This is a genomic window from Micromonospora sp. NPDC050495 (genome assembly GCF_040655175.1).
Taxonomy (GTDB): domain Bacteria; phylum Actinomycetota; class Actinomycetes; order Mycobacteriales; family Micromonosporaceae; genus Micromonospora.
Window position 1 is genome coordinate 63,925 of the sequence record NZ_JBFAJK010000021.1, and the last position, 41,551, is coordinate 105,475.

Below are 41,551 nucleotides of genomic sequence, written 5' to 3' on the forward strand. Positions count from 1 at the left end.
AGTCGGTCAGGTCCCGCCCGCTCGCCGCGCCGAGGCTCTCCAGCAGGTCGGCCAGCGTGGCGTTGCCGAACCGGTGCTTGGCGAAGTGCGCGTTCAGGCCGGTGAGGAAGGCCTCGTCGCCCAGCCAGGCGACGAGTTGGCGCAGCACGCTGGCGCCCTTGGCGTACGAGATGCCGTCGAAGTTGAGCAGGCCCTGGGCGGCGTCGGCCACCTCCGCCGGAGCCACCGGGTGGGTGGACGGGCGCTGGTCGGCCGCGTACCCCCAGGCCTTGCGGCGCATCGCGAACGTGGTCCAGGCCTGGTCGAAGCGGGTCGCCTCGGCGGTGACCCGGGTGCCCAGGTACTCCGCGAACGACTCGTTCAGCCACAGGTCGTCCCACCAGCGCATGGTCACCAGGTCGCCGAACCACATGTGCGCCATCTCGTGGGCGATCGTGGTGGCCCGCAGCTCGCGCTGGGTGTCGGTGACGGCGGAGCGGAAGACGTAGTCGTCCCGGAAGGTGACCAGACCCGGATTCTCCATGGCGCCGGCGTTGAACTCCGGCACGAACGCCTGGTCGTACTTGCCGAACGGGTAGCGCTCGGCGAAGAGCTGGTGGAACCGGTCGAGGCACTGCCGGGTGACGGTGAAGATCTCCTCGGCGTCGGCGTCCAGGTGCTCGGCCAGCGAACGCCGGCAGTAGATGCCGAGCGGAATGCCGTCGTGCTCGGCGTGCCGGACGTGCCACGGGCCGGCGATCAGGCTGAAGAAGTAGGTGGCCAGGGGCGCGGTCGGGGCGAACTCCCAGCGCCCGGGCGCAGGCCGGTCGGCGAGCTGCCCGTTGGCGGCCACCGTCCACTCCGGCGGGGCGGTGACCGAGAGGGTCACCGGGGCCTTCAGGTCGGGCTGGTCGAAGGCGGCGAAGATCCGCTGCACGTCGTCGAGGAAGGACATCGCGTACAGGTAGGTCTGGCCGTCGGCCGGGTCGACGAACCGGTGTATCCCCTCGCCGGTGTTCGAGTAGGCCATCTCGGCGCTGACGGTCAGGGTGTTCGTCGCGGCCAGGCCGGTCAGCGGCAGCCGGTTGTCGGCCAGCACGGCCGGGTCGAGCTCCCGGTCGTTGAGCCGTACCGCGTGCAGGTGCGCGGGTTTTACCTCGGCGAAGGTCTCGGCCCCGGGGGTCGCCCGGAACTGGACGGTCACGGTCGAGCGGAACCGCTCGCCGCCGCCGGTCAGGTCGAGGTCCACCTGGTAGGACTCGACAGTGATCGCCGCGCCACGCGCGGTCGCCTCTACACGGTTCAGGCTCGGCATCCGCTTATCCTGCCCGATGAGGTCCACGGGAATCTTCCCGTGGCGCGTGGTGATGGAGGAACACGATGGGTCAGCACCCCAAGGGCGACTTCGACCTCTCCCGGGCGGTCTGGCAGCGGGCCGACGGGGACAGCTCCGAGAGCGCGGTCGAGGTGGCCTTCGTCGACGACCTGATCGGGATGCGCAACTCGGCCGAACCGGACGGCCCGGTGCTCGTCTTTACCCAGGCCGAGTGGGACGCCTTCGTGGCGGGCGCCCAGGACGGCGAGTTCGACCTCGACTGAGCGGCGGCGGTCAGTCACCGTCGCCCCAGCCGAGCCCGCCGGGACCCGGCGCGTGGTGGAAGCCGGGATGGCCGGCCACGTCGGTGCAGCGCTCGCCGTCGGGCCCGAGCGCACCGCAGAACAGCCGCTCGGCCCGGTGCCAGGCGTCGGCCGGGGAGAGCGCCGCCGCGCCGAGCGCCAGCTCCGGGCGGAGCAGGGCCAACGCCTCGGCGTACGCCACGGCCAGCTCCCCCGCGACGGCCTGGTCGGCGGCCTCGAAGCCCAGGTGCACGGTGAAGAACCGGGGCGGGCGGGCGCCGGCCCGGCGGGCGGGCGCGAGCAGCGGCTCGCCGCCGCCCGCACCGAACCCGGTGCCCAACCGTCGTTGCCGCCAGCGCGGCGCCCTGTTGTCCCGCATCCGGTCCTCCCCGTCCTCGTGCCCGGCCGCCGCCGACCCGGCGCGGCCGGTGCGGCGGTGGCCCGGACCGGCCCACCGCCGGTCCCGCACCCGAGACAACCAGCTTTCCGCCGCCCTGGGAGGGGCCAGCTCGCGCGCGCCGGCTGGCCCCTCCCCGGCGCGCGGGCCGGCCGGCGCCCGCCGGCGGGCCCGTCCGGAGCACCAGGCGGCGGGATTCACCCGCCCGGACCGGGGTAGACGCGCAGCGACCAGTGCCCCGCCGCCCGTGCAGGAGCAGCCGATGAGCGCCATCCCCACCGACCGCAGCCCGGACAGCACGCTGGCCTTCCTCCGGACGGGGTACCGGTTCATCGGCGAGCGCTGCGACCGCTTCGGCACCGACATCTTCCAGACCCGGCTGCTGCTGGAGCCGACCATCTGCCTGCGCGGCCGCCCGGCCGCCGAGCTGTTCTACGACAACGACCGGTTCGTCCGGCGGGGCGCCCTGCCGATGCGCGCTCAGCGCACTCTCACCGGCGTGGGCGGCGTGCAGGGGCTCGACGACGCGACGCACCGGACCCGCAAGGCCATGCTGATGTCGATCATGACGCCGACCGCGATCCGGCACCTCGGGCAGCTGGTCGAGGACGAGTGGCACGCCCGCATCCCGGTCTGGGCCGGCGCCGGGCCGGTCGTCCTCTACGCCGAGGTCGGCCGGATCCTGACCCGGGCGGTCTGCGCCTGGGCCGGGGTGCCGGTGGCCGACAGCGAGGTGGCCCGCCGCACCGACGAGTTGCACGGGATGATCGACGCGCCGGCCGCCCTCGGCCCCCGGCACTGGCGCGGCCTGCTCGCCCGCCGGCGCGCCGAACGGTGGGCCGGCGAGCTGGTCCGGCGGGTCCGCGCCGGCGACCTGCCGGCGCCGGAGGGCGCGGCGCTGCGGGTGATCGCCGAGCACCGTGACGAGCACGGCGCGCTGCTGCCCCGCCGGATCGCCGCCGTGGACCTGCTGAACATCCTCCGGCCCACGGTCGCGGTCGACCGGTTCGTGGTCTTCGCCGCGCTGGCCCTGCACGACCACCCGCAGTGGCGGGACCGGGTCCGCGACGACGCCGGCGCCGCCGAGCGCTTCGTGCAGGAGGTACGCCGCTACTACCCGTTCTTCCCGGTGGCGGCCGCCCGGGTCCGGCGCTCCTTCGAGTGGCAGGGGTACGCGTTCCCGCTGGGCCGCCGGGTGCTGCTCGACCTGTACGCCACCAACCACCACCCGCGGCTGTGGCCCGAGCCGGAGCGGTTCCGGCCGGACCGGTTCGCCGGCGGGCCGGCCGACCCGTTCAGCCTGATCCCGCAGGGCGGCGGCGACCACGTCGCCGGGCACCGCTGCGCCGGCGAGTGGCTCACCATCGAGCTGATGAAACGGGCCGTCGCCACCCTCACCGGCGCGATGAGCTACCAGGTGCCGCCCCAGGACCTGGCCCTGGACCTCGGCCGGATGCCCACCCTGCCCCCCAGCGGCCTGCTCATCGACACGGTCCGCCGGACCCGGTGAGCACCGGCCGCCGGCGGCCCGTGAGCGCCGACCGCCGGCGGCCGAGCGGGCCGCGACCGGTCACCGGGCGACCACGAGGGCCTGCGGGGCGGCCTGCTTCATCCGGGTCCGCAGCCACTTCAGCTGGATCGCGGTCTCCTGCTCGCACGCCTGCACCACGCCGAGCAGCTCCTCGTCCCGGGCCCCGTACGCGGCCTGCCCCACCACCGTCCAGCAGATGTCGCACTCGGCGGCCATCAGGTAGAGGTCCTGGAGATCCCGGAGCAGCCCGATCGGCCCGGTGCGGGTGCCGCTGAACAGCTCCGAGTGCAGCCGGTCCGGCTCGGCCGGGGCCTCCTCGGCGTACCGGCGGGCGAACGGGGCCAGCTTCCCGGCGTGCCCGCGGCACTGGGCGGCCAGCTTCTCGCAGGTGTGGAAGACGTCCGGCTCGTCCCCGTGCGCCTTCCCCACCTCGGTGAACGCGTCACCGAGCCGTTCCTGCGCCTTGTGCAGCAACCCGAGATAGTGCGCGAGGTGCATCTCATTCCCTCCTCGACGGCGCCTCGGCGGCCGGCCCGCCGACCGTGGCCGGGATGCCCGAGCCCTCCGGCGGGGCGGCGCCGCCGACCGTCGGCGCGGGCGACGGCCGGCCGCCGGAGTCGGCCTCCTTCACCACCCGGACCGCCGCCACCTTGAAGATCGGCTGCTTGGAGACCGGGTCCCAGGCCGTGATGGTCAGCTCGTTGGCCGCCCGGTCGTGCCGGCCCTCCCCCGGGGCGGCGCCGTCGGCGGCGTCCCAGTAGCCGTAGTGGAACGGCACGAAGACCACGCCGGGACGGATCCCGCAGAGCCGGGCCCGGCCGCGGACCGCGCCGCGCGGCGACTCGACCCGCACCAGGTCCCCCTCGGCCACCCCGAGCGGGCCGGCGTCGACCGGGTTCAGCTCGACCCACGACTCGGGCGCGGCGTGCACCAGCTGGCCGGCCCGGCCGGTCTTGGTCCGGGTGTGGAACTGGTAGACGGTCCGGCCGGTGGTGAGCAGCAGCGGATACTCGTCGCTGGGCACCTCCGGCGACGGCTGGTACGCGGCCGCGTGCAGGAACGCCCGCCCGCCCGGCTGCTTGGCCCGGTACTCCTCGGCCAGCAGCTCGGCCCCGGTGGCCAGGTCGTGGCCGTACGACTCGCAGTAGTCCGGGTCGGTGTTGAACACCCCGTCGGTGTAGAGCCGCTCGATGCCGTCCGGGTGCTCCTCGGTGCACGGCCACTGCACGCCGCCGGTGCGCAGCTGGTCGTAGCTGATGCCGGTGTAGTCGCACGGCCGGCCGCGGGAGCACTCCTTCCAGGCCTCGAAGACCTGCTCCGGCCCGGTCCAGGTGATCAACGGGTCGCCGTCGGCGTTCCGGAAGTCCATCCGGCGCGCGTAGTCCAGGAAGATGTCCAGGTCGGGACGGGCCTCGCCGGGCGGCTCGACCGCCTTGTCGGAAATGTGCACGGTCCGGTCCACGCTGGTGAACGTGCCGGTCTTCTCGCCCCAGGTGGCCGCCGGCAGCACCACGTCGGCCAGCTCGGCGGTCTCGGTCAGGAAGAGGTCCTGCACCACCACGAACAGCTCCGGGTCGGCCAGGATCCGGCGGATCCGGGCCAGGTCGGGCAGGGACACCGCCGGGTTGGTGGCCGAGATCCAGAGCAGCTTGATCGAGCCCTGCTCGGCGTACCGGAAGATCTGCATGGCGTGCGTCGGCGGCGCCCAGTGCGGGATCTTGTCGACCTCGACGTTCCACAGCCGGGCCAGCTCCGCGATGTGCTCCTCGTTGGCCCAGTTACGCAGGCCGGGCAGGTCGCCGTCGGCGCCGCACTCGCGGTTGTTCTGCGCCGTGGGCTGGCCGTTCATCTGGTAGAGCCCGGCGCCGGGCCGGCCGAGCATGCCGCGGATCAGGTGCAGGTTGTTCACCTGGCAGGACGCCGCGGTGGCCTGGTTGGACTGGTAGAAGCCCTGCAGGACGGTGGAGAGCAGCCGCTGCGACTGCCCGAGCAGCTCGGCGGCCCGCTCGATGTCCCGCGCCGGCAGGTCGCAGATCTCCGCCACCTTCGCCACCGGATAGTCCTCGACCACCGCGCACAGCTCGTCGAAGCCGATGGTGTGCGCGCGGACGTACTCCTGGTCGTACCAGCCGCGGTGGATCAGCTCGCGGAGCAGGCCGTTGAGCAGCGCCAGGTTGGTGCCGTTGCGCACCGCCAGGTGCACGTCGGCCTCCCGGGCCACCGGGGTGGCGCGCGGGTCCACCGCGAGCATCGCCGGCGGGTTCGGTCCGCGCCGCCGGTCCAGCATCCGCATCCAGAGCACCGTCTGGGTCTCCGCGACGTTGTGCCCCCAGAGCGCGATCGCGTCGCAGTGGTCCACGTCGGTGTACGACCCGGGCTGCCCGTCCGTGCCGAAGGACGCCTTGAGGGCCGCCGCGGCGGTGGCGGTGCAGAGTCGGGTGTTGCCGTCCATGTGCGGGGTGCCCAGGCCGGCCTTCCCGATCACGCTCAGCGTGTAGTACTCCTCCAGGAAGAGCTGCCCGCTGGTGTAGAAGCCGAAGTGTCCCCAGCCGCCGGGGCCGTCCAGCAGCTCCTTCGAGCGGGCCACGAGCCGGCCCATCGCGGTGTCCCAGTCGGTCTCGACCAGCCGGCCACCCTCCCGGACCAGGGGCCGGCGCAGCCGGTCCGGGCTGTGGTTGGCCTGCCAGCCGTACAGGTCCTTCGGGTCGACCCGGCCGTGGTTGATCCGGTCCCCGGGCCGGCCGCGGACGCCGACGATCCGGTCGTCGCGCACCGCGATGTCCATGGCGTCGCCGTTGGAGTGCAGGATCGAGGCGCTCGGCACCCAACGGTGCACGTCCGCCTCGGTGTGCCCGTCGGCGAGGAAACTGTCCACCCGCACCGGCCAGCGTTCCCCCGGCCCGTACGGCGTGCGCTCCCCCCACGGGTCGGCGATCCGGTCCACCATCTGCCCATCCCTCCTTCGACGCACGTCCCGGGCCGTGACCCGGTCAGGCCGCCTGCGGGTGCAGCACCGTCCGCAGGCAGCCGTCCTGCTTCTGCTCGAAGATCTCGTAGCCCCGGGCGCCGTCGGCCAGCGACATCGGGTGGGTGGCCAGGTAGCCCGGATCGATCTCGCCGACCGCGATCCGGTCCAGCAGCATGGGGATGTAGCGCTGGGCGTGCATCTGCCCCATCCGCAGCACCAGAGCCTTGTTCATGGCCGCGCCCAGGGGGAACTTGTCGACCAGCCCGCCGTACACCCCGACAATGCTCACCGTGCCGCCCTTGCGGCACGCCATGATCGCCTGGCGGACCGAGGTCGGCCGGTCGCTCTGCAGCCGGGCGCTCTGCTTGGCCTTGTCGTAGGCGTACGTCGGGCCGACGTCGTGCGCCTCCATCCCGACCGCCTCGATGCAGGCGTCCGGCCCGCGCCCGGCGGTCAGCTCGCGCAGCGCCTCCAGCACGTCGGTCTCCGCGTAGTTGATCGTCTCGACGCCGAGCCGCCCGGCGGCGGTGGCCAGCCGGTCGGGCAGCCGGTCGATGACGATGACCCGCTCCGCGCCGAGGATCTGCGCGGACCGGGCGGCCATCTGACCCACCCCGCCGGCGCCCCAGACCGCCACCACCTCGCCGCCCTTGAGGCCGCAGAAGTCGGCGGCCATCCAGCCCGTCGGCATGGCGTCGGAGGCGAACACCACCGAGTCGTCGGGCATCCCGTCCGGGACGGTGAACGCGCCGACGTCGCCGAACGGCACCCGGATGTACTCGGCGTGGCTGCCGGCGTAGCCGCCCGCCGCGTGCGAGTAGCCGAGGATGCCGGCCGGTGAGTGCCCCCACAGCTTCTCCGTGAAGACCGGCTGCGGGTTGGAGTTGTCGCAGAGCGAGTACTGCTCGGTGCGGCAGTACCAGCACCCGCCGCAGGCCACCACGGAACCGACCACCACCCGGTCACCGACCTTGATCCGCCGCACGTCGGGACCGGTCTCCACCACCTCGCCCATGAACTCGTGGCCGAGGATGTCGCCCTCCCGCATCGCCGGCAGGTACCCGTTGATCAGGTGCAGGTCGGAGCCGCAGACGCTGCTGGCCCGCACCTTGACGATGATGTCGCCGCCCGACCGGATGGTCGGCTCCGGCACGTCGCGTACGGCCAGCTTGCCGACGCCCTCCCAGCACAGCGCCCTCACGGCCGGCCTCCCACCATCAGCTTCTCCCGGACCCGGTCGGTCGCCCGCTCCTGCTTCGGGTCGCGCCCCGAGGGGTCGCGCCGGGTGTCCAGCACCTGGCCGGTCTCGATCAGCGACTTGATCCGCCGCAGCGCGCTACGCAACGCCAGGTCCGGGTCGTGCCCGCCGGCCAGCCCCAGCACCCGGCGGGCCGGGCCGGAGCGCCAGCGCAGCTCGGTGCGGATCTCGGTGCCCCGGTCCTGCGGCGCCTCGGTCAGCTCGACCCGTCCGCGCTGCTCCGTCGGCCCGTCGGTCACCCGCCAGCTCAGCCGGCCGGGACCGTCGACGGTGAGCTCGGCCCGCCACTCGGTGCCGCCGCCGGCCGGGTCGCTGGCCACGCAACGCCAGCGGGTCTCGTCGAGCTGCTCCAGGGTCGCCCACTCGCCGAGCCCCCGGTCCAGCCGTTCCCGGTCGGTCCAGAAGCCGATCACCGCGTCCATCGGCCGGTCCACGGTGATCCCCCGGTGGACGACGTACCAACCGTCCTCCCGCGCCGGTTGATGCCGCCGTCGCCGCCGGAGCACCGCCCGGCCGACCCCGACTACGGTCGCCGTGGCGGCGCCGGCCAGCGCCCACCTCGTCGCGTTGCTGCTCATCACGTCTCCTTCGCCCGGGCGTTGCGGTCCGCCCCACCCCCCGCAGCGCTACCCGGCAGGACCGCGTCGAAACGGCGAACCGGTTTGACCCCCGAAATTTCGGGCACGCCGCCGGCCACCTGCGAGTGTGGAGGGGGTACGTCTCTTGCCCGCGAACCACCGCTCCGCCGGCCCGGCCGGACCGGGCCCCGGCCCGCGACCGGCCGTCCGGCTGGGGATCGAGTACGTCCTGCCGCTGCGCTGGCCGGCCGACACCGGCCTGGCCGAGCTGACCGGCTACCTGCGGCACCTGCGGCGGTGGGTGGACGTGACCGTGGTGGACGGGTCCGCGCCGGAACTCTTCGCCCGGCACGCGGCCGCCTGGCGAGGGCTGGTCCGGCACCTGCCGCCGGACCCCGCGCTGCGCGGCCGCAACGGCAAGGTGCTGGGCGTGCTCACCGGCGTGGCCGCGGCCCGGCACGAGCACGTGGTGATCGCCGACGACGACGTCCGCTACGACGAGGCCGGACTGCGCGCCGTGCACGAACTGCTGGACCGGGTGGACCTGGTCCGGCCGCAGAACCACTTCGACCCGCTGCCCTGGCACGCCTGGTGGGACACCGGCCGGACCCTGCTGAACCGGGCGGTCGCCGGGGACTGGCCGGGCACCCTGGCGGTGCGCCGGAGCACCTTCCGGGCGATGGGCGGCTACGACCCGGACGTGCTCTTCGAGAACCTGGAGCTGGTCCGGACGGTCCGCGCGTACGGCGGCGTCACGGCGACCCCCGCCTGGCTGTACGTGCGGCGGCTGCCGCCGGGCGTGGCGCACTTCGGCGGGCAGCGGGTCCGCCAGGCGTACGACGACCTGGCCCAACCGGTCCGGCTGCTGGCCGCGCTGGCGGTGCTGCCGGCGGTGGCGGCCGCGCTGGCCGCCCGCCGGCCCGGGCTGCTGCTGCGCGCCGGGGTGGCCGCCGTGGCCGTGGCCGAGCTGGGCCGGCGGCGCGGCGGCGGTGCCCGGGTCTTCCCGGCGCACGCCGCGCTCGCCGCCCCCGGCTGGCTGCTCGAACGCGGGTTCTGCTCGTGGCTGGCGCTGGGCCGGCGGCTGCGCGGTGGCGTCCCCTACGCCGGCGACCGGCTGCGGACCGCGGCGAACCCGACCCGGGCGCTGCGCCGCCGGCTCGCCGAGCGCCGCCCGGCCGAGCTGCGGCTCTGGGTGGAGGCGGGCGACCTGCCGGTGCCGGCCCGCCGGTCCACCGACCGGCTACCCGGCTGACCGCCTTACCGCCACAGCATCTCCTGACGCCGGCCCAGCTCCGCGCCGAGCAACTCCACCTGCCGCTGGACGCGACAGCTCGCGGCCGCTCCCCGGCGTCCGGCCGGGAGGCGGCCGCGAGCTGCGGCGTACCGGGACGGTCAGGACCGGGCCTGCTGCGCGGTGTCCTTGACGTCGTGGGCGGCGGAGCGGCTGTCCTCCTTGACGGTCTGCGCGGCGTCCTGCGCGGTGGACTTCACCGACTGGGCGGCGTGCTGCGCCGGCTCCCGCAGCTCGTCCTTGATCTCGCTGGCCACCTCGCCCAGCTTCTCCTTCACCACGCCGCCGTGCTCGGCGGCCTTCTCCTTGACCTGCGCGGCGACCTGCTGCTCGCGCCGGGTCGGTGGGAGCAGCGAGGAGACCAGCATGCCGACGCCGAAGGCGATCATGCCGGCCGCGATCGGGTTGCCCTCGGACTTCTCCCGCAGCACCTGCGGGGCGCGCTGGGCGGCGTCGCCGACGCTGGACGCGGCGGCGTGCGCCTTGTCGCCGACGGTGGACGCCGCCGAGGAGGCGTGGCCGCCCATGGCGTGGGTGGCGTGGCCGGTGCTGTGGCCGAGGTCCGATGCGGTTCCCATCACCTTGTCCTTCACGTTCGTCAGCGCGTGCTGGACGCGCCGTTTGCGGTCGTCGACGATGCGGCTCGGGCTGACCTTGTACGCCAGGGCGTCCACGTCCGAGCTGAGGTTGTTGCGGGTGGCTTCGATCTCCCGGCGGATCTGGTCGGGATCGGTGCTCATCGGGTGACTCCCTCCGGGTGCGGCTTGAGCGCGTCGGGGATGCGCTGCACGCTGTCGTTGGTCTGCTTGAGGCCGCGGATCCGCTCGGCGTTCTTCTTGGCCATCGAGTAGAGGACCGCCGCGACGGCGGCCCAGATCACGGCCACGATCAGCGCGGCCAGGCCGGAGTCCATGACGTTGTCCAGGAACTGCCAGAGCGCGATCGAGACGAAGAGCGCCACCATGTAGCCGCCGAAGCCGGCGCCGCCGAAGAGCCCGGCGGCCTTGCCCGCCTTCCGGCCCTCCTGGCGGATCTCCGCCTTCGCCAGCTCCACCTCCTGCCGCATCAGGGTGGACAGGTCGGTGGTCACCTGGCGCATCAGGTCGCCGAGCGAGCTGCCCCGGACCTCCTCCGCGGTGTGCGGGTCGCCCGCCGGCTGATAACCGGAGTTCAGCCCGGACCCCTGCGTCGGCATGCTCATTCCGTCGCCTCCCTTCTGCCGGATCGGCCGGTCACGGCCGGGTCGAGCCGCTCGACGGCACGCCCGGCAGCGGGTCGGTGCGCTCCGGCGGGGGCAGCGGCTGGCCGGTGCCGCCCTGCGGGTCGGCCCAGCTGTTCGGGGCGCCACCGCCCGGGTAGGTCGCGCCCGGCGCCGAGTAGCCCGGGTCCGGCTCGGCGTAGCTGCCCGGCGTCGGGTCGAGGTAGCCGCCCTGCGGCAGCTGGTCCGGCACGGCCCGGGTGGTCGGGATGACCGCCGTCCGGTCCGGGTCGTACGCCGGCTGCGCGCCGCCGTCACCGGCCGCGGCCACGTTGCGGGTGAGCCGGCCGGCGACCACACCCAGCAGGGCGGCGCCGACCAGGAAGGTCCCCGGGTTGCGCCGGGCGTACTCCTTCACCTCGTGCAGCAGGTCGCCCGGCTCGCGCTGCTCCAGCCAGCCGGCCACCCCGTGCACCCGGTCGGCGGCCTGGTGGGCCAGCTCGGTGACCGGGCCGGCGCCGCCGCCGTTCTGCGCCATCGCGCGGACCTCGTCGGCGAGCGAGCGCAGCCCGCTCGCGGCGCGCTGCTGCTGCTGGCTGCTCTGGGCGGTGAGCTGGGTGCGGGCCTCGCCGTAGAGGTTGCGGGCCTGGCGCTTCGCCTCGCCCACGACCTCCTGACCCTGTTCCTTGGCGGTCTGGGCGACCGCGCCACCCGCGTTCGCGGCCTCGGAGCCGACCTGCCGGGCCTGGTCGCGAACCCCGCCGTTGTTCGATTCGTAGGTGGCAGACGTCGGTGAGAGATCGTAAGTCATGGTGTCCCTTCCGCTCGATGTCGTAGCGGTTCCTGCTCGGGGGATTCCGCCGGCCGTGCTGCCGGCGTGTCGAAGTCCCTACCCCTGGACATCGGGTCCATGCCTGATTCGTGATTTCTCTGCGGAAGCGCCCCGTCCCGATCACACAATGGAGGGTCTGCCCGTTCCGGGCGGCGGCGGAGCAACGGAGGTGACAGCGATGGCACGTGACGTGCGCCGACGCGCCCCGGCCCGGTCCCGGCCGGCGGTCCAGAAGGCCGCCCTCGCGGTCGCCGCCGGGTTCGTGCTGATCGGCGTGCTCGGGTTCGTGCCCGGCTTCACCACGCACTACGGCGATCTGCGGTTCGCCGGCCACCACTCGGAGGCCAAGCTGATCGGCCTGTTCCAGGTGTCGATCCTGCACAACCTGCTGCACCTGCTCTTCGGCCTGGCCGGGCTGGTGTTGGCCCGCCGGGTCGGCGGAGCCCGGCTCTTCCTGGCCGGCGGCGGCGCCGCCTACCTGGGCATCTGGCTGTACGGCTTCGCCATCGACCGGAACGCCCAGGCCAACTTCTTCCCGTTCAACGACGCCGACAACTGGCTGCACCTCTTCCTCGGCTTCGGCATGCTCCTGCTCGGCCTGCTGCTCTCCAACGAGCTGGGCACCGGCGGGCGGCCGGACACCCCGATCGACTGACCCTGAGCCGCCGCCACCCGGCCCTGAGCCGCCGCCACCCGGCTCTGAGCCGCTGTCACCCGGCTCCGAGCCGCTGTCACCCGGCCGGGTGACAACGCCGCGCCGACACTCCGACGCGGCGTTTACCAGATCACCGCGCCGGGCACCGAGGGACCACTACGCGGAGTAGTCCCGAGGGACGAGGAGGTCCGGGGATGCCACGGTGGTTGCGGGACAACGCGCTCACGGTCGCCATGCTCGGCGCGTTCGCGGTCTTCCTGGTGTTGCAGAGCGTGTTCGGCTGGCAGGTGCACAACGAGGAGCTGGCCGAGTACGGCGCGGCCCCGCTGAGCTGGTGGGCGTACCTGGGCACCGGGCACTTCGCCGAGGCCGTCTTCGAGAACTGGGAGTCGGAGTTCCTCCAGATGGGCGGCTACGTGCTGCTCACCGCGTACCTGGTGCAGCGGGGGTCGGCCGAGTCGAAGCCGGAGGGGCAGACGGACCGGCCCGAGGACGACCCGCGCCGGGCCACCCCGGACTCGCCCTGGCCGGTCCGGACCGGCGGCCTCCCGCTGGTGGTCTACCGCAACAGCCTGTCGATCGCGCTGTTCATGATCTTCGGCGGCGCGTTCCTCGGCCACCTCTTCGGCGGCGTGGCCACCTACAACGAGGAGCAGGCGTTGCAGAGCGGCGCGGCCCCGATCAGCGCCTGGCAGTTCCTCGGCACCAGCGACTTCTGGTTCCAGTCCATGCAGAACTGGCAGAGCGAGTTCCTCGCCGTCGGCGTGCTGATCCTGCTCAGCATCGTGCTGCGCCAGCACGCCAGCCCGGAGTCGAAGCCGGTCACCGCCGCGCACGCCGAGACGGGCGCCTGACCCCGCGCTGGCCGGCGACCGGCAGCCCGGCGCTGGCCGGCGACCGGCAGCCGCCAGCCCGGGGCTAGACGGCGACCGGTAGCCGCTTGGCGAAGCAGACGCTGTACGGGTTGGCCACGTACTCGCCGTAGACCGGGATGGGCCGGTAGCCACAGGACCGGTAGAGGCCGATGGCGGCCGGCAGGTAGCTGCCGGTCTCCAGGCACACCCTGGTGTGCCCGTGCCGCAGGGCCAACTCCTCCAGCGCGGCCAGCAACTGCCGGGCCACCCCCCGACCCCGGTACGCGGGACGGACGTACATCCGCTTGAGCTCGCCGGTCTCGGCGTCGAGGGCCTGGATCCCGCCGCAGGCGATGGCCCGCCCGCGCTCGACCACCGCCAGGTAGCGGATGTCGTGGTGGGTGACCGTCGCCTGCCCGTCCAGGCCCCCGTCGGCCGCGCGCAGCTCCCGCTGCTGGGCGGTGACCAGGGCGGCGATCTCCGGATCGGTGGCCGGACGGGATTCGATCAGCATGCCCGGCACGCTAGGCCGGGCCCGTTTCGGCCAGGTTTCCGGCGGGCGACCCGCACCTGACCAGGTGCCGTAGGGGCGGGCCCGCCCTACTCCCAGTCCTCGTCGTCGTCGGCCGGGTCGAGGTCGAGGTCGGCGTCGGCCGGCGCGGCCGCCACCTCGTCGGCCGGGCGCTGCCGGCGCGCCTTGCGGGCGGCCAGCCGGTCCGCGGCCGAGACGCGGTTCGACTTCTCCTCGAGCCGGACGTCGGTGCCCCGGTTGCCGGGGACGAAGTCGACGCCCGCGTACAGGGTCGGCTGCCAGTCGAACTCCCGGTCGCCGATCCGGACCAGGTCACCGGCCTGCGCGCCGGCCTTGGCCAGCTTCTCCTCCACGCCGAGGCGGGCCAGCCGGTCGGCCAGGTAGCCCACCGCCTCGTCGTTGTCGAAGTTGGTCTGCTTGACCCAGCGCTCCGGCCGGCTGCCCCGGACGGTGAACGAGCCGTCCTGCTCCGCCTCGATGGTGAAGCCGGCGTCGTCGACCGCCCTCGGGCGGATCACGATCCGGGTCGGCTCGGCCGGCGGCGCGGCGCTGCGGCCCTGCTCGACCAGCTCGGCCATCGCGTACGTCAGCTCCTTGAGCCCTTCCCGGGTGGCCGTGGAGATCTCGAACACCCGGAAGCCGCGCGCCGCCAGGTCCGGCCGGACGATCTCGGCGAGGTCCCGGCCGTCCGGCACGTCGACCTTGTTGAGGGCGACCAGCCGGGGGCGGTCGGCCAGCCCGCCGTACTGGGACAGCTCGGACTCGATGGCGTCGATGTCCGCGAGCGGGTCCCGGCCCGGCTCCAGCGTCGCGGTGTCGACCACGTGCACCAGCACGGCGCAGCGCTCGACGTGGCGGAGGAACTCCAGGCCCAGCCCCTTGCCGGTGGCCGCGCCCGGGATCAGGCCCGGCACGTCGGCGGCCGTGAAGGTGTGGTTGTCCACCCGGACCACGCCGAGGTTCGGCACCAGGGTGGTGAACGGGTAGTCGGCGATCTTCGGCTTGGCGGCGGAGATCACCGAGATCAGCGAGGACTTACCGGCCGACGGGAAGCCGACCAGGCCGACGTCGGCGACGCTCTTCAGCTCCAGCACCACGTCGAGCTTGTCGCCGGGCTCGCCCAGCTCGGCGAAGCCGGGGGCCTTGCGCCGGGCGTTGGCCAGCGCCGCGTTGCCCCGGCCGCCCCGGCCGCCCCGGGCCGCCTCGAAGGTGGTGCCGGCGCCCACCAGGTCGGCCAGCACCTCGCCGTCGAGGCCCAGCACGACGGTGCCGTTGGGCACCTTGATCAGCAGGTCGTGACCGTTGGCCCCGTCCCGGTTCGACCCGGCGCCGCCCTTGCCGTTCTCGGCCTTGAGGTGCGGGCGGAAGTGGAAGTCGAGCAGCGTGGTCACCTGCGGGTCCACCACCAGCGACACGCTGCCGCCGTGCCCGCCGTTGCCGCCGTCGGGGCCGCCGAAGGGCTTGAACTTCTCCCGGTGGATGGAGACACAGCCGTGCCCGCCGTCGCCGGCCTGCATGTGCAGGACGACCCGGTCAACGAACGTCGTCACGACGCCAATCCTTCCAGCGGGGCACGTCCCCGCGTGAGAAAAGGCGAAGCGGGCCGGGACCCGAGGTCCCCGGCCCGCTTCGCCTTCGAACTACTGCTGCGGCACGATGCTGACGGTCTTGCGACCGCGCTTGGTGCCGAACTGGACCGAGCCGGCGGCCAGCGCGAAGAGCGTGTCATCGCCGCCGCGGCCGACCAGGTCACCGGGGTGGAACTTGGTGCCACGCTGACGGATGAGGATCTCACCCGCGCTGACGACCTGACCACCGAAGCGCTTCACGCCGAGTCGCTGGGCCGCGGAGTCACGGCCGTTACGCGAGCTGGACGCACCCTTTTTGTGAGCCATTGGAGGACGACCTACTTCCCGCTGGAGATGCCGGTCACCTTGACCTGGGTCAGCGGCTGGCGGTGACCCTGGCGCTTGTGGTAGCCGGTCTTGTTCTTGAACTTGTGGATCCGGATCTTCGGGCCCTTGGTGTGCGCGGCGATCTCGCCGGACACCGCGACCTGCGCAAGCTTCGCCGCGTCGGTCACCAGGTCGTCACCGTCGACGAGGAGCACCGCGGTGAGCTTCACCGCGTCGCCGGGGGCACCGGCGAGCTTCTCGACCTCGATCACGTCGCCCTCGGCGACCTTGTACTGCTTGCCGCCGGTCTTGACGATCGCGTACATCGGAGGCGGACTCCCTGTCGTTGAGGCTGCTAGCGTCTTTTTTCACCGTTGCCGGCCGGTCGTTCCCACGGCGTCTCGCCGGGAGCCGTGACACCGGCAGCGCGGGCACGCGGGAACTCGGCACACCAAAAGTGCGCCGCAGGCAAGCGTACGCCATACCCGCCCCGCCGCCCAAACCGGGCCGCCGATCAGGCCGGACAGAGCTCGTCGAGGCGCCCTTGGAGCCGGTCGAACTGCGTCTCGTCGATCGCCCGTACGTCCGTGCCGAGCCCGCCGACCTCGTCGGCCAACTCCGCCAGCAGGGTACGCAGCCGCGGGTCCTCGGCCCGCGCCGAGTGCTGCCGCAGGGCGTCCCGCCAGCCGGCCAGCGCCGCCTCCGCGTCCCGCCGGGCGGCCTGCTCGGTCTTCCGGTCCCCGGTGGCCCCGGCACCCAGCATCTGGGCCAGTTCCTGCACGTACGTCTGCACCGCCGCGGAACCGGCCTGCTTGGCGCCCGCGCAGACGCCCGCGTCGCCGGTGGCGGTCGGCGACGGTGCGACCGCCGTGGACGACGGGGCCGGTGAGGCGAAGCCCACCGCGAAGGGGTTGTCGTCGTCCCGGTCGGCGCAGCCCGCGCCGGCCAGCAGGACCCCGGTGAGCGCGGTGACCGCGAGCACCCGGCGCATGTCTCCTCCCGTCCGGGGCCGGCGTCCCGACCGGGGGTCGACGGGTACGGCAGGGCCCCTTCCTGCCGACTCTGTTGCCGGGGAAGGGGCCCTGTCAAACGTCGTGCTGGTCAGCGCCTCACGGCCGGGTACGCCGCCGGGCGCCACCGCGCCGGGACCGGCGCCGCGCGGTGCCCGTCTCGCCGCTCTCCTCCTCGGCCGCACCGTCGCTGATCGCGTCCGGGTCGTCCGCACCGGCCAGCCGGGCCGAGTCGCCCTCCTGCGCGTCGGCGACCGCCGGCGCGGCCGGCGTCTCGGTCTCGAACCGGGACAGGTCGTAGCCCTGGGTGTCGTAGTAGTCGTCGTCGGCCACCTCGGCGACGGCCCTCACCGGTTCCACCGGCGGCTCGGGCGTGGCCGGCTGCTCCGGGGCGGCCGGCTGCTCCGGCGCGGCCTCGGCGGCGGGCTTCTCGGCGGCGGCCTTGCGGCCCCGGCGCCGGCCCTTCTCCTCGGTGGCCGGCGCGGTGACGGCCGAGGCGACCGCCTTGACCCGCTCCCCTGCCCCGCCGGCGCGCGGCTTCTCCGGCACCGGCTCGGTGTGGATGATCACGCCGCGGCCCTTGCAGCACTCACAGGTCTCGCTGAACGCCTCCAACAGGCCCGCGCCGATCCGCTTGCGGGTCATCTGCACCAGGCCCAGCGAGGTGATCTCGGTGACCTGGTGCTTGGTCCGGTCCCGGCCCAGGCACTCGGTGAGCCGGCGCAGCACCAGCTCCCGGTTCGACTCCAGCACCATGTCGATGAAGTCGATCACCACGATGCCGCCCAGGTCGCGCAGCCGCAACTGGCGCACGATCTCCTCGGCCGCCTCCAGGTTGTTGCGGGTGACCGTCTCCTCCAGGTTGCCCCCGGAGCCGGTGTACTTGCCGGTGTTGACGTCGATCACCGTCATGGCCTCGGTCCGGTCGATCACCAGCGACCCGCCCGAGGGGAGGAAGACCTTCCGGTCCAGCCCCTTGAGGATCTGCTCGTCGATCCGGTACTCGGCGAAGACGTCGCTGGTGCCGGCGTGCCGGCGCAGCCGGGCCACCAGGTCGGGCGAGACGTGCGACAGGTACGACTCGACCAGGTCGTACGCCGGCTCACCCTCGATGACCAGCTCGCGGAAGTCCTCGTTGAACAGGTCCCGGACCACCCGGATGACCAGGTCCGGCTCCTCGTAGAGCAGCACCGGGGCGCCACCGGAGGCGGCCTTGGCCTGGATGTCCTCCCACTGCGCCTGGAGCCGCTTGACGTCCCGGGCCAGCTCGTCCTCGCTGGCCCCCTCGGCCGCGGTCCGGACGATCACCCCGGCGCCGTCCGGCACCAGCTTCTTGAGGATGTCCCGCAGCCGCTTGCGCTCGGTGTCCGGCAGCTTGCGGCTGATCCCGGAGGCGTTGCCGTTCGGCACGTACACCAGGTGCCGGCCGGAGAGCGCGATGTGGCTGGTGAGCCGGGCGCCCTTGTGCCCGATCGGGTCCTTGGTGACCTGCACCAGCACCGAGTCGCCGGACCTGAGCGCCTGCTCGATCGAGCGGGCCCGGCCCTCCAGGCCGCTGGTGTCCCAGTTGACCTCGCCGGCGTAGAGCACGGCGTTGCGGCCCCGCCCGACGTCGACGAAGGCCGCCTCCATGCTCGGCAGGACGTTCTGCACCTTGCCGAGGTAGACGTTGCCGGCCATGGTCCCCGAGGAGTTGCGGGTGACGTAGTGCTCGACCAGCACGCCGTCCTCGAGGACCGCGATCTGCGTACGGTCGCCGCGCTGGCGGACCGCCATCACCCGGTCGACCGCCTCCCGGCGGGCCAGGAACTCCGACTCGCTCAGGATCGGCGGCCGGGTACGCCGCTGCTCGCGGCCGTCCCGGCGGCGCTGCCGCTTGGCCTCCAGCCGGGTCGAGCCGGAGACGCCCTGCACCTCGTCGACGGCCTTGCGCGGTTCCCTGATCTTGACGACCGTGGGCACCCCGTCCTCGGCCGCGGTCTCCACGTCACCGGCGCCCCGGCGGCGGCGCCGGCGCCGGCGGCGGGTCAGCCCGTCGCCCTCCGACTCCTCCTCGGCCTCCTCGGCCTCCTCCTCGGGCTCGCCGGCCTCGGCCTGGGCGGCCTCCTCGTCGGCCTCCTCGTCGGCATCGTCCGCGCCACCCTTGCCCCGGCCCCGACCCCGGCGGCCGCGACGACGGCGGCGACGGGCAGCGGCCGTCTCCTCGTCCTCGTCCTCGTCCTCGTCCGCTTCGGCGATCTCCTCGGCCTCGACGGCCGGCTCCTCCTCGACCTCGACCTCGACGTCGACCGGCTCGACCTCGCGGCGGGCCCGGCGGCGGCGCCGACCGGTCTCCGCCGGCTCCTCGGCCGGCTCCTCGGTGGCGGCCGGGTAGGTGACCCGGACGGTCGGCACCTCGTCGGGCTGCGGCGCCATGAACAGGACGGTCGGCGCGGAGAGCGCGGCCCGGCGGCGTCGGGTGGTGGGGGCCGGCTCCTCGGCCGGCCGCTCCTCCTTGCCCGGCACGGCGGCGCCCGGCGAGACCTCGCCGGTGCGGTCCTGCAGGCCACCGGCCCGGGCCAGGGTGGCCTCGTCGGCCGGCGGCAGCTCGGCCACGCCGGCCGGTGCCGCCTCGTCCTCGGCGTCCTCGCCCACCGCGTCCTCGTCCTCGGCCGCCTCGTCGGCGGTCTCCGCCGGCGGCCCCGCCGGCACGGTCTCCCGGGCGGGCGGTGTGCGCCCGGCATCCTCGGTGTCGGCCGGCGCCTCGGCGAGCGCCGGCGGCTCGACGGCCGCCGCCTCGGCGGCGGGCTCGGCGGGCGGGGTGGCCTTGCGCCGGCGGGTACGGGTCACCTTGACCGGCGGGACGACCTCGTCGGCGGCCGGCGCCACGGCGTCGGCGGCCACCGGCTCGGCGACCGCCTTCGCGGGGGTCGCCTTGCGGCGCCGGCGAGTGCTCTTCGCCGCGCCGTCGAGTTCGCCGGAGACCGGCGCGAAGACCTCGGCCTGCGGCGCCTCGCCGCTGCCGGCGCCGAGGCCGGTGGACGCCTCGACGGGTGCGTCGATCTGCTCCGGCTGATTCAGCGGGGCGGTCTTGCGGCGGCTGGTCCGCTTCCGGACCGGCTTCGCCTCGGGCGTGGCGTCGGTGCTGGCGGCGGAAGCCTCGGCCGGTTCCGCACCGGTCCGTTCGCCGCCCTCGGGCTCGTTCTCGAGCATGGACGTTCTCCAGTTCTGGCTGCCCCGGGCGCGGGTGAGCGCTGCCACGCAGGGTCGCCGCAAAAGGTGTTTCCGCCGGGCGCGCAGGCGCGCGACCGCCGAAGTCTGCCTGCCAGAACGCTGACCGTCGGTCAGTGTTCTCCGATGGCTGTCCCGTCGCGATCCGCATCCAACGGATCGACGATCTCGCCCTGCGCGGTCAACGTGCCCTGCGCCAGCCGGATCACCCGTGGGGCGACCGGCGGCTCCAGGGCGGCCACCACGCGGAGGCCGGAAAGGACGTCATCGGGTCGTACGGAGGGGGTGACCTGCCGCACGACCAGTTCGAGTATCGCACACGGTACGGCCGCCGCCCCGGAAGGCGTCTCCGAAGGGGGCACCACATCGATGGCGATGACGGCGGCACGGGCGTCGAACGTGCGCCGGCCCTGCTTGGTCATCCGCTCGACCTGGATCTCCCCGGCGGCGTGGAACGCGGCCACCGCCTGCTCGGCGAGCGCCGGGTCGACCTCGGGCAGCTCGATCCGCCACCGGGACGCCTCGATCCGGTCGGCGAGGCTGCCGCCGCTCGCCTCCACCGCGTCGAGCACGTCCAGGCCGGGTGAGAGCGCGGCGTCCAGCGCCTGCCGCAGCCCCTCCGGGTCGACCGGCTCGCGCAGGCCGATCTCCAGGTACTCGGCCTCGCTGGCGACGCCGGTCGGCGCCGCCGAGGCGTACGAGATCTTGGGGTGCGGGGTGAAGCCCTGGGAGAAGGCGATCGGCACGCCGGCCCGGCGCAGCGCACGCTCAAAGGCCCGGGCGAAGTCCCGGTGCGAGGTGAACCGCAGCGGTCCACGCTTGGCGTACCGGATCCGGACCCGCTGGACGACCGGCGCCTGGCCGCCCTCGGGTTGAGGCTTTCTGGCGATCGTGAGCTCCTCGGGTGCTGCCTGCCTGTCCGCCCCATCCTGGCGCAGCGCCCCGGACGGCACGCAGCCGGGGCAGGCGCGGCGCCCCGGACGGCACGCCGCCGGAGCGGGTGCGGCGCTGTGGGTGGCCTGCGGCGGGCGGGCGCGGCGGCCCGGCAGGCCGGCCGGAACGGCCCAACCGGTCGCTGTAGGCCGCCGCACCGGACGCCGACGGCCGGCCGGGTGACGCGCAGGTCACCCGGCCGGCCGCGGCGGTCAGGACTGGTTTCCGCCCGGTGGCGGTGTGGGCGGCCCGCTCGGCGGTGGTGGGTAGCCGGCGGGCGGGGCGTACCCGCCCGGCGGGTAGCCCTGGCCGGGAGCCGGACCGCCCGGCGGATAGACCTGGCCGGGAGCCGGACCGCCCGGCGGGTAGCCCGGAGCCTGGCCGCCCGGCGGGTAGCCCGGAGCCTGGCCGCCCGGCGGGTAGCCCGGAGCCTGGCCGCCCGGCGGGTAGCCCGGGGCGGGAACCTGGCCGCCGGGCGGGTAGCCCGGGCCGCCCGGCGGGACGTGACCGGCCGGCGGGCCGTAGCCGGGCGGGCCGTAGCCGGTCGGGACCGGCGGTAGTTCTTCGGCGGCCATCCGGTCGAGCACCTCGTCCGGCAGATCGGCCGCCCGGGCCGCCTCCCGCCGGTAGCGGCGACGGTTCCAGATCAGGAAGATCGTCAGGCCGACCAGGATGACCAGCACCACGACGATGCCGATGCCGATGATCATGACCTGCTGATCGGTGGGGCCGCCCCGGTCGCCGTACTGGGTGACGTCGAAGTTGTCGTCCTCGCCCGCCTGCGGCGCCGCCGGACTGGCCGACTGCTCACCGAGGAGCGGGTTGGCGGAGACCGCCGGCACCTTCGCGGTGAGCGCGGCTATCGGGTCGATCCGGCCGAAGCCGTACTGCGGGTCCCGACCGGGTGGGCCGGCGTCCCGGGCCGTCCGGATCAGCCGGTTGATCACGTTCGGCGCGTCGAGGTCCGGGTACTTCGACCGGATCAGGGCCGCGATCCCGGAGACGATCGCGCTGGCGTCGGAGGTGCCGTCACCCCAGCCGTAGCCGTGCTCCGGGCCGATGTTGTAGATGCCGTCGCCGGGGGCGGCGATCACCGCCTCCGGGCCCTGCACCGAGCCGGACCAGAACCGGCCGCCCTTGGTGGTGCCGGTCACCGCGATCACGCCGGGGATGTTGGCCGGGGCGTTCACCTCGGTGTCGCCCAGGTCGGTGTTGCCGGCCGAGGACACCACCACGGCGTCCCGGTCCAGGGCGTACTTGATCGCCTGGACCTCGGCCTCCGAGGCGGCGCCGTCGCTGCCGAAGGAGAGGTTGATCACCTTGGCGCCCCGGTCGGCGGCCAGCCGGATGCCGTCGGCCGCCGCCGTACTGGTGATGCCGCCCCGCCGCTTGGTGGTGATCCCGATCGGCATGATCTTCGCGGCCGGGGCGATGCCCGTCACGCCGTCCCGGGCGGCGTTGGTGGCGGCGATGATGCCGGCCATGTGGGTGCCGTGACCCTCCGGGTCGGTCCGGGCGTCGCCGCTGCGGCCGTCGGTCCGGCGCCCCGGCACGACCTGACCGGCGATGTCCGGGTGGCTGCCGTCGACGCCGGTGTCCACCACCGCCACCAGCACGCCACGACCGGTGGCCAGCCGGTGCACCTGGTCGATGCGAAGCTCGTCCAGATACCACTGCTCGGCCCGCCGGGGCGCGGCGGCCGCCGGTTGGGCGGCCCCCAGCACCAGCAGGCCGGTCACCAGGGCCGCCACGACCGGCCGGAGGCCGCCGACGTTGAACCTCATCCGTCCGTCCTCATCGCAGGATGCCCGGGGACGCCGCGTCACCGCTGCCCCACGGATCGTCGTCCTCAGTCAACCACGACGAGTGCTCGCTGCCACCGCCGCCGTGCCCGGCGCCGCCGTGGCCGCCCATCATGCCGCCGCCCATCATCCCGGCGCCGCCGCGCAGCGCGCCCGCGCCGCCGGCGCCGGCACCGGCCCCGGCCGCGTTGCGCAACGCGCTGGCCGCGCTGGTCATCGGCGGCACCTTGCCGTTGCCGCCACCGACCATGCCGGGGATGCCGCCGACCCCGATGCCACCGGCCGCGCCGCCGCCGATCCCGCCGGCCGAGCCGACCCCGCCGCCGACGCCACCGCCGAGGCCGCCCGCGCCGCCGAGGCCGGCCGATCCGAGGCCACCACCCAGACCGGTACCGGTGCCGTACCCGGTGCCGACCGTCGGTGCGGCCGCACCGGCCAGGCCGGTGCCGTACTCATGGCCGCCGGTGCCCGGAGCCCCGGTCGACGGCGAGCCGATGGACCCCACGCCACCGGAGTGGCCGCCACCGGTGGACGGCGACCCGATGGATCCGACCCCACCGCCGCCGCCGAACGAACCGCCGCCACCGCCACCGCCGATGCTGCCGACGGAGGGACCGCCGCCGCCGAAGCCGCCGCCACCACCTCCGCCGCCGCCACCGCCCGGAATGTTCACGGAGGGCGGGGTCTGCTTGTCCGGCGTGTAACCGTCGGCCACGTCACCGCCGTCCGGCCTCGGCACGACCAGCCGGGGCCGTTCGGTCTCCACCGCGGTGGGCAGCGGCGACATCGCGCCGGTCGCCGCCTTCTGGTTGTCGTTGTACCAGTTGTCCAGGTGCGACTTGGTGTCCCACCAGCCGCCACGCTTGTGGTCCTCGGCGTTGCCGTCGATCTTCATGGTCGCCTCGAGGTCGTCGGCCTTGTCGCGGAACGCGCCGTCGGCGTACGAGGCTGGGTTGCTCTGGTAGTCCTTGCGCAACGCGGCGAGGAAGCCCGACGAGCTCTCGCCGTCCCGGGCGTCGTCGAGCTCGGTGCCGTTGGGCAGGCTCCACTCGTTCCACCCGAAGTTGTCCATCAGCGGGATGGGGATGCTGGCGACCGACTTGCGGATGTCGCCCTCGATCCGGGACAGCGCCCCGCTGACGTTGGCGGCGTGGGTGATCAGTTGCTCGATGTCCTTGCCGATCTCCGCCAGGTGGTCGCGGTACGCGTCGCCGCCGCTGCCCTTCCAGCCGGCCAGCAGGGTGGGCAGGCCACCGGTGTGCGGGCGCTCCTGGCTGGACGCGATCGGACCGACGAAGGAGCGGCCGACCAGCGCGTCCCGCAGGTAGCCCAGCCCGGTGGAGAGGCTGTTCCAGCCCACACTGACCGAGCCGACCGTCTCCGGGTCGGCCGAGAGCGTCACCTCGCGGACGCACTGCTCCCAGGTTCCTGCCATGACCGTCTCCCCCTCAGGCCGTGTACGGGTAGGTGGGCTGGTCGCCCGTGCTCGGCGGCGGCGCTGCCGACTCCAGCAGGCGCTCGATCTGCTTGCCGTTGGCGGCGTTGCGCGCCTCGACGTCGCGGAACGCCTTGGCGATGTCCTCGGTGCCCTGCTTGAGCCCGGCGAGCTTGTTGGAGATCCCCTTGAGGTGGGCCTCCATGTTGGCCGTCGACCGGGTCAGCGCCTGCCACTGCATCCGCGCGTCCTCGTACGCGCCGAACGGGGTGCCGTTCGGGACGGTCTGGGCGTTGTTGCTGTCGCCCTTCATCCGCTCCTTGATGCGTTCCATCTCATAGCTGATCGTGTCGTCGACGTACTGCTTCAGGCGCTCGACGTACGCCGCCGCCGCGTCCAGGTCCTCGACGCTGACGTGCAGATCGCCGGTGTCCGGCGGCTTGATGTCACCCATGGCTGCTGCCTCCCCGCTGCCGACCACGGTCGGTCCAATACGGACGCAGCGTATCGAGTGACGGCCAGTCGAGGCACCCCCACCCCGCGTTACGGGACATCGACCCGGTCAAGCGTCCCGAAATGCACCGGAGCGCGGGACCCCGAGGGGTTCCCGCGCTCCGCTGCGCGTCGGCCGCGTTACCGCGCGGCGCCGCTGGGCAGCTTCAGGCCGTTGACCGGGGTCAGCGGCAGCAGCTTCCGGCCGGTGGGGCCGATCTGGATCTCGGTGTCCATGGACGGGCAGACGCCGCAGTCGAAGCACGGCGTCCACCGGCAGTCGTCCTGCTCGTACCCGGAGCGGGAGTCCTGCCAGTCCTGCCAGAGCCAGTCCTTGTCCAGGCCGGAGTCGAGGTGGTCCCAGGGCAGGACCTCCAGCTCCTCGCGCTCCCGGGTGGTGTACCAGTCCAGGTCGACGCCGTACGCCGGCAGCACCTCGGCGGCGGCGTCCACCCAGCGCTGGTAGGAGAAGTGCTCGCTCCAGCCGTCGAACCGGCCGCCGTTCTCCCAGACCTTGCGGATCACCGCGCCGACCCGGCGGTCACCCCGGGACAGCAGGCCCTCGATGAGCGACGGCTCGCCGTCGTGGTAGCGGAAGCCGATCGCCCGGCCCAGCGAGCGGTCACTGTTGATGGCCTGCTTGAGCAGCCGCAGCCGGCCGTCGATGACCTCCGGCCGCTCCATCGCGGCCCACTGGAACGGGGTGTGCGGCTTCGGCACGAACCCGCCGATGGAGACCGTGCAGCGGATGTCCTTCGACCCGGTCGCCGCCCGGCCGGCCCGGATCACCTCGTGCGCCATGTCGGCGATCTCGAGGACGTCCTCGTCGGTCTCGGTGGGCAGGCCGCACATGAAGTAGAGCTTCACCTGCCGCCAGCCGTTGGTGTACGCGGTGACCACGGTGCGGATGAGGTCTTCCTTCGACACCATCTTGTTGATCACCTGGCGGATCCGCTCCGACCCGCCCTCGGGGGCGAAGGTCAGACCGGTCCGCCGGCCGTTGCGGGACAGCTCCTGGGCCAGGTCGATGTTGAAGGCGTCCACCCGGGTCGACGGCAGCGACAGCGAGACGTTGGTGCCCGCGTACTGCTCGGCCAGGCCGGAGCACATGTCGCCGATCTCGGAGTGGTCGGCCGACGAGAGCGAGAGCAGGCCCACCTCGTGGAAGCCGGAGAACTCCAGACCCTGCTGCACCATCTGGCCGACCGTGGTGATCGAGCGTTCCCGCACCGGGCGGGTGATCATGCCGGCCTGGCAGAACCGGCAGCCCCGGGTGCAACCCCGGAAGATTTCCACCGCGTACCGCTCGTGGACCGTCTCGGCCAGCGGCACCAGCGGCTTCTTCGGGTACGGCCAGGCGTCCAGGTCCATCGTCGTGCGCTTGTGCACCCGGAACGGCACGTCCGGGCGGTTCGGCACGACCCGCTGGATCCGCCCGTCCGGCAGGTAGTCCACGTCGTAGAAGCGCGGCACGTAGACGCTCTCGGTGCGGGCCAGCCGCAGCAGCAGCTCGTCGCGCCCGCCGGGGCAGCCCTCGGCCTTCCAGTCCCGGACGATCGCGGTTATCTCCAGCACCGCCTCCTCGCCGTCGCCGAGCACCGCGGCGTCGACGAAGTCGGCGATCGGCTCCGGGTTGAACGCGGCGTGCCCGCCGGCCACGATCACCGGGTCGGCGTCGGTGCGGTCGGCGGCGAGCAGCGGGACGCCGGCCAGGTCGATCGCGGTGAGCAGGTTGGTGTAGCCCAGCTCGGTGGAGAAGGAGACGCCGAACACGTCGAAGTCGCGCACCGACCGGTGCGCGTCGACGGTGAACTGCGGCACGCCGTGGGCGCGCATCAGCTTCTCCAGGTCCGGCCAGACCGCGTAGGTCCGTTCGGCGAGCACGTCGGGCAGCTCGTTGAGCACCTCGTAGAGGATCTGCACGCCCTGGTTGGGCAGGCCCACCTCGTACGCGTCGGGGTACATCAGCGCCCACCGGACGGTCGCCGTGTTCCAGTCCTTGACCACCGCGCCCAGCTCACCGCCGACGTACTGGATGGGCTTGGTCACCTGGGGCAGCAGCGGCTCCAGCCGGGGCCAGACCGACGACCCCAGGTCGCCGCGCGGCGTCGGGGCCGCGAAGCCGGAGCCGTCGCCAGAATTGGCCGCGACCGGGCGCGGCGTCGTGGACGGGGCACTCATGATGCCCAAGGGTACGCGGTGCTCCCCCGGTCACCACGGCGCACCGCAGGACCCGGGGCGGCCGAGGCGGCGGATTCGGCGGCGGTGGCGCGGCGGTACTAACCTCGCAGCGGGCGCGAGAGGAGACAGCCGCGATGTCGCAGCCGCAGCCGGGGGCGGACCGGCCGGCCGACGGGGGCAGCCCGGCCACGAGCCGGGAGCCGGGCACCGACGAGCCGGCCCGCTCCCCCGTACCGCCGGCGCCGGCCGACCAGGGCGGCGCGGACGCCCCGGACCACCTCGCGCCGGGCCCGGCCGACCCGCCGCCCACGGCCGGTGTCGGCCCGGTCGGCACCCCACCGGCGACCCCGGCCGGTCACGACGGTGACCAGCAGCCGGACGCACCCGGCCCCACCGACCGACCCGAGCCGACCGACGCACCCGACCCGGGTGACGCGGAACCCCGGGCCGCCGCGCCCGAGCCGACCGACGCACCGGACCCGGGTGACGCGGAGCCCCGGACCGCCGCGCCCGAGCCGACCGACGCACCCGACCGGACGGACCCGAGCGGTCCCGCCGACGCACCCGCGCCCGGCCTGGGTGACCTGGATCCCCGGACCGCCGCACCGGAGCCGGCGGCGGCGGCCGGGCGACCCGACCCGACCCGGGTCGCCGGTCAGCCCGACCCCACCCGGGTGGAGACCGCCGCCGAACCGGCCGCGCCCCGCTGGAGCGGCTCCGCGCCGGTCCCGCCCCCGCCGCCGCGCCGGCGTGCCTGGGGCGAGTCCGCCGAACCCACCCCCCTGCCGCCCCCGGCGCCGGAGCACCAGGTCCCGGTCGACCCGTGGGAGGGCGTGGACACCACCGGCTGGGACCTGCACTCGGTCGACTTCCCGGCCCTGCCGCCGACGCTGCACTACCCGCCGCCCCCGCACACGCTGCCGTACCCGGCGCCGGTCGGCCCGCCGCCGCCGATGGCGCTCCCGCCGGTGGCGCACCCGCCGGTGGCGCACCCGCCGGTCGTCGCCCGCCCGGCCGCGCCGCCGGTGCCGGTCTCCCCGCCCCGGCCGGCGCCGCCCGTGCCGGCGCCGAAGCAGCGCCGCCGCGGGAACCCGCCCCCGCCGGTGGCCCCGCCGCCCGACTGGCGGCCACCCAAGGGGTACGTGCCGGTGCCGGTCCGTCGCAGGCGGCGCTGGCCGTGGGTGCTGCTGCTCACCGTGGCCTGCTGCTGCGGCGTGCCGCTCTGGTGGGCCCAGCCGATGTCCGAGCAGTACCCCGCCAGCGCCACGCTGCCCGACCGGATGACCGGATTGCGGCTGCGCGAGGACCAGCGCAGCGTGGCCACCGCCCGGAAACTCAAGACCGAGGTACGCCAGGCGCACCTGTTCGCCGAGGACACCTTCGCCGGCATCTACAGCACGAACGACGGCAAGCGGGTGATCCTCTTCGGCGGCACCGGGTTCCGGCTGACCCCGGAGTCGGACGCGGACGCCGAGATCGCCCGGCTCCGCGAGCGGTACGCGCTGGACGCCGCCGAGCCGGTCGACACCGGGGTCCGGGGCCGGTACGAACGCTGCGCGGTGGGCCGCGACGACGGCGAGGCGGTGGTGGTGTGCACCTCCGTCGACCACGGCAGCCTGGCCACCGGCGTCTTCACCCGGCTCTCCGTCGACGACAGCGCCCGCCTGCTGGACACCCTGCGCCAGCAGGTGGTGACCCCGCAGCAGTCCTGACCGGCACCGGCCGGCCGGCACCCGCCGAGGGCGGGCCGCCGGTCAGGCGGTGGGGTCGGCGGTGGGCTCGGCGCGCCGGGGCGCGTAGCGCGGGACGTACTCCTGGCCGGTGAGCTTCTGGATCTCGGCCATCAGCTCGTCGGTCATCTGGCGCAGCGACGTCCGGTCGTCGGACCGGCCGGTGAAGTCCAGCGGCTTGCCGAACTTGATGGTGATCTTGGCTCTGCCCGGCCGGGGGATGCGCGTCCCGATGGGCTGGGCCTTGTCGGTGCCGATCACGCCGACCGGGATGACCGGCACGCCGGCGGCCAGCGCGAGCCGGGCCGTGCCGGTCCGCCCCCGGTAGAGCCGCCCGTCCGGCGAGCGGGTCCCCTCCGGGTAGACGGCGACCAGGTCACCGGCCTTGAGCACCGGGATGGCGGCGTCGAACGCGGACAGCGCGGCCCGACCGCCGGCCCGCTCGACCGGGATGGCGCCCAGCCCGGTGAGCACGAACTTGGAGAAGATCCCCTTCACGCCGGTGCCGTTGAAGTACTCCGACTTGGCCCAGAAGGCCAGGTGCCGGGGCACCACCGTGCCGAGCAGCAACTCGTCGGCGACGGAGAGGTGGTTGCCCGCGAAGATCGCGCCGCCGGTCGGCGGGATGTGCTCCAAACCCTCCACGTGGGGGCGGAAGGCCAGCCGCACCGTGGGCGCCACGGTGAGCTTGCCGATGGTGTAGAGCAGGGGCACGGGTCCTCCGGCGTTCGAACGTGAAGCAGGCGCTGTCACGGTAGCGGACGCCACCACCTGCGACCGATGGGGTGGCCGGCAGGTCCACCCGCCGGGGCGGGTGCCGGTCGGGGGCCCCTCCTGCGCCGGATCCGGCTGGACGGGCCCCCGCCGCGCACCTCAGACCCGCCGGACCGCGACCGTCACCCGCTCGCCCTCGCCGACCTCGCCGGGGAAGCCCTCGACGCCCTCGACGAAGTCGATCGTGTCGGCCAGCACCTCCCGGGCCACGAAGTCGGTGTACGCGGCCACCGCGGCGCGCACCTCCGCCGACGCCGAGACCGCCACCGCGATCCGGTCCGAGACGTCCAGGTCGGCGTCCCGGCGGGCCTGCTGCACCACCCGGACCACATCCCGGGCCAGCCCTTCGGCGGCCAACTCCGGGGTGACCTCGGTGTCCAGCACCACCACGCCCTCGCCGCCGGGCAGCGGCGCGGAGTGCTCGGCGTCGGCGGCGACCAGGCGCAGCTCGTACTCGCCCTCGGTCAGGGTGACCCCGGCGGCGACCGGGGCGCCGTCGACCAGCTCCCACTCCCCCGCCTTGACCGCCTTGATCACCTGCTGGACCGCCTTGCCGACCCGCGGCCCGAGCGCCCGGGGCACCACGGTCAGCACCTGCTGGCAGTACGCGGACACCTCGTCGGAGACGACGACCTCCTTGACGTTGACCTCGTCGGCGACCAGGTCGGCGAAGGGCCGCAGCTGGGCCGCGACCGGGGCGGCCACGGTCAGCTTCGACAGCGGCAGCCGCACCCGCAGGCCCTTGGCCTTGCGCAGCGACAGCGCCGCCGAGGCGACCGCCCGCACGTTGTCCATGGCGGCGACCAGCTCGTGGTCGGCCGGGAACTCCTCCGCCGACGGCCAGTCGGTCAGGTGCACCGACCGCTCACCGGTCAGGCCGCGCCAGATCTCCTCCGCGGTCAGCGGCGCCAGCGGCGCCACCACCCGGCAGAGCGTCTCCAGCACCGTCCAGAGCGTGTCGAACGCGTCCGCGTCGCCGGCCCAGAAGCGGTCCCGGGACCGGCGCACGTACCAGTTGGTCAGCGCGTCCAGGTAGGACCGGACGCTGGCGCACGCGCCGGAGATGTCGTACCCGTCGAGCTGCGCGCCGACGGTCGCCACCAGCTCGTTCGTCTTCGCCAGCACGTACCGGTCGAGCAGGTGGGTGGAGTCGGTGCGCCGCCGCGCCTGGTACCCGTCGGCGTTGGCGTAGAGCGAGAAGAAGTACCAGACGTTCCAGAGCGGCAGCAGCACCTGACGCACCGCGTCCCGGATCAGCGTCTCGGTCACCGCCATGTCGCCGCCGCGCAGCACCGGCGAGGACATCAGCATCCAGCGCATCGCGTCCGACCCGTACGAGTCGAAGACGTGGTAGACGTCCGGGTAGTTGCGCAGGCTCTTGGACATCTTGCGCCCGTCCGAGCCGAGCAGGATGCCGTGGCTGAGGCAGTTGCGGAACGCCGGCCGGTCGAACAGCGCGGTGGCCAGCACGTGCATGGTGTAGAACCAGCCGCGGGTCTGTCCGATGTACTCGACGATGAAGTCGCCCGGGTAGTGGTGCTCGAACCACTCCCGGTTCTCGAACGGGTAGTGCACCTGGGCGAACGGCATCGAGCCGGACTCGAACCAGCAGTCCAGCACCTCCGGCACCCGGCGCATCATCGACCTGCCGGTCGGGTCGTCCGGGTTGGCCCGGACCAGCTCGTCCACCGCCGGCCGGTGCAGGTCGGTCAGGCGTACCCCGAAGTCCCGCTCGATGTCGGCCAGCGAGCCGTACACGTCCACCCGCGGGTAGTTCGGGTCGTCGGACTTCCACACCGGGATCGGCGAGCCCCAGAACCGGTTCCGGCTGATCGACCAGTCCCGGGCGTTGGCCAGCCACTTGCCGAACGAGCCGTCCTTGATGTGCCCCGGCGTCCAGTTGATCTGCTGGTTCAGCTCGACCATCCGGTCCTTGAACCGGGTGACCGCGACGAACCAGGAGGAGACCGCCTTGTAGACCAGCGGGGTGTCGCAGCGCCAGCAGTGCGGGTACGAGTGGGTGTAGGTGTCCTGCTTGAGCACCACCCCCCGCTCCTTCAGCTCCCGGATCACCGGCTTGTTCACGTCGAAGACCTGCTCGCCCTGGTAGGGCGGGACCAGCGCGGTGAACCGGGTGTGGTCGTCCACCGTGACGATGGTCGGGATGCCGGCCGCGTTGCAGGTGTTCTGGTCGTCCTCGCCGAAGGCCGGGGCCAGGTGCACGATCCCGGTGCCGTCCTCGGTGGTGACGAAGTCCGCGCCGAGCACCTGGTAGGCGTTCTCGCCGGCCCGCTCGACCAGGAAGTCGTAGAGCGGGCGGTAGCGGCGCCCGACCAGGTCCCGGCCGGACACGGTGCCGACCTGCTCGTACCCCTCCAGCTCCTTGGCGTACGCGCCGAGCCGGGCGGCGCCGACCACGAAGCGGTCACCACTGCCTTCGCTGTCCGGGGAACCCCGGTGCTCCAGCACCGCGTACTCGATGTCCGGGCCGACGGCGAGCGCCAGGTTGGACGGCAGGGTCCACGGCGTGGTGGTCCAGACGCCGAGCCGGACCGGGCCGCGCACGAGTTCCGGCGCGGACTCGTCCGGGGTCAGCCCGAACCAGACCGTCAGGGTCGGGTCGTGCCGGTCCTTGTAGACGTCGTCCATCCGGGTCTCGGTGTTCGACAGCGGCGTCTCGCACCGCCAGCAGTACGCCAGCACCCGGAAGCCCTCGTAGACCAGGCCCTTGTCGTGCAGGGTCCTGAAGGCCCACATGACGCTTTCCATGTAGTCCAGGTCGAGGGTCTTGTAGTCGTTGGTGAAGTCGACCCAGCGGGCCTGCCGGTTGACGTACCGCTCCCAGTCCTGGGTGAACTCCAGCACCGAGGTGCGGCAGGCGTCGTTGAACCGGGCCACGCCCAGGTCGAGGATCTCCGCCTTGGAGGTGATGCCGAGCTGCTTCTCGGCCACCACCTCGGCGGGCAGCCCGTGGCAGTCCCAGCCGAACCGGCGCTCGACGTGCTTGCCGCGCATGGTCTGGTAGCGCGGCACCACGTCCTTCACGTACCCGGTGAAGAGGTGGCCGTAGTGCGGCAGGCCGTTGGCGAACGGCGGGCCGTCGTAGAAGACGTACTCGTTCTTACCGTCGTCGCCGGTCGGCCTGGCCTCGACGCTGGCCTCGAAGGTCTTGTCGGCCGTCCAGTGCTCCAGGACCCGGCGCTCGACCGCGGGCAGGTCCGGGCTCGCCGGGACGCCGGCGGCGGTCGGGTCGTGCAACGGATAGGCCATCGGGGTCGCTCTCTCCTCAGCAGCTCACGGTCCGTGGGTCTGCGAGGACGAGCCTGATCCGGTACGCCGTGACCGGCGCCCCGGGCCGGGCCCGCGGTACCACCCCGCTTGGCGGCCGAGGTGCGACCGCCCGCTCGTTGGCCGGCTGTGACGGGCCGGTCCCGTCCGGTTCTACTGGGCCGGTCACCCGGCTGTTCTTCCGGAGGCTCGCCGGTGATGGCCGGGTCGTCGCCTGTGTGCCGTCCAGCGTACTCGACCGCCCGGCTAGGCTGCCGGCGTGATCCGGATCGAGCTGGACGAGCCCACCCTGGCCCGCACCCGGATCGCCACCAGCCCGCTCTGGGAGGCCAAGTGCAGCCTCTACCTCCTGCAGCGCTACCGGGACGACGCGCCCTGGCCGTATACCGGCTGGGCCCGGCACGCCCGGCGGGTGCTCGCCGAGCGGCCCGCGACCGCGCCCGCGCTGCTCTACACCCGGACCGGGCCGTGGTATCCGGACTTCCTCGGCCCGGTGCCGCCGGGCGCCAGCCCGACCATCGAGGAGGAGCTGGCCGCGCTGCGGGCCACCCCGGCCGAGGTGATCGCCGAGCAGATCCCCCGCTACCACGACCCCGGTGACCTGCCGGACTGGCTGCGCCCGTTCGTCACCGACCGGCAGGGCGCGCTGGACCGGCTGGCCGACGGCATCCAGGCGTACTGGGACGCGGCGATCGCCCCCTGGTGGCCGGCGATGCGGGTGGCCCTCGACGAGGAGGTGCTGCACCGGGCGCGGGCCCTCGCCGCCGACGGGCCCGACGCGCTCCTGGCCGACCTGCACGAGCGGGTCCGCTGGGACCGGCCGGTGCTCAGCCTGGTCAAGCCGTCGGAGTGGAGCTTCCGGGCGGTCGACCAGCGGCTGCTGCTGATCCCGCTGATCTTCTCGCGGGGCGCGCTCACCCACTCCACCGACCACCCCGAGGTCATCGCGGTCTCCTACCAGGCGCGCGGCGCGGTGCTGCTGGCGGACCGGCTGGCCGACGCCCGCGCGCCGGAGTCCCCGGCGGCCGACCGGCTGGCGGTGCTGGTCGGTCGGGGCCGGGCCCAGGTGCTGCGGGCGCTGTCCCGGCCGGCCACCACGGCCGGGCTGGCCGCCACCCTCGGCCTGGCCCCGAGCACCGTCTCGGAACACCTCGCGGCGCTGCTCAGCGCCGGGGTGGTGCACCGCCGCCGGGTCGGCCGCCGCGTCCTGTACGGGCTGGAGCCGGCCGGCGTGGCCCTGGTCACGCTGATCGGTGCGGGTCCGGCAGCCGCCTCCGCCTGAGGATTCGGCCGGCGCCGAATTCGTTTCCCCGCCCCGCCCGCGGTCCATAGATTCGCCGGCATGAGCGAGTACGCGATCGAGGCGGCCGGGTTGCGCCGCACCTACCGCAGCCGCACGGGCTGGCTGCGACCACAGCGCCGGGAGGTGGAGGCGGTCCGCGGCGTCGACCTGACGGTCGGCAACGGGGAGCTGTTCGGCCTGCTCGGACCGAACGGCGCCGGCAAGACCACCACCATCAAGCTGCTGAACACGCTGCTGATCCCGACCGCCGGCACCGCCCGGGTGTGCGGCCACGACGTGGTCACCCAGACCCGGGAGGTACGCCGGCGGATCGGCTACGTCTTCGGCGGCGACCGGGGCCTGTACGACCGGCTCTCCGCCCGGGACAACCTGCGCTACTTCGCCGAGCTGTACGGCGTGCCGGGACGGGAGCAGCAGCGGCGCATCGCCGAACTGCTGGAGCTGGTCCGGCTGGCCGGCCGGGAGCACGAGCGGGTGGAGGGCTATTCCCGGGGGATGCGGCAGCGGCTGCACATCGCCCGGGGCCTGCTGCACCGGCCGCGGGTGCTCTTCCTCGACGAGCCGTCGATCGGGGTGGACCCGGTGGCCGCGCGGGAGCTGCGCCGGACCGTCGCCGACCTGGCCGCCACCGGCACCACCGTGCTGCTGACCACGCACTACATGGCGGAGGCGGACGAGCTCTGCGACCGGATCGCGGTGATCGCCAACGGCACCATCCAGGCCCTGGGCACCCCCGCCGAGCTGCGGCACCACGCCGACGGCCGGCAGGTGCTGGAGGTCGAGGCGTACGGGGTGGCGGACGCGCAGCTCGCGGCGATCCACGCCCTGCCCGGGGTGCGGGAGGCGAGCGTGGCGGTCACCGGCGCGGCACAGGTGCTGACCGTGCAGTCCGACGCGGGGGTGGACGTGCAGGCGGCCGTGCTGCGCGAGCTGGACGGGGTCCGGTTGGGCCGGGTCACCGCCCGCCAGCCGACGCTGGAGGACGCGTACGTGACGATCGTCAACCGGGTCGGCGCGCCGACCCGGCCGGTCGAGGCGGTGCCGGCGTGAGGGTGCTGCGCATGATCGGGGTGGGCCTGCTGCTGCACACCAAGCAGCTCACCCGTTCCCCGTTCGAGATCGCCACGGCGCTGATCGTGCCGGTGGTGCAGGCCACCCTGGCGGTCTACCTGTTCCGGGCCGGCGGCGAGCCGGGCCGGCTGCTGGAGGCGGCGGTGGGCGCCGGGCTGATGGGGGTCTGGTCGTCGGTGCTCTTCGGCTCCGGTGGCGCCATCCAGAACCAGCGCTGGCAGGGCACCCTGGAAATGATCATGTTGGCGCCCCGCCCGCCGGCGTTGATGATCCTGCCGATCACGCTGGCCACCGCGGTCACCGGCACGTACGCCATGCTCGCCACCCTGCTCTGGGGCCGGCTGCTCTACGGCGTACCGCTCGATTTCGCGCACCCGCTGCTCTTCCTGGTCGCGGTCCCCGGCTGCGTGCTCGGCCTGGGCATGTTCGGCCTGCTGCTGGCCTCCACCTTCGTGCTGATGCGCAACGCCAACGCGTTGACCAACACGCTCGAATATCCGATCTGGCTGGTCTCCGGGATGCTGGTGCCGCTCACCGTGCTGCCCGGCTGGACCGGCCCGGTCGCCGCGGTGCTCCCCACCACCTGGGGCGCCCGCGCGGTGCACGAGGCGGCCGTCGGCGGCCCGGTCTGGCCGTCGCTGGGCGTCTGCCTGGCGATCAGCCTCGGCTGCCTGGCCGCCGGGGCCGTGATGATGACGTACGTGGAGCGACGGGCCCGCGCCGCGGCGACCCTCGCGCTGGCCTGAGGGGGACGACGATGGCACTCTTCCGGCTGATCGGCACCGGCGGCGTGATCGCCTACCGGGCCCTGTTCAACTGGACCACCCCGGCGATGTTCATCGGCTCGCTGCTGGTCGGTCCGATCTTCCAGCTGCTCTTCTTCGCCTACCTGGGCCGGCAGTTGGGCGTCGCCGACGACCGCTTCTACATCGTCGGCAACGCGGTGCTCGCCGCCTCGCTCTCCTGCGTCTTCGGCGGCACCATGGCGGTGGCCAACGAGCGGCGCTTCGGCACCCTGGGGCACGTGCTGCTCTCCCCGCGCAGCCGCACCGCCGTCTTCCTCGGCCGGGTCCTCCCGTACGCCGGAAACGGGCTGCTCATCGCGGCCAGCACGCTGACGGTGGGTGCGCTGCTGCTCGGGTTGCGGGTGCCGGTGCGGGCCCTGCCGGGGCTCCTGCTGGCCCTCGCGGTGGCGGCGCTGGCCTGCGGGTTCTTCGGGCTCACCCTGGGCGCACTGGGCCTGCGGTTCCGGGACGTCTGGGTGGTCTCGAACGTGTCGGTGGCGCTGCTGCTCCTGCTCACCGGCGTGAACGTGCCCGCCGCCGGGCTGCCCGGCTGGATGCGCGCGGTGGGTGAGGCGCTGCCGATCACCCACGCCGCCCGGGCCGCCCGCCAACTGGCCGCCGACGAGCCGTTCCGGGCGGCCGTCCCGGCCCTGGCCGCCGAGGCCGCCGTCGGCCTCGGTTACGCGATCCTCGCCGCCGTCCTCCTCAAGCTCTTCGAAGCCGAATCCCGCCGCCACGCCTCCCTGGACACCCTCTAGGCCCACCGGCCCCCGGGCCCACCTCGTTGATCATGGAGGTGGCGATCGACATCGCCGCTGCCGTCATGGTCGACCGACGGCGGCCCGGGGGCAGGGGGTCAGCGGGTCAGGGGGCGGGGAGGGTGGTGGTCCAGAGGGAGGCGCCGTCGCGGTCGCGCAGGTGCACCGTGAGGTCACCGGTCGCGCCGTCGACGGCGAGCTCGCCGAAGTGCTGGAAGCCCTCGGCGGGTGAGGTGTTCGCCCGCGGCGGGGCGTGCACGAAGACCGCCTGCGGGCCGAAGGTGCCGTCCAGGGCGTTCGGGCCGAACGCGCCGGCGTGCGCCGGCCCGGAGACGAACTCCCAGAACGGGGTGAAGTCCCCGAACGCCGCCCGCGCCGGGTCGTAGTGGTGGGCGGCGGTGTAGTGCACGTCGGCGGTGAGGAAGACGACGCCGGTCACCCCGGCCCGGTGCACGGCCCGCAGCACCTCGGCGAACTCCACCTCGCGGCCGGCCGGCGCGCCCGGGTCGCCCTGGGCCACGCCCTCCTGCGCCCCGGGTCCGTCCGGCACGACGAGGCCGAGCGGCAGGTCGTTGGCGATCACCTTCCAGGTGGCCCGGGACCGGGTCAGTTCCCGGATCAGCCACTCCCGCTGCGCCCGGCCGAGCAGGCCGCGCGCCGGGTCGGCATAGGTGTTGCCGTCGTTCGGGTCCTTGTACGTCCGCATGTCGAGCACGAAGACGTCCAGCAGCGGCCCGTACGACAGGCGGCGGTAGAGCGGGCCCTCGGCGGGCGCCGGCAGCCACTCGTGGAACGCCTGCCGGGCCCGGGCGGCGAGGACGTCCACCCGCTTCTCGGTGTACCGGTCGTCGGCGAGAATCTCCCCCGGGTACCAGTTGTTCAACACCTCGTGGTCGTCCCACTGGTTGACCTGCGGCACCTCGGCGGCGAACGCCCGCAGGTGGTCGTCGAGCAGGTTGTACGCGAACTGCCCGCGATACTCGGCGAGCGTCTCGGCGACCTTGCTCTTCGCCGGGGTGACCAGGTTGCGCCAGATCCGCCCGTCCGGCAGCGGGACGCTCTCGACGAGCGGCCCGTCGGCGTAGACGGTGTCCCCGCTGCACAGGAAGAAGTCCGGGCGGCACGCCCGCATCGACCGGAAGATCGCCATGCCGTCGAAGTCCGGGCTGATCCCCCAACCCTGGCCGACGATGTCGCCGGTCCAGACGAACCGCACGTCGCGGCGCTCCTGCCGGCCGGGCGCGGTCCGGAACGAGCCGACCAGCGGCTCGCTGCACACCCCGTGCCGGTCCAGGCTCTCCACGCTCACCCGGTAGTGCAGCCGCTCCCCGGCGGGCAATCCGCGCAGCCGCACCCGGCCGGTGCCGTCGGTCGACGGGTCCACCACCGGCCCTCGCACGAGCCGGGCGCCACGCAGGTCCGGCCGGCGGCTCACCTCCACGAGCATCCGCCCGGGGCGGTCGGCGCGGGTCCACACCAGCGCCGAGTCGGCGGTCACGTCCCCGCTCTGCACGCCGTGGGTGAGCACCGGGCGGCCGGCCGGGTGGAAGGCCGGCGCCGCACCGGCCCGGGCGCCGCCGAGCAGGCCACCGCCGGCCAGCCCGGCGCCGGTCAGCAGGCCGGCGCGCAACACGGTACGTCGGTCGAGAGAAGTCATCTGTCCCCTCCGTTGGGAATCGGTACCCGTGGGTCTACCGGGGCGAGGTGAGGCGGACCGGCGGACCGGATGGCCGGCGGGAGAACCAGGGCTGACCACTCGTCGACATGACCACCGTCACAGGATCGCCCTGTCACGCCGGCACCCCCGCCACCCGTCGTACGGGCGGAAAGCCGAACCGAAGGAGGCCGAGATGAGTCGGATCAACATGGCGGCGGCGGTGCCGGAGGCGTACCGGGCCGTGCTCGGGCTGGAGAAGTACGTCCAGGCGAACGTGGAGCACACCGTGCTGGAGCTGGTGAAGCTGCGCGCGTCGATGCTCAACGGCTGCTCGTTCTGCGTGGACATGCACAGCCGCGACGCGCTCGCGGCCGGCGAGGACACCCGCCGGCTCTTCGCGGTGGCGGCCTGGCGGGAGGCGCCGTTCTTCGACGAGCGGGAGCGCACCGCCCTGGCGCTGACCGACGCGGTCACCCGCCTCGGCGAGCACGGCGTGCCGGACGACGTGTGGGACGCGGCGGCGAAGGTGTGGTCGGAGAAGGAACTCGCCGACCTGGTCGTCGCGATCGCCACAATCAACGTGTGGAACCGGATCTCCGTGACCAGCCAGACCCAGCCGCCCCTCGAGGTGTGACCCGGGCCGGGGCAGCGCAGGCGGCCGGTGCGCTCACCGCGCACCGGCCGATGCTGCTCGGGCTCGCCTACCGGATGCTGGGCAGCCTGCACGACGCCGAGGACGTGCTCCAGGAGGCCTACCTGCGCTGGCTGGACGTGGACCGGGCGGCGGTCGCCGAACCGCGCCGGTACCTGTCCCGGGTGGTGACCCGGCTGGCGCTGGACCGGCTGCGCGCACGGCAGGCCGCCCGGGAGACGTACGTCGGGCCGTGGCTGCCGGAGCCGGTGCCCACCGACCCGTCGCCGTTCGGGCCGCTGGACACCGTGGAGCAGCGCGAGACGCTCTCCACCGCGCTGCTGCACCTGATGGAACGGCTCACCCCACCGGAACGCGCGGTGTATGTGCTGCACACCGCGTTCGCGCTGCCGTACGCCGAGATCGCCGACCTGCTGGACCGGTCGGTGGCGCACTGCCGGCAGCTGCACCACCGGGCGGTGGCCCGGATCCAGGACGAGCGGCGGCGCTTCACGGCGGGCCCGGCGGAGCAGCGGAGGCTGCTCGACGCGTTCCTCGCGGCGGCCCGCGACGGCGACCTGGCCCGGCTGACCGACCTGGTCGCGGCCGACGCCACCGCGTGGAGCGACGGCGGCGGTCGGGTCCGGGCGGCGCTCAACCCGGTGTACGGGTCGGACCGGATCGCCCGCTTCTTCGCCGGCATCTACGGCCGCCGCCAGCCGCACGTCGGGGCGGCGCCGGTGGAGCTGAACGGCGCCCCGGGGCTGCTGCTGCGCTGGCCGGACGGGACCCGCTACACCCTCGCGGTCGCCGCCGACGGCGGCCGGATCACCGGCCTCTACCTGATCGGCAACCCGGACAAGCTGACCCTGGTCGCGGACTGACCACGCGCGACGGCCCCGGTCCCGCAGTGCGGGCCGGGGCCGTCGACGGTGAGGTCAGCCCAGCTCGGGGAACCAGAGCGCGATCTCCCGCTTGGCGCTGTCCACGGAGTCGGAGGCGTGCACCAGGTTCTCCCGGTTGGACAGCGAGAAGTCGCCGCGGATGGTGCCGGCGGCGGCCTTGCGCCCGTCGGTGCTGCCGATCATCGCGCGGACCACGTCGATCACCTGGTCGCCGGAGAGCACCAGGGCGACCAGCGGGCCGCCGGTCATGAACGCCTTCAGCGGCGGGTAGAACGGCTTGTCCACGTGCTCGGCGTAGTGCTGGTCGGCGAAGTCGCCGTCCATGGTCCGGGAGACCATCGCGTCGATCCGCAGCCCCTTGCGCTCGAACCGGGCGAGGATCTCGCCCACCAGACCGCGGCGGACCGCGTCGGGCTTGATGAGGACGAGGCTGCGCTCCTCGGGGCTGCTGCTGGACACGCTGGGTTCCTCCTGTGCGCGGATGCGGCTTCGGCTGGGTACGGTCAGCCTAGCGACCCGGTCCCGGCGCCGGGACGGCGGCTGCTCTTTCCCTTGGTCGCCGCCCCGGCCTAGCCTGGCCCTGGAACCCCTGGGAGGTCCACTGTGGCGAATGGCGGGAACCGCACCATCGCGCCGGTACGGAAACTGATCGGCGTGGTGCTGGGCACCGTGGCGACCTTCATCACGCTGTTCGGGCTGGGCATGACGAGCTGGGCGATCGTCGCGCTCGGCGTCGCGCTGCTGGTCCTGGCGATCGCCCTGGCCACGGTGCGCGGCGGCGGGCGCACCTGGGTGGTCGGGCTGGGGCACGTGCACAGCGCCTCCGAACCGCCCACCCAGTACGCGTTCGGCCGCTGCGAACTGCAACTGGTCATCGATGCGCCCGGGCTGCCGCCCCGGTCGAAGAAGATCATCGAGCCGCGGGTGCCGGTCGCCAAGTGGCCGTCGCTCGGCCAGGCCCTGCCGATCCGGGTCGCCCTGGACGACCAGCGCCACGTCCGGGTCCTCTGGGACGAGGTGCCCACCCACACGGAGAGTGCCGCCACCCTCGCCGACCTGCCGCCCGAGTACGGCGGGCCGGAGCCGGTGGAGGAGGTGCTGATCGGGCAGGAGGCCCCGCCGTGGGCCGGCCGGCGCCCGGAGGACGACTTCCGGGACGACTTCCGCGACGACTTCCGCGACGACTTCCGGGACGCGTCGGATCCGCCGCTGGACGACGTGCTGCTCAGCGAGGAGCGCGAGCCGGTGGTGGTGCACCAGCGTCCCGGTGGACCGAAGGTCGTCGAGGGCGAGGTCGTGGAGCCGGCCGCCGGCGGGTCGATGGCGGGCGGGCCGATGGCCGGCGGGCCGATGCCCGGCGGGCCGCTGCCCCGACGGGCCACCCCCGCGCCGCGGCCGCCGGCCGAGGAGGGCTTCGACCCGATCGACCTACCGCTGGACGAGCCGGGGCCGGACGCCGGCCCCACCGCCGAGGAGCTGGACGAGGCCATCTTCGGGCCGGCGGCCGACCCGCCTGCCGACCCGCCCGCCGAGGCGGACAACCCGATCAGCGGGGTCGGGATCACCCTGCTCGTCACCGACCTGGACCGGTCCCTCGACTTCTACCGGGAGCTGGGCTTCGACGAGCTCGACCGGGGCGCCGGCAACGCCGTCCTCGTCTCCGGGCCGACCCGGCTCGTGCTGCGCCAGGTGACCGGGGCCGCCCCGATCAGTCGCCGGCTGGTCCACGTCAACCTGGAGGTCGCCGACATCCAGGCCGCGTACGAGCGGCTGCGCGGGTCCGGGGTCCGGTTCACGTACGCCCCGCGGGTGGTCAACCGGGGCAGCCGGCTGGAGGTGTGGGCGGCCGCCTTCAAGGACCCGGACGGGCACGGGGTGGCGCTGACCCAGTGGCGCAGCCTCACCGACGCCTAATGGGAGCTGTCGGGTGAGCCGTTGGCAGACTCGACATCCGGTAGCCGCGGGCGGGTGAGCACTCCCGACGCCTGGACATGTCAGTCC

Annotated in this window: 37 protein-coding genes (1 of these 37 cut by a window edge); 13 read left to right on the plus strand and 24 right to left on the minus strand. The window is 74.0% G+C overall.

Annotated elements, in window-relative coordinates; all coding sequences use genetic code 11:
* On the minus strand, positions 1-1,294 hold the 5' portion of the coding sequence (pepN, locus tag AB0I11_RS20790; RefSeq protein WP_357322666.1) for an aminopeptidase N. The gene continues 1,223 nt to the left of window position 1, outside the view; the window shows 1,294 of its 2,517 coding nt (coding positions 1-1,294); the start codon lies at positions 1,292-1,294; its stop codon lies off the left edge, out of view.
* A 65-nt stretch (positions 1,295-1,359) separates the two neighbouring features.
* Between pepN and AB0I11_RS20795 the strand changes: the two genes are divergently transcribed.
* A complete protein-coding gene (locus AB0I11_RS20795) occupies positions 1,360-1,578 on the plus strand; it encodes a DUF397 domain-containing protein (RefSeq protein WP_046571600.1) in 219 nt (72 codons plus the stop codon).
* 10 nt (positions 1,579-1,588) lie between these two features.
* Here AB0I11_RS20795 and AB0I11_RS20800 read toward each other — a convergent pair whose 3' ends face one another.
* On the minus strand, positions 1,589-1,975 hold the full coding sequence (locus AB0I11_RS20800; RefSeq protein WP_357322670.1) for a hypothetical protein: 387 nt from the start codon (positions 1,973-1,975) through the stop codon (positions 1,589-1,591).
* Between the two features lie 280 nt (positions 1,976-2,255).
* Between AB0I11_RS20800 and AB0I11_RS20805 the strand changes: the two genes are divergently transcribed.
* Positions 2,256-3,503 carry a cytochrome P450 gene (locus AB0I11_RS20805; RefSeq protein WP_357322673.1) on the plus strand — a complete coding sequence of 416 codons (1,248 nt, stop codon included), beginning with the start codon at positions 2,256-2,258 and terminating at the stop codon, positions 3,501-3,503.
* 60 nt (positions 3,504-3,563) lie between these two features.
* Here AB0I11_RS20805 and AB0I11_RS20810 read toward each other — a convergent pair whose 3' ends face one another.
* From AB0I11_RS20810 to AB0I11_RS20825, 4 genes are read right to left on the minus strand one after another with little or no spacing between them, the layout of a single operon-like run.
* A complete protein-coding gene (locus tag AB0I11_RS20810; protein WP_357322676.1) occupies positions 3,564-4,022 on the minus strand; it encodes a hypothetical protein in 459 nt (152 codons plus the stop codon).
* Between the two features lies 1 nt (position 4,023).
* Positions 4,024-6,471, minus strand: a complete 2,448-nt coding sequence (locus tag AB0I11_RS20815; protein WP_357322679.1) for a molybdopterin-dependent oxidoreductase — start codon at positions 6,469-6,471, stop codon at positions 4,024-4,026.
* Between the two features lie 43 nt (positions 6,472-6,514).
* The gene (locus tag AB0I11_RS20820; protein WP_357322682.1) at positions 6,515-7,693 is read right to left on the minus strand and encodes a zinc-dependent alcohol dehydrogenase; all 1,179 of its coding nucleotides are present in this window, start codon (positions 7,691-7,693) and stop codon (positions 6,515-6,517) included.
* On the minus strand, positions 7,690-8,328 hold the full coding sequence (locus AB0I11_RS20825) for a cyclase (RefSeq protein WP_357322685.1): 639 nt from the start codon (positions 8,326-8,328) through the stop codon (positions 7,690-7,692). Before AB0I11_RS20825 ends, AB0I11_RS20820 begins: the two co-directional genes overlap by 4 nt.
* 145 nt (positions 8,329-8,473) lie before the next feature.
* On the opposite strand from AB0I11_RS20825, the gene AB0I11_RS20830 reads away from it, so the two are divergent.
* Positions 8,474-9,580, plus strand: a complete 1,107-nt coding sequence (locus AB0I11_RS20830) for a glycosyltransferase (protein ID WP_357322689.1) — start codon at positions 8,474-8,476, stop codon at positions 9,578-9,580.
* Positions 9,581-9,720: 140 nt separating this feature from the next.
* On the opposite strand, the gene AB0I11_RS20835 is transcribed toward AB0I11_RS20830, so the two are convergent.
* From AB0I11_RS20835 to AB0I11_RS20845, 3 genes are read right to left on the minus strand one after another with little or no spacing between them, the layout of a single operon-like run.
* A complete protein-coding gene (locus AB0I11_RS20835; protein WP_357322692.1) occupies positions 9,721-10,359 on the minus strand; it encodes a DUF3618 domain-containing protein in 639 nt (212 codons plus the stop codon).
* On the minus strand, positions 10,356-10,820 hold the full coding sequence (locus AB0I11_RS20840) for a phage holin family protein (RefSeq protein WP_357322695.1): 465 nt from the start codon (positions 10,818-10,820) through the stop codon (positions 10,356-10,358). The genes AB0I11_RS20835 and AB0I11_RS20840 overlap by 4 nt, the downstream gene beginning before the upstream one ends.
* Positions 10,821-10,851: 31 nt before the next feature.
* On the minus strand, positions 10,852-11,628 hold the full coding sequence (locus AB0I11_RS20845; RefSeq protein WP_357322697.1) for a hypothetical protein: 777 nt from the start codon (positions 11,626-11,628) through the stop codon (positions 10,852-10,854).
* A gap of 199 nt (positions 11,629-11,827) precedes the next feature.
* Here AB0I11_RS20845 and AB0I11_RS20850 point away from each other — a divergent pair, with 199 nt between their 5' ends.
* Both AB0I11_RS20850 and AB0I11_RS20855 read left to right on the plus strand, forming a co-directional pair.
* On the plus strand, positions 11,828-12,304 hold the full coding sequence (locus tag AB0I11_RS20850) for a DUF4383 domain-containing protein (RefSeq protein WP_357322700.1): 477 nt from the start codon (positions 11,828-11,830) through the stop codon (positions 12,302-12,304).
* A gap of 194 nt (positions 12,305-12,498) precedes the next feature.
* Positions 12,499-13,158, plus strand: a complete 660-nt coding sequence (locus AB0I11_RS20855; protein WP_046571620.1) for a DUF6766 family protein — start codon at positions 12,499-12,501, stop codon at positions 13,156-13,158.
* 64 nt (positions 13,159-13,222) lie between these two features.
* Here the strand turns inward: AB0I11_RS20855 and AB0I11_RS20860 are convergent, their stop codons facing one another.
* The 11 genes from AB0I11_RS20860 to AB0I11_RS20910 all read right to left on the minus strand — a co-directional run bounded on the left by AB0I11_RS20860 (position 13,223) and on the right by AB0I11_RS20910 (position 26,648).
* Entirely contained in the window at positions 13,223-13,672 is a 450-nt protein-coding gene (locus tag AB0I11_RS20860; protein WP_357322703.1) for a GNAT family N-acetyltransferase, read from the minus strand.
* 86 nt (positions 13,673-13,758) lie between these two features.
* A complete protein-coding gene (gene obgE / locus AB0I11_RS20865; RefSeq protein WP_357322706.1) occupies positions 13,759-15,240 on the minus strand; it encodes a GTPase ObgE in 1,482 nt (493 codons plus the stop codon).
* A gap of 90 nt (positions 15,241-15,330) precedes the next feature.
* Positions 15,331-15,585, minus strand: coding sequence for a 50S ribosomal protein L27 (gene rpmA / locus AB0I11_RS20870; protein ID WP_013288010.1), 255 nt, complete (start codon positions 15,583-15,585; stop codon positions 15,331-15,333).
* A gap of 11 nt (positions 15,586-15,596) precedes the next feature.
* Positions 15,597-15,911, minus strand: a complete 315-nt coding sequence (gene rplU, locus AB0I11_RS20875) for a 50S ribosomal protein L21 (protein ID WP_046571626.1) — start codon at positions 15,909-15,911, stop codon at positions 15,597-15,599.
* Between the two features lie 188 nt (positions 15,912-16,099).
* Positions 16,100-16,576 carry a hypothetical protein gene (locus AB0I11_RS20880; protein ID WP_357322709.1) on the minus strand — a complete coding sequence of 159 codons (477 nt, stop codon included), beginning with the start codon at positions 16,574-16,576 and terminating at the stop codon, positions 16,100-16,102.
* A gap of 118 nt (positions 16,577-16,694) precedes the next feature.
* Entirely contained in the window at positions 16,695-19,787 is a 3,093-nt protein-coding gene (locus AB0I11_RS20885; protein WP_357322712.1) for an Rne/Rng family ribonuclease, read from the minus strand.
* Between the two features lie 131 nt (positions 19,788-19,918).
* Positions 19,919-20,638 (minus strand): TIGR03936 family radical SAM-associated protein, encoded by a 720-nt coding sequence (locus AB0I11_RS20890; RefSeq protein ID WP_357322771.1) that lies wholly within the window; start codon positions 20,636-20,638, stop codon positions 19,919-19,921.
* A gap of 312 nt (positions 20,639-20,950) precedes the next feature.
* Entirely contained in the window at positions 20,951-22,522 is a 1,572-nt protein-coding gene (mycP, locus tag AB0I11_RS20895) for a type VII secretion-associated serine protease mycosin (protein ID WP_357322715.1), read from the minus strand.
* 10 nt (positions 22,523-22,532) lie between these two features.
* Positions 22,533-23,975, minus strand: coding sequence for a hypothetical protein (locus tag AB0I11_RS20900; RefSeq protein WP_357322718.1), 1,443 nt, complete (start codon positions 23,973-23,975; stop codon positions 22,533-22,535).
* Between the two features lie 13 nt (positions 23,976-23,988).
* Positions 23,989-24,429: a hypothetical protein gene (locus AB0I11_RS20905; protein WP_357322721.1), complete on the minus strand. Its 441-nt coding sequence runs from the start codon at positions 24,427-24,429 to the stop codon at positions 23,989-23,991.
* A gap of 179 nt (positions 24,430-24,608) precedes the next feature.
* A complete protein-coding gene (locus tag AB0I11_RS20910) occupies positions 24,609-26,648 on the minus strand; it encodes a TIGR03960 family B12-binding radical SAM protein (RefSeq protein ID WP_357322723.1) in 2,040 nt (679 codons plus the stop codon).
* Positions 26,649-26,782: 134 nt separating this feature from the next.
* Here AB0I11_RS20910 and AB0I11_RS20915 point away from each other — a divergent pair, with 134 nt between their 5' ends.
* A complete protein-coding gene (locus AB0I11_RS20915) occupies positions 26,783-28,360 on the plus strand; it encodes a hypothetical protein (protein WP_357322726.1) in 1,578 nt (525 codons plus the stop codon).
* A gap of 42 nt (positions 28,361-28,402) precedes the next feature.
* Here AB0I11_RS20915 and AB0I11_RS20920 read toward each other — a convergent pair whose 3' ends face one another.
* Positions 28,403-29,092 (minus strand): lysophospholipid acyltransferase family protein, encoded by a 690-nt coding sequence (locus tag AB0I11_RS20920; protein WP_357322729.1) that lies wholly within the window; start codon positions 29,090-29,092, stop codon positions 28,403-28,405.
* 159 nt (positions 29,093-29,251) lie between these two features.
* Positions 29,252-32,422, minus strand: a complete 3,171-nt coding sequence (gene ileS, locus AB0I11_RS20925; RefSeq protein WP_357322732.1) for an isoleucine--tRNA ligase — start codon at positions 32,420-32,422, stop codon at positions 29,252-29,254.
* A 277-nt stretch (positions 32,423-32,699) separates the two neighbouring features.
* Between ileS and AB0I11_RS20930 the strand changes: the two genes are divergently transcribed.
* Genes AB0I11_RS20930 through AB0I11_RS20945 form a run of 4 tightly spaced genes read left to right on the plus strand, consistent with a single transcriptional unit; the run spans position 32,700 to position 36,357 of the window.
* Positions 32,700-33,722, plus strand: a complete 1,023-nt coding sequence (locus AB0I11_RS20930; RefSeq protein WP_357322735.1) for an ArsR family transcriptional regulator — start codon at positions 32,700-32,702, stop codon at positions 33,720-33,722.
* Positions 33,723-33,782: 60 nt separating this feature from the next.
* Positions 33,783-34,793 (plus strand): ABC transporter ATP-binding protein, encoded by a 1,011-nt coding sequence (locus AB0I11_RS20935; RefSeq protein WP_357322738.1) that lies wholly within the window; start codon positions 33,783-33,785, stop codon positions 34,791-34,793.
* Positions 34,790-35,560 carry an ABC transporter permease gene (locus AB0I11_RS20940; RefSeq protein ID WP_357322741.1) on the plus strand — a complete coding sequence of 257 codons (771 nt, stop codon included), beginning with the start codon at positions 34,790-34,792 and terminating at the stop codon, positions 35,558-35,560. Before AB0I11_RS20935 ends, AB0I11_RS20940 begins: the two co-directional genes overlap by 4 nt.
* Positions 35,561-35,571: 11 nt before the next feature.
* Positions 35,572-36,357, plus strand: coding sequence for an ABC transporter permease (locus AB0I11_RS20945; RefSeq protein ID WP_357322743.1), 786 nt, complete (start codon positions 35,572-35,574; stop codon positions 36,355-36,357).
* Positions 36,358-36,463: 106 nt separating this feature from the next.
* Here AB0I11_RS20945 and AB0I11_RS20950 read toward each other — a convergent pair whose 3' ends face one another.
* Entirely contained in the window at positions 36,464-38,014 is a 1,551-nt protein-coding gene (locus AB0I11_RS20950; protein ID WP_357322746.1) for an alkaline phosphatase D family protein, read from the minus strand.
* A gap of 193 nt (positions 38,015-38,207) precedes the next feature.
* On the opposite strand from AB0I11_RS20950, the gene AB0I11_RS20955 reads away from it, so the two are divergent.
* Together AB0I11_RS20955 and sigJ are read left to right on the plus strand one after the other, a co-directional pair.
* Positions 38,208-38,648 carry a carboxymuconolactone decarboxylase family protein gene (locus AB0I11_RS20955; protein ID WP_357322749.1) on the plus strand — a complete coding sequence of 147 codons (441 nt, stop codon included), beginning with the start codon at positions 38,208-38,210 and terminating at the stop codon, positions 38,646-38,648.
* The gene (sigJ, locus tag AB0I11_RS20960; RefSeq protein ID WP_357322752.1) at positions 38,645-39,529 is read left to right on the plus strand and encodes an RNA polymerase sigma factor SigJ; all 885 of its coding nucleotides are present in this window, start codon (positions 38,645-38,647) and stop codon (positions 39,527-39,529) included. Before AB0I11_RS20955 ends, sigJ begins: the two co-directional genes overlap by 4 nt.
* A 54-nt stretch (positions 39,530-39,583) precedes the next feature.
* Here sigJ and ndk read toward each other — a convergent pair whose 3' ends face one another.
* Positions 39,584-40,009, minus strand: coding sequence for a nucleoside-diphosphate kinase (ndk, locus tag AB0I11_RS20965; RefSeq protein WP_357322753.1), 426 nt, complete (start codon positions 40,007-40,009; stop codon positions 39,584-39,586).
* Positions 40,010-40,153: 144 nt separating this feature from the next.
* On the opposite strand from ndk, the gene AB0I11_RS20970 reads away from it, so the two are divergent.
* On the plus strand, positions 40,154-41,464 hold the full coding sequence (locus tag AB0I11_RS20970; protein WP_357322756.1) for a VOC family protein: 1,311 nt from the start codon (positions 40,154-40,156) through the stop codon (positions 41,462-41,464).
* The last annotated feature ends 87 nt before the right edge of the window (positions 41,465-41,551 follow it).

Coding starts and splice junctions, on each gene's coding strand:
- AB0I11_RS20955 (WP_357322749.1), top strand. CDS start 38,208: ATGAGTCGGATCAACATGGCGGCGGCGGTGCCGGAGGCGTACCGGGCC.
- AB0I11_RS20900 (WP_357322718.1), bottom strand. CDS start 23,975: ATGGCAGGAACCTGGGAGCAGTGCGTCCGCGAGGTGACGCTCTCGGCC.
- AB0I11_RS20880 (WP_357322709.1), bottom strand. CDS start 16,576: ATGCGCCGGGTGCTCGCGGTCACCGCGCTCACCGGGGTCCTGCTGGCC.
- AB0I11_RS20905 (WP_357322721.1), bottom strand. CDS start 24,429: ATGGGTGACATCAAGCCGCCGGACACCGGCGATCTGCACGTCAGCGTC.
- AB0I11_RS20885 (WP_357322712.1), bottom strand. CDS start 19,787: ATGCTCGAGAACGAGCCCGAGGGCGGCGAACGGACCGGTGCGGAACCG.
- AB0I11_RS20850 (WP_357322700.1), top strand. CDS start 11,828: ATGGCACGTGACGTGCGCCGACGCGCCCCGGCCCGGTCCCGGCCGGCG.
- AB0I11_RS20810 (WP_357322676.1), bottom strand. CDS start 4,022: ATGCACCTCGCGCACTATCTCGGGTTGCTGCACAAGGCGCAGGAACGG.
- AB0I11_RS20795 (WP_046571600.1), top strand. CDS start 1,360: ATGGGTCAGCACCCCAAGGGCGACTTCGACCTCTCCCGGGCGGTCTGG.
- AB0I11_RS20910 (WP_357322723.1), bottom strand. CDS start 26,648: ATGAGTGCCCCGTCCACGACGCCGCGCCCGGTCGCGGCCAATTCTGGC.
- AB0I11_RS20835 (WP_357322692.1), bottom strand. CDS start 10,359: ATGAGCACCGATCCCGACCAGATCCGCCGGGAGATCGAAGCCACCCGC.
- AB0I11_RS20860 (WP_357322703.1), bottom strand. CDS start 13,672: ATGCTGATCGAATCCCGTCCGGCCACCGATCCGGAGATCGCCGCCCTG.
- AB0I11_RS20845 (WP_357322697.1), bottom strand. CDS start 11,628: ATGACTTACGATCTCTCACCGACGTCTGCCACCTACGAATCGAACAAC.
- rpmA (WP_013288010.1), bottom strand. CDS start 15,585: ATGGCTCACAAAAAGGGTGCGTCCAGCTCGCGTAACGGCCGTGACTCC.
- rplU (WP_046571626.1), bottom strand. CDS start 15,911: ATGTACGCGATCGTCAAGACCGGCGGCAAGCAGTACAAGGTCGCCGAG.
- AB0I11_RS20840 (WP_357322695.1), bottom strand. CDS start 10,820: ATGAGCATGCCGACGCAGGGGTCCGGGCTGAACTCCGGTTATCAGCCG.
- mycP (WP_357322715.1), bottom strand. CDS start 22,522: ATGAGGTTCAACGTCGGCGGCCTCCGGCCGGTCGTGGCGGCCCTGGTG.
- AB0I11_RS20825 (WP_357322685.1), bottom strand. CDS start 8,328: ATGAGCAGCAACGCGACGAGGTGGGCGCTGGCCGGCGCCGCCACGGCG.
- AB0I11_RS20800 (WP_357322670.1), bottom strand. CDS start 1,975: ATGCGGGACAACAGGGCGCCGCGCTGGCGGCAACGACGGTTGGGCACC.
- AB0I11_RS20935 (WP_357322738.1), top strand. CDS start 33,783: ATGAGCGAGTACGCGATCGAGGCGGCCGGGTTGCGCCGCACCTACCGC.
- AB0I11_RS20855 (WP_046571620.1), top strand. CDS start 12,499: ATGCCACGGTGGTTGCGGGACAACGCGCTCACGGTCGCCATGCTCGGC.
- AB0I11_RS20805 (WP_357322673.1), top strand. CDS start 2,256: ATGAGCGCCATCCCCACCGACCGCAGCCCGGACAGCACGCTGGCCTTC.
- AB0I11_RS20945 (WP_357322743.1), top strand. CDS start 35,572: ATGGCACTCTTCCGGCTGATCGGCACCGGCGGCGTGATCGCCTACCGG.
- AB0I11_RS20915 (WP_357322726.1), top strand. CDS start 26,783: ATGTCGCAGCCGCAGCCGGGGGCGGACCGGCCGGCCGACGGGGGCAGC.
- AB0I11_RS20950 (WP_357322746.1), bottom strand. CDS start 38,014: ATGACTTCTCTCGACCGACGTACCGTGTTGCGCGCCGGCCTGCTGACC.
- AB0I11_RS20815 (WP_357322679.1), bottom strand. CDS start 6,471: ATGGTGGACCGGATCGCCGACCCGTGGGGGGAGCGCACGCCGTACGGG.
- ileS (WP_357322732.1), bottom strand. CDS start 32,422: ATGGCCTATCCGTTGCACGACCCGACCGCCGCCGGCGTCCCGGCGAGC.